Source organism: Thioclava sp. JM3 (genome assembly GCF_002213185.1).
In the GTDB taxonomy this organism is placed as follows: domain Bacteria; phylum Pseudomonadota; class Alphaproteobacteria; order Rhodobacterales; family Rhodobacteraceae; genus Thioclava; species Thioclava nitratireducens.
The window spans coordinates 1-41103 of record NZ_NBOB01000016.1 but is presented as its reverse complement, the minus strand read 5'-3'; the positions used below and the strand labels follow the sequence as shown (position 1 = coordinate 41103).

The following is a 41103-nucleotide window of genomic DNA, read 5'->3' as shown; positions in this document are numbered from 1 at the left end:
ACATCGTGCCCGCCCAGCTGCGCGTGCTCGTCACGGTTCGCCCCAAATACGCCTGCCGCGCCTGCACCGATGGCGTGGCCCAGGCGAGCGCCCCGGCGCATCTCATCGAAGGCGGCCTGCCGACCGAGGGCGCCATCGCGTATGTCCTGGTCAGCAAATACGCGGACCACTTCCCTTGTATCGGCAGAGCCGGATCCTTGCTCGGTCGGGGAGCGAGATCCACAGCAGCACTCTAGCCGACTGGGTCGGCACCGCCGCCTTCCATCTCGGTCCCGTCGTCGACCGGCTGGCTGAACATCTGAAGACGTCGACCAAGCTCTTCATGGATGAAACCACCGCCCCGGTGCTGGATCCGGGGCGCGGCAGGACCAAGACGGGATATCTCTGGGCGCTCGCCCGTGACGACCGGTCATGGGGCGGAGATGATCCACCGGGCGTGGTCTTCTTCTACGCGCCCGGCCGCGCCGGGGAGAACGCGAAGAAGATTTTGCATGGCTTCGACGGCATCCTGCAGCTCGATGGCTACCAGGGTTACAACCGTTTGACGCGTCCCGCCCGCAGGGGTGGCGACCCGGTCCGCGTGGCGCATTGCTGGGCCCACGCGCGGCGCAAGCTGAAGGAGGTGTTCGACCGCGACGGCTCCGAGATCGCCACCGAGGGGCTGCGCCGCATCGCCGAGTTCTACAAGATCGAGGCCGACATCCGCGGCACGGCGCCGGGACAGCGGCTCTCGGCCCGCACCGCGCCCCTCGTGGACGAGTTCGGTGAACGGCTACTACAGCAACGTCTGCGTATCTCCGCCAAGTCGCGTCTGGGCGAGAAGCTCGCTTACATCCACCGGCACTGGGACGGGCTCCAGACCTTCCTGCACGATGGGCGGGTGGAGATCGACTCCAACGGCGTGGAGAACTTGATCCGGCCCATCGCTCTGAACAGGAAGAACACATTTTTCGCCGGACATGACGAAGGCGGGCGCGCTTGGGGACGCATCGCGTCGCTCATCGAGACTGCAAAGATCAACGGCGTCGAGCCCTTCGCCTATCTCAAGGCCACCCTCGAGGCCATCGCCGCCGGCTATCCGCTAGGCCGCATCGACGAACTTCTCCCGTGGAACTTCAAGCCGTCAAGCTGAACCTGGGGTGGGATGCAGCCGCCGCTTAGGACGTTAGCGGCAGTGCCAATTCCGAACTTCATCTATTCGGAGTTGGCACTGCCGTGGGACACAGGCCTGATGCTCCGAACGGAGAGCGACAGGGGCAGGCAGGTGTTAGAATTGAGGGAGATCGTCTTGATCCAGAATTTGAAGAACCAGGGTCTCAGTAGCACCGCGATCGCGCGGAAGGTTGGCTGCGACCGGAAGACGGTGCGGAAGTATCTTGAGCTGGGGCTGGAGGCTCCGGTCTACGGGCCGCGTCAACCACGGCCACGGGTGATCGAGCTCCATGAACGACGCGTTCAGGCCTTGCCCGATCTCATCGTCGCGCGGCTTCTACGCGAAATCCGAGAGCTGGATTATGAAGGCGCTTACGCCGCGGTGACGGACTTCCTTCGCGAGATGCGCCCGGCGCGGCACGCCCCGTTCGAGCGGCGGCTCGAAACTCCACCCGGCAAGCAGGCTCAGGTCGACTTCGCGGAGTTCACCGACGAGCCGGGCGTGGTTCGCAAGGCCTGGCTATTCTCGCTTGTGCTCGGCCATAGTCGCTGGCTTTGGGCCGGTTCGTTGCCAGTCAGAACCTGCAATCGGTGGTGCGCTGCCACATCGCGGCCTTCGCTGCTCTCGGCGGCGTGGAGGAGATCCTCTATGACCGGATGAAGACGGCGGTGATTGGCGAAGACGAGGTCGGAGTGGTCACCTACAATGCCGCATTGGTTGGGTTGCTGAACCACTACGGAGCGGTGCTGCGGGCCTGCCAGCCGTATCGAGCAAAGACCAAGGGCAAGGTAGAGCGACTCTTCCGCTACATCCGACAGGACTTCTTCCTGGCCCGCACATTCCGCAACATCGACATCTCGACGCCCAGTTCGAGGCTTGGCGAACCGAGGTCGCCAAGCCCCGGGTTCATGCCACGACCCGACGGGGGGGGAGGGACGCTGCCTTCATCGAATAACAGCCCAGTCTGAAGCCGCTCCCGGTGATCCCCTACAGCGCCGTCTGCACTGTAGAACGGCGGGTGAGCAAGGAGGGGATGATCTCGGTCGGTGGCAACTTCTATTCCGTGCGCGACACGACCCGTCGCCAGACACTCGAGGTCCAGCTTCACGCCGAGGAGCTTCGGATCTTCGAAGACGGGCAACTGGCTAGTGGGAGGGCAGCCGACCGGACCGCTGGGACATTGCAGGCATTCTTCTTTGCTTTTTAGGCAGTGCTCTCATCCTGTTGCCTTCGCGCTCATGATCTGCGGAACCAGAGAAAACCAGGCAAATCCGTCGGTAGAAATCTCTAGGTCATCGCGCCCGTCCTGACGGGTGCGATGACCTAGAGATTAGTCAGTAATGGTATTTTCATACCCAGCTTCACGAAGCAGAGCCGTCAGCTGTTCTGTTGACAGAGCACCGTCAACAGAAACCGTGCGGGCCGGAATGTCGCAAGTTACGCTCGCATTTGCGTCAGCTGCCTTGATCGCCTTTTCGATCGTACTGGTGCAATGACCACAACTCATGTCGGGAACGTTGAATTTCATGTCGATGTCTCCTCTGTGACAGCTTATTTAGTGCAAATGGGGCTTCCAGTGGGGGGAAGGTCAAGGGGCTCCGCAAATTTTTGAAGCGATGCCAGGAAAGTTCAAATTGGGCATTGACCTTCCAGTCACTGGAGCTCCTATTTGGGGTGTCAAATGGGATTCCAGGAGACTGAAATGACAGATCAATCCAAAGTGACACTCTCGATTGGAGGAATGTCTTGCGCCTCATGCGTAGGGCGCGTGGATCGGGGCCTAGCCGCGTTGAGCGGAATATCCGATGTCTCGGTGAACCTTGCGAACGAGACGGCGCGTTTCAGCGTGGATGGTTCGCCCCACCTGCAAGATGCGGTGCAAGCCCTGAAAGATCTCGGGTATCCAGCGCGAACGGCATCCGTGACGCTGAACATCGCGTCCATGTCATGTGCTTCTTGTGTCGGGCGCGTCGATAAGGCACTTGCCTCGGTTCCCGGCGTGTTGGAGGTCAACGTTAATCTTGCGGCGGAAAATGCGCGCATCACATATCTTGAGGGCATGACCGACCCTGTGGCCCTCATCCGTGCATCCGAGCAAGCCGGATATCCAGCCAGCTTGGCCGAGGCCACGGCAACACACGATCGCACTTCGCGAAAAGAAGAGGAAGCGCGCGGGTTGGCACGCCGGGTGGCACTGGCCGCAGCACTCGCTTTGCCGGTTTTCCTGATGGAAATGGGCGGGCACCTGATCCCGGCCGTGCATATGGCGATCAACAATACCATAGGACAGCAGGCCAGCTGGTTGATCCAGTTCATCCTCACAACGGCTGTGCTCATTGGGCCCGGCCGACAGTTCTATCTGAAAGGGTTTCCGGCCTTGCTGAAAGGTGCTCCAGACATGAACAGTCTGGTCGCCGTCGGCACAGGCGCAGCTTATCTTTATTCAGTTGTCGCAACGTTCTTCCCGTCGCTGATGCCCGAGGCCGTCCGCGCTGTCTACTTCGAGGCCGCCGCGGTCATCGTGGTCCTGATCCTGATCGGGCGCTGGCTCGAAGCGCGAGCGAAAGGGCGAACAGGGGCTGCAATCGAGAAGCTGCTCGGCCTACAGGCTCGTACGGCGCGTATTTTGCGTGACGGCGATGCGGTCGAGGTCGAGATCGATGCCTTGCGCACCGGAGATCTGATTGTTGTGCGCCCCGGAGAACGACTCGCCGTGGACGGTGAGGTTGTGGACGGCGAAAGCCATGTCGATGAAAGCATGATCACCGGGGAACCCGTGCCGGTCGGCAAGTCGGCTGGTGATCCTGTCACGGGCGGTACGGTCAATGGCGCGGGCAGTCTGACCTATAAAGCAACGCGTGTTGGTGCGGATACCACCTTGTCCCAAATCATCCGCATGGTCGAAGATGCGCAGGGCGCCAAGCTCCCCATTCAAGGGTTGGTGGATCGGATCACGCTTTGGTTCGTCCCCGCTGTGATGACCCTCGCCGCCTTGACGATCCTTGTCTGGCTAATATTCGGCCCTGATCCCGCCCTCACCTATGCGCTGGTCGCGGGTGTCTCAGTTCTCATCATTGCTTGTCCCTGCGCGATGGGACTGGCGACGCCGACGTCGATCATGGTCGGGACCGGTCGCGCTGCTGAAATGGGCGTGTTGTTCCGCAAGGGGGATGCTCTGCAGGCATTGGGGGACGTCAAGGTTGTCGCTCTGGACAAGACCGGCACCGTCACCGCCGGACGTCCCGCGCTGACCGACCTTGTGCTGGCCGAAGGAGCCGAGCGCTGTACCGTTCTTGCGGCAGTCGCATCGGTCGAAGCCAGATCAGAACACCCGATCGCCGAAGCTATCGTGCGCGGCGCGCAGGCGGAAAACATCAGACTGTCGGAACCGAGCGCGTTTACTTCGATTACAGGGTATGGCGTGCGCGCCATCGTTGACGGGGCCGAGGTTGTTGTCGGAGCTGACCGGATGATGCAGCGCGAAGGGATCGATCTTGGTGAACTCGCAGAGGCTGAAACTATGCTCGCACGGCAAGGTCGCACCGCACTCTTCGCCGCAATCAATGGCAAGGCGGTGGCTGCGATTGGCGTCGCCGATCCGGTCAAACCCTCGAGCCGAGCCGCGATTGCCGCACTGCACAGTCTGGGTTTGAAGGTGGCAATGATTACCGGCGACAAACGCGAAACGGCAGAAGCAATTGCCGAAGAGACTGGTATCGACCACGTGATCGCGGGGGTCTTGCCCGACGGCAAGGTGGCGGCACTGGAAAATCTGCGCCAGCAGGGCACATTGGCCTTTGTTGGCGATGGCATCAACGATGCACCCGCGCTCGCCCACGCGGATGTTGGCATCGCCATCGGAACTGGCACGGATGTGGCGATCGAAAGCGCAGATGTCGTATTGATGTCCGGTGATCTTCGCGGCGTTGTGAACGCTTTCGAGATCTCGCGACACACCATGCGAAACATCAAACAGAACCTTGGTTGGGCCTTTGGTTACAATGTGGCTTTGATACCCTTGGCCGCCGGAGCGCTTTATCCGAGTTTCGCCGTGCTGCTGTCACCGGTCGTCGCTGCCGGTGCGATGGCACTTAGCTCGGTCTTTGTCTTGACGAACGCGTTGCGGCTGCGGCGCGTAAGACCGGCGATGGACGAGCGCCAAGAGTCTGGGCGGGTGGCGGACTTCGCCCCCGTCCCGGCCGAGTGAGAGGAGGCAGAAATGAACATTGGTGATGTTGCCGAGCGGTCAGGAGTGCCGGCCAAGACCATTCGCTACTATGAGGATATCGGTCTAGTAACACCTTTGCGCGCTGCAAACGGGTATCGAAGCTTCAGAGAGATCGATTTTCATAAGCTGGCATTCATCGGACGAGCGCGAGCCTTGGGATTTACAATCGAAGACTGCCGTACGCTTTTGGCGCTCTATAACGATGACAATCGAGAAAGTGCGCAGGTAAAGGCCGTCGCAGAGGAGCACCTGCGCCAGATTGATGAAAAGATCTCTAAACTCATGTCGATGAAAGAAACTCTTTCGTCTCTCGTGCACGAGTGTGCTGGCGATCACCGACCGGATTGTCCAATTCTTGCGGATCTTTCTGTCGTAGACGACGCAACTTGCTCATGATCTCCGACGACGAATGAAATCGCGCGCCCTGCGAGACAGGGCGCGCGACCTGTAGTTACTGCACCAGCTCTGTAATAGTCAGCTTGCCATTCACACGGTCGGCAACGAAGTTGATCTGTGCGCCTTCACTCAGCCCTTCCAGCATCGCGGGATCGGCGAGAACGAAGATCATTTTCATTGCTGGCATGTCGAGGTTTTTCAGCGGGCCATGGTCGACAGTAATCTTGTTCCACTTGGCATCGATCTTGGTCACCGTGCCCGAGGACATGGCACTATCGCTAGCAGCAATTGCAGTTCCAGCGGTCATCAGAAGGGCAGCGGCGAGCGTCAAAAATTTGGTCATGATTGGTTTCCTTTGATTTGAGATCAGTTGACAGTAAGGGCGCCGTGCATGCCGCCTTCATAGTGGCCGGGCAGCAGGCAGGCGAATTCGAAGTTGCCGGCCTTGTTGAAAGTCCAAAGGATCTCCGCCTCTTCACCTGGTTCAAGGCGCACAGCGTTAGGGTCGTCATGTTCCATCTCAGGGAACTTGGCCATCAGCTCTTTGTGTTCAGCGTTTTGTGCCATCGAATCCATCACGAACTCGTGGGTTTCCTCACCCATGTTCGTGATGCGCAGGCGCACGGTTTCACCCTCAGAAAAAGTCATTTCCGAGGAGGGTTCGAAGACGAACGGTGCGTCCTTGTCGTAGTCCTCACGCATTATCACATCGATGGTTCGCGTAGGTTCATGGCCATGCATGGCAGGCATGCCGATGGCCATTTGACCGTTGCCGTGCCCGGCGTCCGCAATTGCGAGGGCGGGAATCAGGGCCAGCCCCAATGTCAAAAGTGCAGTTTTCATGAGCGTGTTTCTCCTGTGCTCTGGCATCAGCCCTGCCGCACGCCGCCGCGCGGCGTGATCACGGTTTTCGGACTGGTGTTGTATGCATGTTCGGGCAACTCGCCCGTCCATTCGTAGGCCTGTGTTCCGGGCGGGTTGTCGTACCAGCCAGGATCGCTGTAATCGTCGCGGTCGATGCCCTCGCGAACCTTCACCACGCTAAACATGCCACCCATTTCCAATGGGCCATGCGGCCCCCATCCGGTCATCATCGGCACGGTGTTCTCGGGGATCTCCATCGACATCTCGCCCATATCCGCCATACCCGCCGTGCCCATCGGCATGTAGCCAGGCTGCTGGCGGCGGATCATTTGGGTCAGGCGGGACTTGTCGGCGCCAATAAATGTAGGGATGTCGTGGCCCATAGCATTCATGGTGTGGTGCGACTTGTGGCAGTGGATCGCCCAGTCACCTTCGTGAATCGCGTCGAACTCGTAGGCGCGCATGGCGCCTACAGGAATGTCGATCGAGACCTCGGGCCAACGGGCACTTTCCGGCACCCAGCCTCCGTCAGTACAGGTGACCTGAAAGTCATAGCCATGCATGTGAATTGGGTGGTTGGTCATCGTCAGGTTGCCACAACGCACACGGACACGGTCCCCCTTGTTGACCACCAGAGGATCGATGTCCGGGAAGATCCGGCTGTTCCAGGTCCACATGTTGAAATTGGTCATCTCGGCCACGCGCGGGATGTAGGTCCCCGGGTCGATGTCATAGGCCGCAAGGAGGAACGCGAAATCCCGGTCCACCGGCATGAACGCCGGGTCGCGCGGATGCACGATGAAGAGCCCCATCATGCCCATGGCCATCTGTACCATCTCGTCCGCATGCGGGTGGTACATGAAGGTGCCGGACTTGATGAGGTCGAACTCGTAGACGAAGGTCTTACCCGGCGGGATGCCGGGATGCGACAAACCACCAACTCCATCCATTCCCGATGGCAGGATCAGTCCGTGCCAATGCACGCTGGTATGTTCCGGAAGACGGTTGGTTACGTAAATACGCACCCGCTCGCCTTCGACCGCTTCGATTGTGGGTCCGGTGGATTGGCCATTGTAGCCCCAGAGCCGCGCAATCATCCCGTCCGCCATAATCCTTTCAACAGGCTCTGCAACGAGGTGGAACTCCTTTACATCTCCGTTCATGCGATACGGCAAAGACCATCCGTTCAGTGTTACAACGGGGTTGTAGTCGAACCGATCCGAAGGCCTTGGGGGAACTTGTGTATAGGGGCTGTCGGTAAAGGCGGCCTCGGGCAGATCGCGAAAGCGTGTTTGCGCGGCCCCGGCGTTCGCCAGCACAGCTCCAGCGCTCGCGGTCAATCCCGCGCCCAGTAATTGACGACGGTTCATCATTCTTCGCTACCTCCGGTCAGAGTAATTGCCCCGCCCCAAATCGCCGCGGTCGCGTCTGTTTCGGCAAGCCAGTAGTCACGTTTCGCTTCTGCGGCAGAGAGGCGCGAAGCGAGCCCCTCCTGGGCATCAGCGATCAATTCAAAGGTCGAGGTCAGCATGCCGTTGTAGGACAGCAGCGCTTCGTCATCGATCTGGCGTCGCAGAGGCAAAACAGAGTCGCGCCAATGCCGCGCGATGCTATGGCGACCGGTGATGGCCCTATAGGCCATGCGTGCGTCCGAACGCGCATCGACGGCCTGCTGGGCCAGCCTGTTCGCTGCCTGCAGATAGGCCATGCGGCCACGCTTCGACACCAGCGGACCGGTGTCGTAGAGCGGGATCTCGAAATCTAGAGCAAGCGCTGGATTGGCCTCGGTTTCTCCGGCTGCACGTTCCAGGTCGAAACCAGCCACCAACTGGACGTCCGAGACCATACGGGTTTGCCCGGTCAGACGGTAGTTCAGCGCGAGCGCCTCGAGTTCCAGCTTTCCAGATGCCAGGTCTACGCGGTTTGCCAGTGCCAGCTGTTCGATATTTCCTGCAACGCGCGGGCCACCAGGCAAGGCGGGCAGCGAGTCCGGCACGAATACAGTGGTGTCGCTACCCCAAAGCCCCATCAGCCGAAGCAGTTTTTCTTTGGCCAATTGCGCCTCCAATTGGGCGGCTGCACGTTCGGCGGCAAGCTCAGCAGTAAAGGCATGCTCCCTTGCTTGATCGGCCTTGCTCATCGCGCCGGTACGGCCCAGTTGCACAGCAAGTTCGGACGCTGCCTCGGCAGTGCCCTGAGTTTGAGCGATCAGTGCAGCGGCTTCGAAAGCGCCAACCGCCTCAATCCAGGCCCGGCGGGTTTCAACGGCCAAGTCTATCGTGTCGGCGAGCGCAGCAAGTTCGGATTGTCTGAAGCGAATCTCCGCAAGTTGGGTCCGCGGTGCGGATGTTGCCACGTCGAGCAGGGAGTTGATTAATGTTGCCTCAAGTGTGCGAGTGACATCGCCAGCCAACCCGGAGATTGACACTCCGATCGAGGGCACCGGCCCCATAGCCACTTCCCATAAGTCAGTTGAGGACAGACCTAGCTCAGCGAAGCTGGCTTGAAGTGCGGGACTGTTTATCAGGGCAACCTGCACTGCGGTGTCGGCGCTGACGGTTTTACCATGCACCATGGCGTGAACCCTCTTGCGCGTTTCCTCAAGGTCCGCGGCAGACAGGTTCCAGATCGGTGTGGCCCCTAGAGCCTGGCGTGCACCCGTCTCGACACTGCCAAAGCCCGCGCGATCTGGTTTTGCACGCTCAAGAACGGCAGGACTGGCGCAGGCGGACACCAGCAACATGGACCCCATGAGAAGAGGCAGTTTCATTCGCCACCCTCCCGTTGTTCATCATTCAGCGTCCGCCATTCGGCCGGTTCTCCGACCGAGTAGCCCGCGTAAGCAACAACAGGCCCGGGTTGCGCAGACGCGACCACAGGCGATGTAGCCGCCGCCGTAAGCGCTGGCACGGTTTCAAGTTCAGGAAGCGCCGAGCAGGCGGCCCCGAACAGCGGCAAGGATGCCGCAAGCAGAATTTTCACTTAGATTTCCTCGAAATGTCAGATGCAGATGGTCGCAGTCAAACTGCGGCTAACACGCGTCAGAATTGAGGAGGACGCAGCAAACCATCAGGCGTGGCCGAGCGGACAAGGGGCGCGATATCCCAGGATCGGAGAGACGCCATAGCTGACCGCTTCGTGCAAATCGATGGGCCTACGAAGTCCGCAACCACGCAGATATGCGACGTGCAGTGATCTGCCTCATGATCAACGTCCGCAGCTGTAATCTCCGCCACATGATGATGGCGTTCGTTTGAGGGCGCTCGAGATACTTGCTCCACTGAGCAGGAAATCATAGCCGATGCATTGGATGGCGTCACAGTCACCGCAACCAAGATGGAGGCGATCTGCAGCATCCCGAAAAAGGTGCGAACCCAGTGCATCATTCCTGAATCGATATTGTCGAAATGTAATGTAGGCAAGTCCCAAAAAAGTAGGGGCGAATTTTTCATGCTTTCTTCGTAGAAGTCTGAAAAAAACTGCTAACATTCTCATCGATCAATGAATGTGCGAGCGGGCGGTCTGAATAGCCCCGCGTTTCTTAGACGCCTTCGTGCCTCAGTGTCTGCCGCCGCTCGAACTCGACGGGCGACAGCATTCCCTTCCTGGCGTGCTTAGGCTTTGTATTGTAGAATATCTCGATTTAGTCGAACACCTCCTGCCTGGCTTCTTCGCGTGTTCGGTAGGTCCGTCGTCTGATCCGCTCACGCTTCAGCAGGTTAAAGAAGCTCTCAGCGACCGCGTTGTCATGGCAGTTTCCGCGGCGGCTCATCGAGTGCTCCAGATTGTGGGCCCGAAGGAACGCTGCCCAGTCCATGCTGGTGAATTGGCTGCCTTGGTCCGAATGGATCAGAACCTTTTCCCTGGGCTTTCTCCGCCATGTCGCCATGAGCAGCGCTTGTAGGACAACTTCGGTCGTCTGGCGGCTTTGCATCGCCCAGTCGACGACACGACGCGAGATGGAGGAGGATCAGAAAACGATCCGGGGGATCGTTTTCCTGACGACCATTGATGATAGCGGCAAGATAGGCGAAGCCTTCCCGATGAGTGTTGTGGGCAAGATACTCGGTGTTTCCCGCTTAAATCTTCAGGATCGCCTGAAGTAAAGCGCGTAGCCGCGGCGGCGCTACCATAAAGTGCAAGACGCAGCGGTGGTGCCGTTGATCAACGCGCTCGTGGCCGCGCGGCCGATCTACGGATACAAGTGGATCACCGCGCCCCTGAAACAGCAGCCTCGGACCAAAGGCGCCGCGCCGGTGAACCACAAGCACGTGTATCGCATAATGAAGACATGACGCTCCTGCTGGCTCGCAAATCCACCGAACGGCCGGAACTGACCCACGGGGGCAAAGTGGTCACGATGAGCTCCAAAATCCGTTGGTGCTCAGACGGGTTCGAAGTTACTTGCAGGAGCGGCGATCTTTTTCGCGTCACCTTCATCCTCGACGCCCACGATCGCAAGATCATCTCCTGGCGGGTCGTCCTGAACGCCGCCATCAGCGAGCGGACATCCGCGACATGATGTTGGAGGTGGTCTAGCGACGGTTTGCGGCCTACAAGACGCCGCATCTAATCGAACTCCTGAGCGACGATGGATCGTGCTCCATCGCCAGGGAGACGCGCATCTTCGCGCGACAGCTCGGCCTGAGACCCTGCTACACGCCCGTGAAGAGCCCGCAATGCAATGGTATCTCGGAAGCAATCGTGAAAACGCTGAAAAGTGACTACGTCCATCTTATGCCGATGCTGGACGCTGCAACAGTCCTCGAATTGATCGCCGGGTAGATCGAGGGCTACAACAACAACCACCCGCTCTCGAGGCTGAAGATGCGCTCACCGCGCGAGTCGATCACAACTCAAAATGCAACCGCCTGAGTGTCCGCTGAAACGGGGGCAAGACCAACTCACTGCTCCGAGGTGGAGCGAGGGTTGGGCGCATCAGTTTCGCAGTCAGGAACCGCGAGGAGCGCAGATCGGGTTTCCATTGACGGTTTGAAGTGGCAGTAGTGTCGTTTCCACCGGCCCCCGATGTTCGTACCAATAGCAGCCATCATCGGGTAAAAGCCGCGCAGACGTGAGGTCTTGGCCGGGAGCGGCGAGCGCGGCGACGGCTTCTGATACGTTGCCGACGCTATCTCGACTGGTCGTCGTCTGCGACCCGCACCCGGCGGTTATCATTAGGACTATAGTGGTAGCTGTGTTCCGTGCGCGCATTTTTTGGTCTTTCCTCTCTGTTTTGTTGCCGGCACCGTGCCATCCAGAATACTCTGCATCAACTAGGAAGCGTGATCACCTGTAATGCAGAGTGCCCAGCACGGTCAAAGATCCACAAAACCTCCTAAAGCACTGGCGGTGCCCCTTCCTCATCCGTGATGCCGACCAGTTCGAAGCGCATATGAGCCCCGGCGCCATCAACATCGGGTGGCGGAAGTCCTCGACCAGATCGCTGAGATCCCGAAGGATCGCACGACGATCCTCTTGTGCAATATCGGCAACCGCTCGGCGCAATCCGCTTTTGCGCTACGTGTCGCGGGGTGCTCGAAAGTTGTCGTCTTACAGACAGGATTGACCGGCGCTCAGAAGGACGCGGCGTTCAAGCTGCGACGCCGAGATCGAAGGCGCTGACTTGCCCCGGAAGCTGGTGCTGCTTCTAGGAAGCCAGTATGTACTCGGCACACGATTGTGACGTGAACCAATTGCCACTCTGAGCGTTACACAGACGGCGACGGTTGAAGAAACGGGAACCAGTTATGGTTTGAGAAGTATTCCTAAGGCAATATTTGCACGACCGTGGAGTCCACCGTGCCAATGTCGACGCGGATGCGAGAAAAGGGAACATGCTCACAAGACGTAATTTCATTTTCACAACCACGACGCTGTTTTCAGCGGCGATATCTGGCCCTCTGCTTGCCGGGAGCGGCGTCACTACAGCGCAGAAGGCGGCTTGGGACGCCGAGGTGGTTCCACCCGGATACGATCCCGCCGTATCCAATCCGTGGGGGCTTGCCCCCCGGTTCCTACCTCAGCGAGTGATCGCGAACGATGGGCTCACCCCGGGCGACATCCATGTCGATGCCGTCGCGCGGTACCTCTACCATATTGAGGAAGGCGGAACGGCGATGCGCTATGGTGTAGCCATCGGACGGGGTGACCTTTACGAACCCGGCGTCTATACGATCAAGCGCAAGGCCGAGTGGCCCCACTGGAGACCGACGCAAAGCATGATCGAGCGCGAGCCACAAATCTATGCGAAGTATGAGGACGGCATGGAGCCTGGGCCACGCAACGCACTCGGTTCTCGTGCGCTCTACCTCTACGTGGGAGGCCGCGACACCTACCTGAGAATCCACGGAACGCCCTTTCCGCGTTCGATCGGAAGCCGTGCCAGTTCGGGATGCGTTCGGATGGTTATGGCGCACATAATTGACCTCTATCCAAAGGTTGCGCTCGGTTCGACAGTGTTTCTCTACTCCGCCGAGGACAGTGTGTCCGCACAGGGTTGAACCCACTGCTTCGAGGTGGAGCGGGGGTTGGGCGCATAAGTTTCGAAGTCAGGAACTGCGAGGAGCGCAGATCGGATTTCCATTGACGGTTTGAAATGACGCTGTTGTGCAGATCGGCTGACGGGCTGGGCGTGCCCTACCCTCGGGCAGACCTATCCCGCGACTTCTGTTACAAGTATGCTGAGGGCGGTGTAGCCGCTCAGGACGACGATGCGGGCCTGAAGTTCGGCAACTTGGCGGTCGAAGTCCCGCGCCAATAAGCAGCTGGCCCAGCAGCTTCAAGCAATGCATCTTCGCCTTGACCTGCTCCCTCCGCGAAATCCCTCAACGTAGTGTAGAGGGGCTCACCTACGAGGAACTGGGCGACACGATTATGCCTTATCTCACCACTGTCGAGGGACTGAAGCTGCGCTGCGCAGACCTTCGAGAAGGACGTGGCTGCGCTCAGTTGCTGTGCGGGGTAGGGGCCTCGATGACCACAGGAGAAGGAAGACCCCATGCCGACACTTGCCGCCTATATCGGGGCCGCACTTGCCGAGATTGCCGGTTGTTTCGCTTTCTGGGCTTGGCTCCGGCTGGACAAGTCGATCTGGTGGCTAGCGCCAGGCATCGCCTCGCTGGCACTGTTCGCCTACCTCCTGACGCTGGCTGACAGTGCCGCCGCCGGACGGGCCTACGCGACCTATGGCGGCATCTATATCGCCGTCTCCCTGGTCTGGCTGTGGACCGTTGAAGGGGTGCGACCGGATCGGTGGGACTTGATCGGCGTCAGCTTCTGTCTTCTCGGAGCTGGGATCATCATCGCAGGCCCACGGGCGCCGATCTGAACCAATGAAGCCAACATGAGAGAGTGAGGAGTAGAGATGATCGATACCCTCGACCTGATCGTCATCGGCGCGGGCATGGCAGGCATTAACGCGGCGAAGAAATGCAGCAAAGCCGGCTGGTCCGTCGCCATCGTCGACGAGCTCCCCTACGGCGGCACCTGCGCGCTGAGGGGCTGCGACCCGAAGAAGATGCTGCGTGCAGGAGCCGAAGCTGTCGAGGCCGCGCAGCGGCTCGATGGGAAGGGTGTTGCAGGAGAGGTCCGGATCGACTGGCCAGCGTTGATGAAGCACAAGGAGAGCTTCACCGACCCGGTGCCCGAGAGTATGGAGGGTGGGCTCAGCGATGCAGGGGTGCTGTGCCTGCGCGGGCGCGTCCGCTTCATCGCCGAAAACCGGATAGCGATCGACGGTAATGGCGAGTTTGCCTTCCGGCACGCGCTGATCGCCACGGGAGCGAAACCGCGGCCACTGGACTTCCCCGGTGCCGAGCAGTTGATCGACAGCACCGATTTCCTGAATCTCGCCGAATTGCCGCGCCGGATCGTCTTCGTCGGGGGCGGTTACGTTTCTTTCGAGTTCGCGCATATCGCGGCGCGCGCCGGTGCTCAGGTGACGATCCTTGATCGCGGCTCGCAGCAGCTGAAGATCTTCGACCCCGATCTTGTCGACATGCTGCTCGACCGCAGTCGCCTCGCCGGGATCGAAATCGTGACTGAGGCTGCGATTGATCGCATCGAGGGCGCGAATGGGAAGCACCGCGTGGCCTACCAGAAGGCGGGTGAGACCCATATCGCCGAAGCCGATCTCGTCGTGCATGGCGCTGGCCGCGTGCCCGCCATCGACCAACTCGACTTCACCGCCGCCGGAATTGAGATCGAAAATGGCGGCGTGAAGGTCACGCCCTGGCTGCAATCGCCGTCGAATTCGCGCGTTTTTGCGGCCGGTGACGCCGCCGCCTCGGCCGGCAAGCCGCTAACCCCAGTGGCCGTCTTCGAGGGCAAGATTGCAGCTTCGAATATGCTCAAGGACAAGCGCACGGCGCCCGACTACATCGGCGTGCCGAGTGTGGTCTTCACGATTCCCGAACTGGCGCGCGTCGGATTGCTCGAGGAAGAAGCGCGCGAGCGCGGCGAAGTCGACGTGAGCTTCACCGACACCTCGAGTTGGTTCTCGCAGAAACGGCTGGGTGAAAGTCACGCGGGCGCAAAAATCATCGCCGGCGAAGGCGGGCAGATCCTCGGCGCGCACATGTTCGGTCCTGACGCTGCCGAGTTCATCAATATCTTCTCTCTGGCGATCAAACTGGGGCTGACCGTAAAGCAGGTGAAATCCATGCCAGCGGCTTATCCCACGGGGGCGTCGGACATCGGGTCAATGTTCTAAGCGCTGCGCATCGCGGCCATCCCGCGTCGAACAGCATTCGTCCGACCGGGCTGGAAGTCGGCCCCCCACCCAGTGTGCCCACATATTCAGATCGACACGTTGCGGCATCGGCCTTTGTAGATCAGGATGTTGCCTGAATGGCTCGACCGTCTTCGCGCCACTCAGGCAGACCGCCGTCAAGACGACGAGCGTTGAAGCCATTCTTGCGCAAGAACGCCACGGCTTGGTGGGCGTAGACACAGTATGGACCACGACAATAGGCCACAATCTCGGTGTTCCGGTCGAGATCCGTCAGGAACTTGTCCAGCTCCGTCACGGCCATGTTGAGTGCGCCCGGGATATGTGCATCGGCGAACTCGTCGGCGGGGCGCAGGTCGAGGACGGTCACCGATCCGTCGCTCAGTCGAGCGGCAAGCTCGTCGCGGTTGATCGGTTCCGGCGCGTCTTCGCCGTTCGATAGCCCGTGCAGGATCTCTCCAACCTTCCTTTCGGCCACATCGCCCAAAATTCCCAACAACGTCAGCGTCCTCGCGTCGGTCAGCCTGTAGATTATCGCCTTGCCGTCGCGCCGATTGGTGACAAGGCCAGCGCGCCGCAATTGCTGCAAATGCTGCGAACAGTTCGCGACAGTGAGCCCGGTTTTTTCCGCAAGCGCCTCTACCCTGCGCTCGCTCTGGGCGAGCTGCTCAAGAAGCATAAGGCGTGCGGGGGTCGACAAGGCCCGCGCGACAAGGGCGTATTCTTCGAGAAGGGCCATCTTCGGGCTAATTGACATGGGCTGCCTCGGGATATTACATCACTCAATCGAATAATTGAATGATAGCGATTCCAGCCTGCGCCACAAGAAAAAAGCCGAACGCATGACCGAAATGATCCTCTCTGCCGAGCCGACCATCCGATTTGCAGCTTTCCTGGGCGGGTTGGCGGCGATGGCGTTGTGGGAGGTCGCGGCCCCCCGGCGGCGCAGAGAGATACCGCGCCTGATCCGTTGGACGAACAATATCGCCCTGGTCTTTTTGGACACGGTGATCCTGCGCCTGGCATTCCCGATCCTCGCAGTCGGATTGGCCGTCATGGCCGAGGACCGTGGCTGGGGGCTGTTCAACAATCTGGAGTGGCCGACTTGGGCGGCCATCCTTGTTTCGATGCTGGTGCTCGATTTGGCGATCTACCTTCAGCATGTCATGTTCCACGCGGTTCCCGGACTTTGGCGTCTGCATAGGATGCACCATGCCGATCTCGACTTCGACGCAACGACGGGCCTGCGGTTCCATCCGCTGGAAATCCTGATCTCGATGGGGATCAAACTGGCGGTGGTCGCGGCGCTCGGGCCGCCTGCGGTCGCGGTGCTGCTGTTCGAGGTGATCCTGAATGCGACCGCGCTTTTCAACCACGCTAATATCGATCTGCCGCGTCCGGTTGATAGAGTGCTGCGCCTGATCGTGGTCACGCCCGACATGCATCGCGTCCACCATTCCGTCGATCCGCGTGAGACCAATTCGAACTACGGCTTCAACCTGCCCTGGTGGGATCGGCTATTGGGCACCTATGTAGCGCAGCCGGCAAAGGGGCATCAGGACATGGAGATCGGGATCGAACAGTTCCGCACGCGTCGTGATCTTTGGATCGACAGGATGCTGATCCAGCCGCTGCGCGGCCCAGCTTCGGGTCATGCTCTCGACCCACGCATCGCGGTGGAGGAAGAGGAATGAATTACACCCTCGGCATTCGCGAGAACCTGCGCCCCTTTCTTGAACAGCTCTTGCAGGTGTTCTTTGTCGGCATGAACATCGGGCTACAACGCACGGTGATCCCCGCTTTGGCGGAGACGGAATTCGGTGTCGTTCATGGATCGATGACCGCGGTCTTCGCTTTTATCGTTTCTTTCGGCATCGTGAAAGGGGCGATGAACTTCGTTTCAGGCCACCTTTCCGAGCGCGTCGGACGCAGGCGGGTTTTGATATGGGGCTGGCTGGCGGCATTTCCGATCCCGTTCATGATCCTCTGGGCCCCGAACTGGGGATGGATTGTGGTGGCCAACGTTTTGTTGGGGGTCAACCAAGGGTTTTGTTGGTCGATGACCGTTACCGCGAAGATGGACATCGTGAAAAGCTCGCAGCGCGGAATGGCGTCCGGTTTCAATGAATTCGCCGGTTATGGCGGCGTGGCCCTGGCCGGACTCTTGACCGGCTACTTAGCCAGCTATTGCGATCCGCGGACCAGTCTCTTCGCTTTTGGCCTTGCGGTGATCCTCGTGGCGCTTACGGCGGCGGTGCTGACATTCACCGAGACGCTTCCTTTTTCCAGGGCCGAAGCGGCACGTCACAAGGCGGGCATCACCAGTGGCCCGCAGCCGCGTTATGCCACGGGACCCGACGACCCGTCCGTCGGCCAGATCTTTGCCCTCGTTTCATGGCGTAACCGAACATTCATGTCGCTGGCGCAGGCGGGAAGCGTCGAGAAATTTGTCGACGCACTGATGTGGGGGCTGGTGCCGGTCTTCCTCGTGTCACAGGGAGCGAGCCTGATCGAGATTGGCTGGATCACGGGCATCTACGGGTTCGTCTGGGGCGGTAGCCAATTGTGGACCGGACCGTTATCGGATGTTGTCGGGCGCAAATGGCCGACGGTCACTGGCGTTTTCCTCTGCTCTGGCGGTGTTCTTGCCTTTCCGTTTCTCGCCACGCCCACGGACTGGGCCGTTGCCGCAGCAATAACCGGGCTCGGCATGGCGCTGCTTTACCCGACACTTATTGCGGCGATGGGCGACATCGCGCACCCCTCTTGGCGCGGCTCAGCGCTTGGAGTTTACCGATTCTGGCGCGACCTCGGCTATGCCATTGGGGCGCTGGCCATGGGGGTGATCGCCGACGTTACCGGCATGCTTCAGGCCGGATTCTGGCTGACAGGCTTGGCCATGGCGCTTTCAGGGCTCTGGTTGATCCTTGGAATGGAAGAAACGCACCCGCGCTTAAATCCCGCCCCCGATCAGGAAGAGACAGATGCTTGAATTCATAACGCGACGCCTTGGCTATGTGGCGATCTTTCTGGGCCTTGTGTCCCTTGCGCTTCTTGCTTTGTCCGTCTGGGGCTATCGTGCGGGCGGCTGGCCTTGGCCCCAAGCTTATGACATCGCCGGGTGGGGTGTCTGGACGGCGTTAGTGGGGGTCGTCGCAGCGCTCGTGTCGTTGGCGGGGGCTATCCGCAAGAGGCGCGGTGCCAGCAGCGCGCTGATTGGCCTTATCCTGTCATTACCCGTTGCAGGCCTCGGAGTGGCTTTCGAAATCGCCGCTCGAACGACACCGCCGATAAACGACATCTCGACCGATACCGAAGACCCGCCGGTCTACTGGTTCACCGCGACCCCAACGGACTACCCGGCGCAGAATGCCGCGCCACAACGCTCCGCCTATCCTGACGTGCGCCCGCTGGACATTCCGATCCCGGTCGAGGATGCATTCGCAGAGGCGTTGACCCTTGTCGAAACTCGTGGCTGGGAGGTGCTCTCGGCCGACCCTGCGGAAAACCAGATCGAAGCCATCGCCCGAAGCCGCGTCTTCGGCTTCGAGGACGAAGTGGCAGTTCGGGTCACCGACATTGAGACAGGCAGCCGCATCGACATGCGGTCACGCTCGCGCCTTGGGCAGATCGACCGCGGCGCCAATGCCCGACGTATCGAGGCGTTCCTTACGGAGCTGCAAGCACAAGTCATCGAATAAGAGCGCTCGGCAACGGAGTTTGCTGGACGGACTGCTTCGGGGCCGGACACACAAGGAAATCGCGAAGATGCTCGGGATTTCCCAGTTCACTGTGAGGACATATCAGGAGCGTTTGATGGAGAAATTCGGCGTCGCCAGCCGGGCAGAATTGATCGTCTGCGTGTCTGGCGGGCACCTCCCCAAAGATTAAACATCAAGGCAGAAAACTGGCGCAAGCGCATACGAGCGTTTCCACGGCTATTTCCGGAACCCTCCCGCGCTGCAAGGACGTTAGGAACCAGGTGCCATATTCGCCGGAGGAGACCAATGCCTACTGACGCTCCGCGCAAGACAGCGCAGCTTTACCGAATGGCCATGCCCGGTCATCTCTGCCCTTTCGGGCTCAAGTCAAAGGACCTGCTGAAGAGACAGGGGTTCGATGTCGAGGATCACCTCCTTGAGACGCACGACGAAACCGAGCAATTCAAGCAGCGCCACAGCGTGGAGACCACGCCGCAGACATGGATCGACAACGAGCGCATCGGTGGCTACGACTCCCTGCGCAAATATTTTGGCAAGCCGCTGCGCGAGGACGGGGAGACCACCTACACACCGGTGATCGCGATTTTTGGCGTTGCCTTCCTGATGGCGCTGGCTGTCGGCTGGGCGGCTCTCGGAACCATGCTTAGCGTCCGCGTCCTCGAGTGGTTCATCGCGATCTCGATGACTTTGCTTGGCATCCAGAAACTTCAGGACGTTGAAGGGTTTTCCACGATGTTCCTGAACTATGATTTGCTTGCCCGCCGCTGGGTCAGATACGGGTATCTCTACCCCTTCGCCGAAACTCTCGCTGGGCTGTTGATGATCGCCGGGGCGCTAACGTGGCTTTCTGCGCCGCTGGCTCTGTTCATCGGCACCGTCGGGGCGGTCTCGGTATTCAAGGCAGTTTACATCGACAAACGAGAACTGAAGTGCGCCTGCGTCGGCGGAGGTAGCAACGTGCCCTTGGGGTTTGTATCGCTCACCGAAAACCTCATGATGATCGTCATGGGGCTCTGGATGGGTTTGCGGTTCCTTCTTTCTGTCTGACCAGCTTTCTCGCTCCTAATGTCTGTCCGCGACAAGAAAGCAAGACGGACACGTCCTCGTCAGCACCGGTCGATCACGACATGTGATTCACTAACGACGCCTCGGAGGCATATGCGCGCTCGCACAAGATGCGGAGCCAAGGATGTCGCGGGTGGTTGCGAGCGGCGAAGCCAGCATCGCCGTTACGAACCGCCTCCGGAGAAGACAGCATTGTGGGCTGAAACACAGGGCGACTTGGACCCAGCATCCAGCCCGATGCACCTGCGCCTGAGAATCGAATTTTTTCAGGCGCATGCTCGTGATCCGGCCAGCAAATGGCGCCTGTCTAAAGGCCTCTTCGCTTAGGCTTTACGTGTCCAAGAGTAGAGCTCTTACTCTTCCAGTGCTTTGCGCCGGGCTTGGTATTCCTCGGGGTCGATCTCGCCCTTTGCGAGGCGTTCCTTGAGAACGTCGAGCGCGGTGCTCTGGCTCCGGCTCGGGCCACGTTCCATCAGCCAGCGCACGGCGAGGATCGCAAGGACGATCAGGACGCCCCAGAAAATCACCATCATGCCGATGCCGAAGAAGCCGTAGCCGTCGCCCCACATCATCGGGTGTCCGTAGTAGCCGTCACCATAAGTGCCGGGCGCGTCAGCTAAAGCGGCATTGGCGGCCAGTGTCGAAAGAAGAGTGGTGTATACAGAAAGTTTGGTCATGTCGGCCTCCGCAGTTTCGTTTCGGGCTCGATACGCCGTTCACATGTCCAGCACTTTGAGCGAGGTCAAAAATGCGCGGTAAAACCGAGCGTTCACCAAACTGTGTTTTCCTTTGACGCACACTCGCCGAGTCACAGCGAAATCCAAAAAATCTATTTCCGGCCCTTGAGCCTCCAGTAACTGGAGGCCCTACATCGTCGATAGATCCGAGTCGAAAAATCAATTTCGGCTGTGCTGCGATAGGAGAAATCGTCATGGATACCGCTGTTGATCACTTGCAGGAGTCCCATGCGCTTCCGGCTCTTTCTGTCGATGTCGAGGGTATGACCTGCGCCTCCTGCAGCGCGCGTGTCGAGCGCGGCTTGAGTAAGCTTCCCGGCGTTTCCGACGCGGGCGTGAACCTTGCCACCGAGCGGGCAGAACTGCATTTCGACCCGAAGCAGATTTCGGCCGAGCAGATCGTCGAGGCGATCCGCGACACCGGTTATACCCCGGTGAGCACGGAGGCTGAGCTGTCTATCGAGGGTATGACGTGTGCGTCCTGCGTGGGCCGTGTCGAGCGCGCGTTGAACAAGGCCCCGGGGGTTCTGGAGGCCAGCGTGAACCTTGCCACCGAGCGGGCCAAGGTGTGCTTCCTGCCCGCGATGACTGACGCGGACACGCTCGCTGCAACGGTGGCTGATGCAGGCTATGAGGCCCATCCGGTCGGCGACGCCGCTGAGGCTGCTGAGAGCGACGGGGAGAAGCGCCGTGCGTCATTGCACGCGATGGGGCGCGACGTGGCGCTGGCGGCAATCCTGGGCGCGGTGATCGTTGTGGTGGGCATGGGGGGGGGGCATTCGTGCCCGCCTTCGACCGCGCGCTCGGCGCCGCCAGCCCGTTCGCGGGCTTCTGGGACTGGGTCCAATTCGCTCTCGCCAGTGTTGTGCTGTTTGTGCCGGGGCGGCGCTTTTTCAGGCCCGGTTTGATCGCGTATCGCCACCTGGCGCCCGATATGAACTCGCTGGTCGCTACCGGCACGGGTGCAGCCTGGGCCTACAGCACATTGGTTCTGCTCGCACCTGCCTTGTTCCCGCCCGAAGCGCGACACGTCTATTTCGACAGTGCCGCAGTGGTGATCGCCGCAGTTCTGGGCGGCAAGTATCTGGAAGAGATTGCCAAGGGTCGAACCTCCGCCGCGATCCGCAAGCTCGTGGGGCTCCAGGCCAAAACCGCGCACCGGCTCGATAGTGAGGGCGTCGAGCAGGACGTGCCAGTCGCGCAACTACGCGTCGGCGACCGCCTCGTCGTGCGCCCCGGAGAGCGCATGCCGGTCGATGGCCGGGTGGTTGAGGGCCGTGCTCATGTTGACGAGGCGATGCTGACAGGCGAGCCGCTTCCGGTCGCGAAGACCGAGGGCGACGAGGTCGTCGGCGGCACGGTCGATCAGGACGGACGGCTGGTGATCGAAGCGACTTCGGTCGGCGGTGACACAGTGCTGGCGCAGATCATCAAACTGGTGGAAAGCGCCCAGACGGGCAAGCTGCCGATCCAAGGCCTCGCCGACCGGGTGGTGCGGGTCTTCACGCCCATCGTGCTGTTGATCGCGACGCTCAGTTTCATCGCTTGGATTCTGATCGGCGGCAACATCAGCGTCGCGCTGGTTGCGGCGGTGGCGGTGCTGGTTGTGGCCTGCCCCTGCGCGATGGGGTTGGCAACGCCAGCGGCGATCATGGTCGGCACCGGGCGGGCGGCGGAACTGGGTGTCCTCTTCCGCAAAGGTGAGGCGCTTGAAGCCCTTTCGCATGTCGACACTGTGCTGTTCGACAAAACCGGCACACTGACCGAGGGGCGACCGGTTCTGGTCGACATGGTTGCAGCCGAGCAGGACCAAGCGTTGCGTCTCGCTGCTGCGCTGGAGACCGCGTCCGAGCATCCGCTGGGTCGTGCCATCGTCACCGCCGCGAAGGAAAAGGGACTCGATTTACCCGAGGTGACGGACTTCCGCGCGGTCGCGGGGCACGGCATCGAAAGCCGCATCGACGGCCGGCTGGTGCGGGTCGGCGCGCACCGCTTCATGGCAGGTGAGGGGATCGAGCTTGGTGACCTCGGTTCGCGCGCGGCCGAGATGGAGGGCTCGGGACGAACGGTCGTCTATGTCGCGGTCGACGACGCAGCGCTCGGCCTACTGGCCATCGCCGATCGCGCTAAGCCCGAAGCGAAAGCGGTGGTCGACGCGTTGCGTTCGCAGGGCGTTTCCGTGGCGATGGTTACCGGCGACGCTACGGCGACAGCGCGGGCGGTGGCCGACCAGCTCGGCATCGACGACGTCCATTTGGAAGTGGTGCCGCAGGATAAGGCCAAAGTGGTCACGTCGCTGCAGAGTGAAGGTCACAGCGTTGCCTTCGTCGGCGATGGCATCAACGATGCACCAGCGTTGGCGCAGGCAGATGTCGGCATCGCTCTGGCGACCGGCACCGACATCGCCATCGAAGCCGCCGATGTCACCCTGACCCGAGGCCAGTTGGGCGAGGTGGTTACCGCGCTGAGCGCGGCACGGCACACGCTCGGTAACATCCGCGGCAACCTTTTTTGGGCGTTCTTCTACAACGTCATCCTGATCCTGATCGCGGCCGGGCTGGCTGCGCCTTGGGGTATCCACCTCAACCCAATGGTTGCCGGTGTCGCGATGGGGCTGTCGTCGGTCTTCGTGCTTGGCAACAGCCTGCGCCTGCGCCGCCTGAAAGCGTTCAAGACCGGGGCCGAAGCCTGATCAACCCACTTGAAGAGAGAGGAAAAGACCATGAGCCAATTCACATTCGCTGTCACCAGCCCCGAGGGTTTCGACGCGACGGTCGCACGCGTGACCGAGGCGCTGAAGGACGAGGGCTTCGGCGTGCTGACCACCATCGATGTGGCCGCTACGCTCAAGGCCAAGCTGGGGCTTGAGCGTAGCCCCTATATCATTCTCGGTGCCTGCAATCCGCAGTTCGCCCATCAGGCGCTCGAAGCCGAGCCGGATATTGGTGCCCTGCTGCCCTGCAACGTCGTCGTTCGCGAAGAGGCAGAAGGCAAGGTCGGCGTGCTGTTCATGGACCCGGCGGCAGTGCTTGGCCTGGTCGCAAACGCTGACGTCGATCGCCTTGGCAAAGAGGTCGCCATCAAGCTGCGTCGTGTGGCCGAAACGCTTTCCGCCTGACCTATCAAAAACCAGAAAGGAGACAAAATATGAGCGACATCAATCTCAAGATTACCGGGATGACCTGCGGCCACTGCGTCAAGGCTGCGACCAAGGCGCTGGAAGGTGTAGCGGGCGTCGAAAGCGCCGAGGTTACGCTGGAACCCGGCGGAGCCGTCGTGAAAGGCGCGGCCGAGCCAACGGCGCTCATCGCCGCGGTGAATGAAGAAGGTTACGAAGCCGAGGTCCAGTAGGATGACCGAGGTGCTCGTCTATACCAGCCCTGGCTGCCCTGACTGCGCGGCGGTGAAGCGCTACCTGACCGAGCGTGGCATCGCATTCGACGAACGCGACGTCTCGCGCCCCGGCGTAGCCGAGGAGGCGAAAGCACGCTACGGCGTGCGCGTCGCTCCTATCACCGTCATTGACGGCGTAGCAACCTACGGAACCTTCGCCGACCAGAAGCCGCGTCTTGAAGCGACGTTCAATCGGTCGACTTGAAGTAACGGGCAATCCGTCAAGCGGCGGCGGGCGCAAATCTGCTCCGCCGCCGCATTTTTATTGAACTCAAATCGCCTCGATCGCCTTTGCCAGCATGTCGCGCACTTCGCCCGCGACCGACTTGAGTTGCGGATTGTCGATCGCCGTCATCGAGGCCTCCGGGTCGATCGCGCAGACGAGGATGTCCGATCCGTCCTGCCGCAGAATGACGTTGCAGGGTAGCATCGCGCCGACATTCGGCTCCAGCTGAATCGCCTGATGCGCCATCTTCGGATTGCAGGCGCCGAGGATCATGTAGCCGGGCATGTCCTCGTCGAGCTTCTTCTTCATCGTGCCCTGCACGTCGATCTCGGTGAGCACGCCGAAGCCCTGCTCCTTGAGGGCCTCGCGGGTCCGGGTGTCGGCCTCTTCCATCGTGGTGTTGGTGAGGCGTTTATCGATGGTGTAGCTCATGGTGTTGGCTCCTTGAGTTGAAAGCGGTTCAGGTTTCGACCGGGTAGTCCTGCGCGGACCATGCGCCGAAGCTGCCCGGCACGGCGGAGACGTTCTTGAACCCGGCGCGGTGCAGCAGGCTGGCAGCGACGCTGGCGCGGTAGCCGCCCTGACAATACACCGCATAGTCGGTGGAACGGTCGAGTTCGTCCATCTCGTCTTCGATCGTACCGAGGAAATGGTGGATCGCACCGGGGATACGGCCGCCGTCCCATTCCTCGTCCTTGCGCACGTCGAGCGGGGTCAGAGCGCTGCCCTTCAGTTCCTGCACGGTGACCTGCGGGATATGCGCAAGCGGTCGCCCGGAGGTGCGCCATGCGGCGATGCCCCCGTTCAGGTAGCCCGCGAATTTCGTGAAACCCACGCGCCAGAGACGCAGCACGGCCTCGTCGATCTCGGCACTCGTTTCGCTCACAAGCGCAATCGGTTTGTCGGGATCGAGCATCCATCCGGCCCAGACCGACAGGATCGGCTGCAGCCCGATATTGAGCGAGCCTTCGATAAAGCCGCCGCCGAAGGCGAGCATGTCGCGGAGATCGACGAGCTGCACGTCATCCTTGGCGATCAGCGCCTCGAACTCCTCCGGCGTCTTGCCGATGCAGCGCGGCAATCCGTGCATCACCTCGGGGCCCGCCGCGTTCACCTTCTTGAGACGCGGGTAATGCGTGGGCACCGGCGGGGCGTCCTTCGTCATCTCGTCCTTGAAGGCCTGCAGATCGGTGATCTGGACGTATTTGTTATGGGCTTTCTCATAGGCGATGCTGGTCGACATCCGGTCGCCGATATTCGGCCCGCAGGCCGAGCCCGCGCCGTGACAGGGATAGACCAGAACGCCCTCGGGCAGTTGCATGTAGAATTCCTGCGTGGTGCGGAAGAGCGCCTCGGTCAGCTCCTCGGTCTTGTCGTCGCCCAGGAGATCGGGCCGACCAACCGAGTCCACGAAGAACGCATCACCGCTGAGCACGCCCCAAGGGTCGTCATTGTCCTTCTCGTAGAGCAGGAAGGAGACGTGTTCGGGGGTGTGCCCCGGCGTATGCCGCGTCTCGAACGTGAGATCGCCGAAGGTGAAGCGATCACCGTCGCGGATGCCCTTATGCTCGAAGTCATATTCGGCGCCGCCTTCGACGCTGACGCAAAGCTTGGGTTCTCCATCCAGCCGCGCCACCAATTCGCGCGCGCCCGACAGGAAATCGGCGTGGATATGGGTCTCGAACACATGGGTGATCGTCAGACCGAGCGCCTTGGCGCGCTCGATATAGATGTCGCAATCCGGGCGGGGATCGACGACGGCGGCGGTGCCGCTGCCGGTGTCGCCCAACAGGTAGGAGCACTGGGCGATCCCTTCCGCAAGGATCTGTTCAAAACGCATGGTCATGTCATCTGCCTCCGAATTTCCGTCCGTTCGGGATTGCGGAAGGAATGCGTGGGGAGCGGTTCATGTTCCGAATTCTGAATGTGTTCCATTTGTAGGATGGGCATGGCGGCACTTAGACGCCGACAGTGTCGGCAGGAAGCGGCCAACCAACTTCGAATGCTGCGGCGGCCTGGAGCTCAGAGCGGGTGAATTGACGAAGCCAGCGAAGCGGGCGCAGTGACAGCCAGCCGGAACCTCACGTGAACTCGACCGTTTCGATGCGAAGTCACCCTAAGCATTTCAGGAGTTCGTCCATGATACCCGACTGGCTGCACATCCTATCGTTAATCTCTCTCACTGTTGGCGCGATTTCCGCAATTGTCATCGCGTGGGACGAGTCGAAAGACCCCCAGCACATGTGGATCATGAATGTGGTCTGGCCTGTCGTGGCGCTCTTTGCCTCGGTGATCGTTCTCTGGGCCTACTTCACCTACGGCAAGCTCGGGGCGCACAGCAAAATGCATGCAGCGATGGAGAAGGACGAGACCCCGCCAAACAAGAAATACACGCCATTTCCCATGATGGTGGCCAAGGGCGCATCTCACTGTGGCAGTGGTTGCACGCTTGGAGACATCATCTCGGAGTGGTTGCTGTTTTTCGTGCCGGTCATCGCGACTTGGTTCGGCTGGAAAGAACTCTTTGCCGAGAAGATCTTCGCCGCTTGGATTGTAGACTATATCTTCGCGCTCGTGATCGGGGTGGCCTTCCAGTATTTCACGATCAAACCGATGCGGAATCTCTCCGTGAAAGAGGGTATCATTCAAGCGATAAAAGCCGACGTCCTCTCCCTGTCAGCTTGGCAGATCGGGATGTATGGTTTCATGGCCGTTGCGCATTTCTGGATCTTTGCAAGCATTCTTGGCGTGAAGCTTGAGGTGAACAGCGTTGAATTCTGGTTCATGATGCAGATCGCGATGATATTCGGCTTCATCACCTCTTATCCGGTGAACTGGTGGCTGATCCGGAAAGGGATCAAGGAAAAGATGTAACTCCACGCTGGTCTGGCCCTGAGAGATGCCGCCAATGTCAAGAAAAGTGCATTTAAGCGGAAGCAAGATCGATCGATGTCGATCCCGTGTTTCGACCCGTTGACGCGACTTTTCTTGACATGGCGACAACCATCACGCCTACCAGTCTGGGCGATAGATATCTTGGCGTTTCAGGCGCGGGCGAATTACTCGATGTGACGACCTGCGAATAGATTGCGCATTCAAGGGACTGCGGCGGCGGCTTGTTGCGTTGACTTGTGTCAAGGTGACAATCTGGAAGCCCGGTAAGATGCTCGAATGAAGCATCTCAAAGGAATTCGGCGTGGCCAGGGGCAGCCCATGCGGGGCGCACTGTGGAGAATCTTCTTGGTGATCGCGCTCATCGCAGTCACTTTGCAGGCGCCAGCTGCTATCGAGGAACTGGGCAACCATACCTCTCTCACCGTATCGGCGCACAATGCCTTGCGCCCCATTGAAAGCGGCGTTTCCTTAGTGGGCTGCCATCGTGCGCATCACCATGTGCATTCACTATGTGCCCCAGCGGTTATCCTAACGGAAGAGGCTGGTATCGAACCAAAAATCTACGATAGCCATACCCTCCCAATAAATGTGCTTTCGATGGAAGGGCATATCGATAGCCCGCGCGCTCCCCCTCCCAAATCTCTCGTCTGACAGAAGTAACGGCTTCAAAGCTTTTTGGCGCTGCTGCGGAACATCCTTCCGAGCGCCAACTAGCCACACACAGACGAAGGAAAAGAAAGATGAAACGTTTTTATTTTGTGTCGACGATAGCGGTTGTCGCCTCATCCTTGCTTGCCTTTTCGGCAAGCGCTGAGCAATCCGGTGTTATGCACGACGGTGCCATAATGGGCGGGCTTGTCGTTCCGGAAATGGATCCGGTTGAAGGGCGGCGCCTGTTCGCGTCGAAGGGCTGTGTCGTATGTCACTCAATCAATGGGGTAGGGGGGACAGACGCTCCGAACCTCGATGCGAGCACGATGGCAATGCCGATGGATCCCTTCAGCTTCGCTGCCAAAATGTGGCAAGGGGCTCCGGCAATGATTGCAATGCAGGAAACGGAACTGGGAGCCCAGATTCAATTTACCGGGCAGGAACTGGCGGACATCATTGCCTTCGTGCATGATCCGGCCGAACAGAAATCGTTCTCTGAAGCCGACATTCCAGAAAATATTAAAGAGCACATGGAAGTTGACTGAGCTAGGCTCAAGCTGGCGGCCCGTCTTTCGGGCCGCCAGATTTGCTATGGCTTGCCGGACTGAACGCCTTTGTTAGCTCGAGCTTTTTCAACGCGCCGGCCCGGCTGCCGTTCGACTGAAGGCTCTAATAGATCGGCTCAGTAGGCCCCAGCAGAGGCAATGAAAATCTGTCGGCTTTGTCGCCGTAAGGCTCGCTAAAGGAACGAGACGCGCCGTCATCAGCGGCGCTGTTTCCGCGCACTATTCGTTCATTCGCGCGCTTTATCAACGGCCTCTGCGAGCTTCTCGCTTTCGACAAAGCCCGGAACAAGATTATCACCAATCACGAATGCAGGAGTTCCGCTAAATCCAAGGGATTGCGAGAGGCGCATCGAGGTCTCGATGTGCTCTGCAATTTCTGGGCGGTCCATATCCGATTTGAGGCGTTTCACATCAAGTCCGATGTCTTCTGCGATCCGAAGGACGCTCGCTTCGTCCGCATGCCCGTTCATGCCCATCAAAGCCCAATGAAAAGCCTCGTATTTACCTTGAAGCCGCGATGCCAACGCCGCTTTGGTGGCGAACACGGAGCCTTCCCCGAGAATTGGCCATTCGCGATAGACGAGACGGACATTGGGATCGGCGTCTAGAAGAGCCTGAACTTCTGGCATGGCACGCCGGCAGTAGGGGCAATTGTAATCAAAGAATTCCACGACGGTTACATCTCCATCAGGATTGCCGAGGACCGGTGCGTTTGGGTCCTGCTCAAGCAACGATCGTTGATCACTCAAGACAGATGCCTGCGCTTGAGCTTGGGCTTCGGCATCCTGACGCTGAAGGATTGCAACGGCTTCCATGACGATTTGTGGGTTCTCGCGGATCGCTTCATATACGAGTTCCTTGACCCGAGCCTCATCCAGATCGGCTGCCTGTCCCGTCATCGGAAGCAGGGCCAGCGAGGTAACGAGCACCAAATTCCTGAACAACATTTTATTATCCTTCCTGTTCTGCTTCTGTGCGTGCGGCCTGAGCCTTTCGCTCGCGTTCTGGCCAAGTTGATTTGATGAAGCCAAGAACGTCATTGATTTCTTGATCGGTTAGCTTGTCACCGAACCCAGGCATTCCGCTGTCGAATTCGGAGCCTTGTTTTCGCATGAGCTCCTTTCCCCCAAGCTTTGTGTAGGAGAACAGGATTTGATCGCTGTGGTGCCAAGTATGTCCGCTACGGTCATGCGGAGGCGCTGGAAGACGCCCGTCCGGGCCGGTTTCCCGCCAGTTCGGTTGCCCTTCGAGATCGGCACCGTGACACGATGCACAGTTTTCCGCGTAGAGCACCCGTCCCCGTTCGGTGTCGATCGCGGTTTCGGAGGCTGATTTGTCTGGCGCTGGAATGGCGAGCCACCATACGGCACCTATCGCAATCACGCCAAGGCTCGAGAACGCCGCCAGATACGTCGGTTTCATAAAGCCTTCCCCCGTTCCGCCAGTCCGGATGAGAACTGGCGGTTTGCGTCGTGCTCGGTGGGTTTGCCTTTGCAGTTCAACGGCGGCTTGCGAACTACACTCCGCGATACCGTCGCATAAATGTGTGCTACTGGGGTGGCCCTCATTTTATTCTCTTCTTTTCGGAGACAAGATCGGTTTTCAGATATTCGTCGCAAGGTCACATATCTCGTTGCGATGCCTCGCCGGCCCCTTGTGCGACGCGATCAGGAGATGGTTCATCGCCATCAAGCAGGTAGACGGCCATTGCTTCGAGGTCTTCTTTCGAGAGGAAACGTGTGTTGCCCTGCACGATCTCGGCCATGCCGCCGCCGAAAGCATCACCTGAAGGTGTCACTCCCGTGCGCAAGGCATAAGCGAGATTAGAGACGGTCCAACCTTGCTCGGACAGGGACTGTGGCGTAATCGCAGGAGCTTTGTTTTCGCCTGGGAGTGTGTCGCTTCCAGCAAAGACAGCATCGAGCTTACGACCGCCGCCAATATTGCGTGGGGTGTGACATGCGCCACAATGAGCGGCTCCTCTTACCAATTCCCGGCCGCGGTTCCATCTCGCGCTTTTCTCAGAAACAGGCTCTGTAGGAGGATCGTGAAGAAAAGCCGCTCGCCAAAGCTTCAGCCCTGATCGCTGATTGAATGGAAACCCGACTTCATGCTCAGGCGCTGCTTTGGCAACCGGGGGGACAGTCTGGAACGCCGCCCATAGGTCCGCGATATCTTGATCCGTAAAGTCAGCATAGAACGGATAAGCGAAGGCTGGATAATAGGGGTGACCGTCGGGGCTGATCCCCTGGCGAACCGCCCTAGCAAATTGCTCGATCGTCCACCCGCCAATGCCGTGCGTTTTATCGGTCGTCAGGTTCGGAGGATAGAAAGTGCCGAATTCTGTCGCTAGACCAGCGCCACCTGCAAGCGCTGCGCCTCCTTCCTCTTTATTCGTGTGACACGAAATGCAGCCCGACGCCCGCGCCAAATACGCGCCGCGTTGGACATTGCCCGGTTGCGAGATCGGCGACGGCATTTTGCCGATCGGCCAGACTACTAAGGCCCCAACCGCAAGGGCGCCGAGCGCCCCTGCGGCAAGTGTAAGTTTTTTAAGCCAGCTCATCGTTACTTCGCCTCGAAGCGAAACTTCGCATGACATGAGGAGCAGGTTTGGGTGACCATGTTGAAAGCGCCATCCGCTGGCATCGAGGCATAATCCATCATTCCGCCGTCTGAGGCCGCCCCCATCATCGACGATGTGCCCATCATGCCGCCCCCAGAAGACTGCGTGCCCATCATCGAGCCTGCGCCAAGATTTGCCCCGGACGCCATCAGACCATTGCCCGCCGCTTCAGCGAGTCCCTCGCTCGCCGTCTTCAACTGGTCTGCTAATGCACTGAATTTGTCCCATTCCGACCAAATTTCCGGCTTCGCTTCAGACGGCTTGCCATCAGAACCTTCCGGAAACAGCTCCGTCAAGCCATCGCTGTGTTCGATGAACACGCGCGCTGCCGCACGCACCGCAGCAGCATCGTAGTCGGTCTCGCCACGCATCATCGGGGCCAATTTCTTTACCGATTGTCCCATCGCGCTCATGGCATCCATGCGCTCCTTGACAACACCCTCCGCACCGCCATGTGCGAATACTGCAGTGGCCATCGTTGCCCCTACCAAGAGGCCGATCGTCAGTTTGCTCTTCATTGTTCCGTATCCTGTGTTCGAGTAATTGATAGGTGAAAGGGGCGATGCTCGATCGTCCAATTTTCAGGATAGGTGTTTGGGAGGAGGCGGCTCGCTCGGGACATCTCGGTCGGAAAAGCTCAGATCTGAATGCTCGCGAATTACGTGAGATAAGGTTCCTGAAGCTCTCGGAACAGAAAGGCTGACCGTGACCATGTTTTTCGAGCAATCCGGACCAGGTTCACAATGGTCGGGCAAGGTTTCGTCCGCGCCATGTGAGTGGAGATCGTGCTCAATATCTGTATCCGGTGCTGTGCTCTCGGCAAGTCGCGTTTCGCGATCACCGGCTTGCGTTGGGCCAATTGGGAAAAGGCCAAATTGGGCGAGAGCGACCACAAGGAGGACCGAGACCGCTCTCTGAATTATGGTCAACCCGACCATCAAAGTCAGTTGATCCCGTTTGCGCGCTGAAGCTCACGCACGTATGCGACAATCAACTTAACGTCGCCTTTGGTAAGTCCTTCGATCGGGGGCATGTTGCCAAAATTCCAGTGATGCGAGCGGACGCCGTTTTGGGCGGCGTTCAGAAAGGCAGCGTCTGAATGGTGGTTCGGTTCGTAGATTTTGTTCACGAGCGGGGGAGCGACACCGTTTTGACCTGCGGCGTTCTCACCATGGCATGCCGCACATTTTGCCTCGAATGCGCGTTGTCCCATCTGAGCTCGCGAAGACAGCTCCGCAGGCAGGCTTACCTTCGCAATAGGCGCCCCATGCGGGATATCACTCGTGTCCGGAGGCACCATCGAATGTCCCTGAGCGGTCTGCGCGGGCGCCGGCTGAAAAGCTTGCCAACCTGCCGCTCCTAGCCCGAGAACAAGGAACCCGCCAACGAACCATCCCCAAAAATTCATGATGTTTTCTTCTCCTATATGTAATCAGCTCAGATCAGCTTGACCTGCGTCCCAACCGGCGTTCTGGCGAAGACCTCTTCGATGTGCTCGTTATAAAGACCGATACAGCCGTTCGATGATCTGCGACCGATCTTGCGGGTGTCCTGTGTCCCGTGGATCCGGTAATACTGCCAGGACAGGTAGAGAGCGCGAGTTCCGAGCGGATTCGAAGGATCGCCTCCCGGCACGTAGGCAGGCCACTCGGGATTGCGTTTGCGCATCGAGGGAGTCGGTGCCCAGCTTGGATTCTCACGTTTCTCAATGACTTCGGTGTAGCCGCGTTTCGTCAACTCGTCGGTCAATGGCACGGACGTCGGATAAATCCGCATTTCCCCATGTTCGGTCCAGTGTTGAAGCACTTTTGTGACCGTATCCGAAATGATGATGCCTTTGCCGAGCCGTTCAAAATGGTCGCGCCAATCATGAAGCGCGAAAGACGAGATGTTCCGGCGAACATCGCCTGCTTCCTCCGCGCGGAGCGTTCGCGGGAGGGTGAAGAGGGCACCGGACAACATTACAAAGCTCCGCCGGTTCAGACTTTGATTTCTTGCCATTTGTTCATCGTGGGGTTCTGGACGGGACGTCTCATCGAATACTCGGGATGGCCCGAACCTCAACCATGGCCGGCGGTAATTTTTGTATCGAACTGTATCCTTGACCCAGAGGCAGAATGGCGAGCTAAACAAGTCTTGCCCACTCGACTGGAGGCCGGTTTCGCCAGGTTTGGCGAACGGTTCTCGTTCGCAGGCTCGGGATCCAAACGGGTCGGTGAGCCGGTCCGCCAAAGTAGGTGAACGGAATTCGTGGCTAATCAAATGCCAGGGGAGACGATTTGATGAAGTTTAGATTCACGCTGCATGGTTTCCTCTGGCTCGGCGCGATTGCAGTGGCCCAATTCGGCCTATTGATGCCGACAACAGCAACAGCCGCGAGTTCCTCTGCATATGAAGTTACAGCCGTCGAGGCGCGGCTGATTTCGGCTCAAGACGCCGTGTCGGCAGAGGCTGAAACTCTTTCCGCCGGTCTGGAGCTCAACCTTGGCGATGGATGGAAAACCTACTGGCGCTCTCCCGGAGAGGTGGGCGTTCCTCCGCAAATTGACTGGAGTGGATCTGAGAACGTTGCGAGCGTCGATTTCCTCTGGCCTGCACCGGAACGGTTTACTGCCTTCAGCATCGAGAATTTCGGCTATCATGAAGAGGTCGTCTTTCCGCTACAGGTCACTCTAGAGAACCCAGGGCAGCCTGTAGACCTCAAGGCCAACGTCAAGTTGCTGACCTGCTCGGAGGTGTGCGTCCCGCAGGACTTTGATTTGGCGCTCAGGTTGCCAAATGGAAGCGGAATTGATCAGGACTCGGCAGATCGTATCGGCACGTTTCTGGCGCGCGTTCCCGCCGAAGGGGGTGCCGCAGGCATCGTCACCGCGAGGTCTCATATAAACGAAGATTTCACTCGCCTGACGATTGAGATTACGTCCAGCAGTGAGTTCCACGCGCCGGATGTCTTTCCCGAAATCGGAAACGGAGGTGCGCTGGGAAAACCCGATATAAGAGTCGGAGGATCACGGACGCTTTGGGCGGAATTTCCCATTCTTGCTTATATGGCGGAGAAAGCTACACCTCTGTCAGTGACTGTGACCGATGGGCCAGAACGCGCCTTTACCGTTACGCCTGAACCTGTGACCGCCGCGCCAGTTCCTCCATTCGACGTTGCCCGAGTGATCCCAGGCGTCGATCAGTTGGTCTGGATTGCCCTTGTCGCATTTCTCGGCGGGCTGATCCTGAATGCTATGCCCTGCGTTCTTCCTGTCCTGTCTATAAAGCTTTCCTCAGCCATGAAATCCGAGGGTCGCAGTCGTGGTCAAGTGAGAGCAGGCTTCCTCGCCGCCGCAGCCGGAGTCATGGTCTTCATGTGGCTGCTTGCGACACTACTCTTCGCTTTGCAAAGGATCGGCGTTGCCGTCGGATGGGGGCTTCAATTCCAGAACCCAGTATTTCTGGTGCTGATGTTGCTTGTCCTCGGCCTGTTTACCGCGAACCTCTTCGGCTTCTTTGAAATTTCTCTGCCAGCGGCTCTGACAACTCGGTTAACGAGAGTTGGCGGCGGGGCCGGATACTGGGCTGATTTTGCCACCGGACTTTTCGGGGCTGTCATGGCAACTCCCTGCTCCGCACCGTTTCTGGGGACGGCTATCGCATTCGCTCTTGCGGGCCGTGCAATGGACATCGCTATGGTCTTCACCATGCTTGGGCTCGGCCTCGCCTCTCCATATATGCTCGTAGCTATTGCACCAGGTCTCGTTCGGTTCCTGCCGAAACCCGGTCGCTGGATGCTCGCCCTGAAGGCAGGCCTCGGTCTTCTCTTGATCGGCACCGCGGCATGGTTGTTCTATGTTCTCATCGGTGTAGCCGGTTGGCGCGCTACGCTGGTCGTCGGTTCGCTCGGAGCGGCGCTGGCTGTGGCGTCAGTATCTCCATGGCTTTCGAAAAACCTGCGTTGGCCACTGGGGCTTACCCTGGCGGCACTCGCCATCGTGGCCGCGCCCTCCTTGGCCACGCGCCCTGAGACTGCCGGTCAAAGAGGGAAAATCTCTTGGATCGCATTTGACCGTGGCGACATTGCCCGGCGGGTGTCGCGCGGAGAAGTCGTTTTCGTCGATGTGACCGCAGATTGGTGCCTGACCTGCAAAGCTAACAAGGCCCTCGTGTTGGAACGCGATCCAGTTCTCGCTGCCTTGAATGGGCCAGAGGTTTCCCCGATGCTCGCGGATTGGACGCGGCCGAACGAGGCGATCGCTCGATTTTTGGAAGCCAACAACAGATACGGCATTCCATTTAATGCGGTATATGGCCCTTCCGCTCCCGAAGGGATTGTTCTCTCGGAGATATTGTCCAGCGGTGCCGTCCTTGCGGCGTTGCGAGATGCTGGTTCTTCCACAAATTCGGATGGCGATGGAAAGTATACTGAGCTGACGAGAGGGGCGGGGGCACCGGACTGATTAGCGGCAACGCTCATCGCCATTTCCACTTGTTTTGAGTTGGGGAGCCACTGTGCGATCCCTTCCGCGAGGATCTTTTCAAAACGCATGGTCATGTCATCCGCCTCCGAATTTCTTTCAGCTCGGGATGCGGATGGACTCTTTCATATGGCCCCGTGAGCGCCGCGGGCGCGTAGGAACGGCTTCAGACTTGTCTGCATCGTATCTAATCGAGCTGTGGCTTTGCATTCGGCAGCCGAACTGTCGCGACGAGCCCCCCGCCGGGATGGTTCGCCAAACTAATTTCACCTCCCTGTCCATGCAGAATTGACCGCGCGATCGACAGCCCCAACCCATGTCCGCCAGTTTCAAGAGACCGGCTTTCTTCAAGTCTGACAAACGGGTCAAAGACGCGCTCCAGATCGCTGGCTGGAATGCCCGGTCCTTTATCAGAGATCGTGATTTCTATGTCTTCACCGAGGACCTGCCACCCCACAGTCGCAGATCCGCCATACCTGACGGCATTTTCGATCACATTTCGCAATGCGCGACGTGTCGCGTTCGGGCGCAAGCGCACCCGGACAGTGGGACCGACTGTTAAACCAAAAGACGCCACCATATCGGTTTGGAGAGTTTCGAGGAATGTCTGCAACTCAACTTCCTGCATCTCCTCGCTTCCCGAAAGCCCTTTCGCGAAGGTAAGAGTTGCCTCGACCATTGATCGCATTTCCTCGACGGTCGACACGAGGTTTTCACGTAACTCTTCTTCTTCAACCATTTCCGAATGGACGCGCATGGCGGTCAACGGAGAGCGCAGATCATGCCCGAGCGCTGCAAGAACGCGCGTGCGGTCCGTCACGAACCGCGTCAGCCTTTCCTGCATTCGATTGAAGCCAGCGGTCAATTCTCGCACTTCCATGGGGCCTCTCTCTGGAAGCGCGTTCGCGTTCTCGCCACGTCCTAGATGGTCCGACGCTCTCACCAATCGCCTCAAGGGACCCAATAGGCCCGCCATTACAAACCAAGTAACCCCGACCAGAAGGGCCATCGCCGTAAGGCCGAACGTCAGAATTGAGTAGCGAGGCCATTGAATCGGTGGGCGTTCGAAGCGCGTGCTGACATTTAGCCATTGGCCACCGGCAATCGAGATCGAGAGGTTCATTTCGATTGCGGAGAGCTCGCCGCGCATCATGGCCAAGTGCATTTCCGTCATCTCGCGCGACAAATTCGGCAGTGGTAGGATAGCGCCTTGGATTTGGTGTAGCTCGACACGAATATCGCGACTGTAGCTTTCATTGAGAAGCCCGCGCACGCGTGCCTCAACCACCCCACCGTCGGAATGATCCGTATGCTGAACGAGCGGCTTTGCAGTTAAGTCGAAGCGAACAAGTGGGGAGTTCGCCGCGCGGATAATCGACGGGCGCAAGTCTGCAGGCGCCTCTTCGATCAGGCGGGCGACGTTGGCAGCGCGTCCAGCAGCCTCAAATCCTAACGCCGCTCGAATGGCGAGGCTACGTTCATCTGCAAAAAGCCATAAGCTGATAAGCTGCGCTACGCCGAGCGCGGCGATGATCAGGAGCACGAGCTGGACTCTCAAAGACCGCATGAAGCGCCCGATCATCCGGAAACCTCTACGTCCACGGATAGGCAGTAGCCACCACCCCTAATCGTTTTTATGATACTGGGCCGTAGGATGTCGGGTTCTAGTTTGCGTCGAAGGCGAGAAATCTGGTTGTCAATTTTTCGATCCAACGGGCCAGCAGAAATACCTTGGGACAAATCAAGCAACTGGTCACGGCTCAACACCATCCGAGGTCGTTCTAGCAGGACCATCAGGAGCTTGAAGTCAGCGACCGTGAGGGCGGTCTCGTGTCCAGTCTTGTTAACGAGAACTTGCCGATCAACCTCCAAAGTAAGGTGTGCAAAGTGAACTTTCCGACCGCTCAAGTTTCCGGTGAAAACTTCCTGATTTTCGCTTCGTCGCAGAACCGCTTTGATCCTCGAAAGCAGCTCGCGGGGATTGAAGGGCTTCGGCAGATAATCGTCGGCGCCGGTATCGAGGCCGGTAATTCGGTCCTCGTCATCTCCTAAGGCGGTCAACATGATGATCGGTAAGCGCCCTTTGTCCGATAAACGTTGGCAGACTGAGAGACCATCTTCGCCAGGCATCATGACATCCAGCACCAACAGGTCGTAGTTACCGAGAGCCAACTTCGTGTCCATCTCCTCCGCGTCTTTTGCAGCGGTCGCCCGCATACCGTTTTTCGTCAAATAACGAGTGACGCTTCTGCGGATTTGCTCGTGGTCATCTACGATAAGGATATGTGGAGCGTTCTGCATGGGTCTCATCAACTGTGCTAGCTCGACGTCTGGCATCTTTCTTGTAGCTAATGCTGTTAGCCTTAGTCCAATGCGACAAACGGATACAATTCCGCGACTGCACCTCGGAACGTTCAGATGTTTATACTCAGTCTGTCCCGCCATAGCCATTCTCGGAAGGAGCGCCGCTCTTGCTGACGGCCACCGTCATCGACCCACGGATCGCAAACTTTCTTCCACGGGTGGATTTGCATGGCCCGAGATTGGGCGCTGCGGCCCCAATTTCGCAGCCGGTTCTGGCGCAATGCTCTTAGATCATTTCTTCTGGCCGTTAGGAACAGAGCGAAGGCGCAAGCGCTATGCGTAGAGGGCGTAAATGCACGAAATAAACTTTGGAGAAACAACATGCTAACCCGACGTGATACCTTGAGCATTTTCGCTTCGAGTGTCGTATTCGCATATGCGCCCGCTTGGGCAGAAACTCACGACGTGTGGTCGCTCGAGATTCTCCACGATGCATTGAACCGCGATTTGGCACGGCTTGTGGATATTCGCAGGCCAGACGAATGGACGGAAACCGGCGTCGCAAAAGGGGCTTGGCCAATTGATATGAACCATCCCCGCTTCGGGGAACGCCTCTTCGCGGCCCGCGATCTCGCGAAGGGACGCCCTGTCGCTTTGATTTGTCGGACCGGCCATCGTTCGGGTTTCGTCATGGGAAAGTTGCGTGAAGCGAATGCAACAGGTTTCGTTGACGCCGCAGGTGGGATGCTCGGCGCACCGGGCCTTCCTGGTTGGATCGAACAAGGTTTGCCCACCGTGTCGAAAGAAACCGCACTTTCTAACCTTCCCAAAGAACTCGCCTGAGAGACAATATAAACAATGATCGATCGTAGAGCATTCATCTCGGGCTTGGCGGGACTATCCTTCTCGGCTGCCCCGCTCGCTGCCGGCGCGCAGACAAAAACCAGGAGATTGGCAATGCCGCCCTTAGTGGACGCAACGGGAGATCGGCGCTTCAGTCTGACTGCGCAGAAGGGCATGACAGATTTCACCGGACTTGGGGCCGGTGAGACTTGGGGCTTCAACCAATCTTATTTGGGGCCAACACTTCGACTTTCTTCGCGGGCTTCGACGCAAGCGCGGATCGAAAACACACTACCCGAAGAAATCTCGGTTCACTGGCATGGCATGCTGATCCCCGGTCACGCTGACGGCGGTCCGCATCAGACGATTGACTCTGGTGCGACGTGGGCTCCCGAACTGAATGTGATGCAACCTCCAGCCACGCTCTGGTATCATTCGCACGTTCACAGGGAGACCGGAAAGCAGGTTCAAAAAGGATTGGCTGGAGTTCTGCACGTAACGGACGGACAGGACGATGCGAAAGGCCTTCCATCGGAATATGGTATCGATGACCTTACATTGGTCCTGCAGGACAGGCGCTTCGACCGGCGCGGCCGCATCGACTACGGTCTGTCGATGCCAGACCAGATGATGGGCTTTATGGGCAATGTCATGCTGGTCAACGGTCAGATGGGCACCCATGGTGTCGTTCCGCGTGGCATTGTTCGCTTGCGTCTTCTCAACGGGTCCAATGCAAGGATCTATCCTTTGACCTTTGCGGATCGTCGCGTGATGCATCTCATTGCGACGGACAGTGGATATCTCGATCGTCCGGTCGCGATCGAGTCACTCGTGATCGCTCCCGGCGAGCGCTACGAGGTCCTTGTCGACTTTTCACGCGGAGAAGCGGGCACTTTGATGTCTGCCGCAAGTCCAAATCAAATGATGGGAGGGGCAGGGGCGGACTTCGCAGTGCTTCCATTTGCCGTGGATGGGACTCTTCCCGCACGCATCGCGAAAATTCCCAGCGAGCTAGGTGGGGACCTGCCCGCTGGTAAGAGCTCTTCCGTCGATCGCCGTAAGATTACGCTCGATATGCCGATGGGGATGGGCATGATGATGCGCGGGCTCAATGACCGGTTTGGCATCAACGGCCGCGCCTTTGATATGAGGCGGATTGACCTATCGATTACCAAAGGTTCGACGGAAATCTGGGAAGTCTCCTCAAGCATGATGATGCACCCGTTCCACGTTCATGGTGTGAGGTTTCAGGTTCTCACGGAAAACGGCCGAAAGCCGAGCATTCAAAACACAGGTTGGAAGGATACAGTGCTTGTAAATGGTCGAGCCGAGATATTGATTAACTTCGACCTAGCCGCAGATCGCGGCTCCCCTTTTATGTATCACTGCCATATCCTCGAGCACGAAGATGGTGGAATGATGGGGCAGTTCACTGTCACATGACTGATAGGGTCAGGATGCATTGATTTCTGTTGCGTCGCGTGATTCACGGCTCCGAAAACGGAGCGGTGACGTGAGCGATCTTTTCTGGCTGACCGACGAGCAGATGGCCAAGCTTTCCCCTTTCTTCCCGAAGTCGCACGGCAAGCCGTGGGTCGATGACAGACGGGTGCTGAGCGGGATTATCTTCGTCAATCGCAATGGCTTGCGTTGGCGTGATGCTCCTGCCGCCTATGGTCCGCACAAGACGCTCTACAGCCGGAGGAAGCGTTGGAGCGAGAAAGGCATCTTCGCCCAGATGATGGTCGGCCTGGCTGTCGAACACGGAGAGGAAAAGACCGTGACTAACCGCACCGCGACCAGCCTGGCCGCGAAAAAGGGGGGCGCGGTCGCCTGATCGGGCGAACCAAGGGCGGCATAAATACCAAACTGCATGCCATTTGCGACAGCCAAGGGCGACCGCTCAGTCTGTTTGTCACCGCTGGGCACGCCGACTGGTTCCGAGACGCGTTGCAGGACAAAGGGATACGCGTCTGCATCCCGGGCCGAAGGCAACGCAAGGCGCCTATCAAATATGACAAACGCCGCTACAAGCGCCGTAACCGGATCGAGATAATGTTCGGCAGACTCAAAGACTGGGTAAGCGCCCGATTGATGCCGCTTGCCTGATGGAGGCGGACCGAGATAAGACACGTGCATAACGACGTCTTTAGCGACGTTCTCTGATTGCGGCTTCGTCAAGTGCGGATCGCGACGTCCGTCCGGGTCATGGTTCTCTCCGAGGTCGCAGCCTTTGCGCC

At 59.0% G+C, this 41103-nt stretch carries 41 protein-coding genes and 5 pseudogenes; 25 read left to right on the top strand and 21 right to left on the bottom strand.

Going from position 1 to position 41103, the window contains the following annotated elements:
- From B6V73_RS19245 to B6V73_RS20990, 3 genes and pseudogenes are all read left to right on the top strand, one after another.
- Window positions 1–1132 (top strand): annotated as a pseudogene (locus B6V73_RS19245) (IS66 family transposase); the annotation flags it as partial.
- A gap of 156 nt (window positions 1133–1288) precedes the next feature.
- The gene (locus B6V73_RS20995) at window positions 1289–1813 is read left to right on the top strand and encodes a transposase (RefSeq protein ID WP_206185614.1); all 525 of its coding nucleotides are present in this window, start codon (window positions 1289–1291) and stop codon (window positions 1811–1813) included.
- Window positions 1810–2121, top strand: a complete 312-nt coding sequence (locus tag B6V73_RS20990; protein ID WP_240504190.1) for a hypothetical protein — start codon at window positions 1810–1812, stop codon at window positions 2119–2121. Before B6V73_RS20995 ends, B6V73_RS20990 begins: the two co-directional genes overlap by 4 nt.
- Before the next feature lie 362 nt (window positions 2122–2483).
- Here B6V73_RS20990 and B6V73_RS19230 read toward each other — a convergent pair whose 3' ends face one another.
- The gene (locus B6V73_RS19230; protein ID WP_088726171.1) at window positions 2484–2681 is read right to left on the bottom strand and encodes a heavy-metal-associated domain-containing protein; all 198 of its coding nucleotides are present in this window, start codon (window positions 2679–2681) and stop codon (window positions 2484–2486) included.
- Between the two features lie 174 nt (window positions 2682–2855).
- On the opposite strand from B6V73_RS19230, the gene B6V73_RS19225 reads away from it, so the two are divergent.
- Window positions 2856–5360, top strand: coding sequence for a heavy metal translocating P-type ATPase (locus tag B6V73_RS19225; RefSeq protein ID WP_088726170.1), 2505 nt, complete (start codon window positions 2856–2858; stop codon window positions 5358–5360).
- A 12-nt stretch (window positions 5361–5372) separates the two neighbouring features.
- Window positions 5373–5777, top strand: a complete 405-nt coding sequence (gene cueR / locus B6V73_RS19220) for a Cu(I)-responsive transcriptional regulator (protein ID WP_088726169.1) — start codon at window positions 5373–5375, stop codon at window positions 5775–5777.
- Between the two features lie 55 nt (window positions 5778–5832).
- Here the strand turns inward: cueR and B6V73_RS19215 are convergent, their stop codons facing one another.
- The 6 genes and pseudogenes from B6V73_RS19215 to B6V73_RS19195 form a co-directional block, all read right to left on the bottom strand.
- A complete protein-coding gene (locus B6V73_RS19215) occupies window positions 5833–6120 on the bottom strand; it encodes a copper-binding protein (RefSeq protein WP_088726168.1) in 288 nt (95 codons plus the stop codon).
- 23 nt (window positions 6121–6143) lie between these two features.
- Entirely contained in the window at window positions 6144–6620 is a 477-nt protein-coding gene (locus B6V73_RS19210) for a cupredoxin family protein (protein ID WP_009574143.1), read from the bottom strand.
- A 26-nt stretch (window positions 6621–6646) separates the two neighbouring features.
- Window positions 6647–8014: a copper oxidase gene (locus tag B6V73_RS19205; RefSeq protein WP_038147513.1), complete on the bottom strand. Its 1368-nt coding sequence runs from the start codon at window positions 8012–8014 to the stop codon at window positions 6647–6649.
- Window positions 8011–9411 (bottom strand): TolC family protein, encoded by a 1401-nt coding sequence (locus B6V73_RS19200; RefSeq protein ID WP_088726167.1) that lies wholly within the window; start codon window positions 9409–9411, stop codon window positions 8011–8013. Before B6V73_RS19200 ends, B6V73_RS19205 begins: the two co-directional genes overlap by 4 nt.
- Window positions 9408–9623, bottom strand: coding sequence for a hypothetical protein (locus tag B6V73_RS20595; RefSeq protein WP_143597948.1), 216 nt, complete (start codon window positions 9621–9623; stop codon window positions 9408–9410). The genes B6V73_RS19200 and B6V73_RS20595 overlap by 4 nt, the downstream gene beginning before the upstream one ends.
- Before the next feature lie 559 nt (window positions 9624–10182).
- Window positions 10183–10599 (bottom strand): annotated as a pseudogene (locus B6V73_RS19195) (IS3 family transposase); the annotation flags it as partial.
- Between B6V73_RS19195 and B6V73_RS21205 the strand changes: the two are divergent.
- Window positions 10592–11516: pseudogene (locus B6V73_RS21205) on the top strand (DDE-type integrase/transposase/recombinase); the annotation flags it as partial. The pseudogenes B6V73_RS19195 and B6V73_RS21205 sit on opposite strands and share 8 nt — an antisense overlap.
- A 75-nt stretch (window positions 11517–11591) precedes the next feature.
- Here B6V73_RS21205 and B6V73_RS21200 read toward each other — a convergent pair.
- Window positions 11592–11819 carry a hypothetical protein gene (locus B6V73_RS21200; RefSeq protein WP_240504191.1) on the bottom strand — a complete coding sequence of 76 codons (228 nt, stop codon included), beginning with the start codon at window positions 11817–11819 and terminating at the stop codon, window positions 11592–11594.
- 659 nt (window positions 11820–12478) lie between these two features.
- Between B6V73_RS21200 and B6V73_RS19165 the strand changes: the two genes are divergently transcribed.
- Entirely contained in the window at window positions 12479–13144 is a 666-nt protein-coding gene (locus B6V73_RS19165) for a L,D-transpeptidase (RefSeq protein WP_088726161.1), read from the top strand.
- A 152-nt stretch (window positions 13145–13296) separates the two neighbouring features.
- Here the strand turns inward: B6V73_RS19165 and B6V73_RS19160 are convergent.
- A pseudogene (locus tag B6V73_RS19160) lies at window positions 13297–13459 on the bottom strand (IS5/IS1182 family transposase); the annotation flags it as partial.
- A 182-nt stretch (window positions 13460–13641) separates the two neighbouring features.
- On the opposite strand from B6V73_RS19160, the gene B6V73_RS19155 reads away from it, so the two are divergent.
- Together B6V73_RS19155 and B6V73_RS19150 are read left to right on the top strand one after the other, a co-directional pair.
- Window positions 13642–13971: a YnfA family protein gene (locus tag B6V73_RS19155; RefSeq protein WP_088726160.1), complete on the top strand. Its 330-nt coding sequence runs from the start codon at window positions 13642–13644 to the stop codon at window positions 13969–13971.
- Between the two features lie 36 nt (window positions 13972–14007).
- Window positions 14008–15354 carry an NAD(P)/FAD-dependent oxidoreductase gene (locus B6V73_RS19150; protein WP_088726159.1) on the top strand — a complete coding sequence of 449 codons (1347 nt, stop codon included), beginning with the start codon at window positions 14008–14010 and terminating at the stop codon, window positions 15352–15354.
- A gap of 121 nt (window positions 15355–15475) precedes the next feature.
- Here the strand turns inward: B6V73_RS19150 and B6V73_RS19145 are convergent, their stop codons facing one another.
- Window positions 15476–16111, bottom strand: coding sequence for a metalloregulator ArsR/SmtB family transcription factor (locus B6V73_RS19145; RefSeq protein ID WP_240504189.1), 636 nt, complete (start codon window positions 16109–16111; stop codon window positions 15476–15478).
- 103 nt (window positions 16112–16214) lie between these two features.
- Between B6V73_RS19145 and B6V73_RS19140 the strand changes: the two genes are divergently transcribed.
- The 4 genes from B6V73_RS19140 (at window position 16215) to B6V73_RS19120 (ending at window position 20141) form a co-directional block, all read left to right on the top strand.
- Window positions 16215–17066 (top strand): sterol desaturase family protein, encoded by an 852-nt coding sequence (locus tag B6V73_RS19140; RefSeq protein ID WP_088726157.1) that lies wholly within the window; start codon window positions 16215–16217, stop codon window positions 17064–17066.
- The gene (locus B6V73_RS19135; protein WP_088726156.1) at window positions 17063–18364 is read left to right on the top strand and encodes an MFS transporter; all 1302 of its coding nucleotides are present in this window, start codon (window positions 17063–17065) and stop codon (window positions 18362–18364) included. Before B6V73_RS19140 ends, B6V73_RS19135 begins: the two co-directional genes overlap by 4 nt.
- Window positions 18357–19073 (top strand): DUF1499 domain-containing protein, encoded by a 717-nt coding sequence (locus B6V73_RS19130; protein WP_088726155.1) that lies wholly within the window; start codon window positions 18357–18359, stop codon window positions 19071–19073. Before B6V73_RS19135 ends, B6V73_RS19130 begins: the two co-directional genes overlap by 8 nt.
- 306 nt (window positions 19074–19379) lie before the next feature.
- Window positions 19380–20141 carry a glutaredoxin gene (locus B6V73_RS19120; RefSeq protein WP_088726153.1) on the top strand — a complete coding sequence of 254 codons (762 nt, stop codon included), beginning with the start codon at window positions 19380–19382 and terminating at the stop codon, window positions 20139–20141.
- 371 nt (window positions 20142–20512) lie between these two features.
- On the opposite strand, the gene B6V73_RS19115 is transcribed toward B6V73_RS19120, so the two are convergent.
- Entirely contained in the window at window positions 20513–20836 is a 324-nt protein-coding gene (locus B6V73_RS19115) for an SHOCT domain-containing protein (RefSeq protein ID WP_078520079.1), read from the bottom strand.
- 254 nt (window positions 20837–21090) lie between these two features.
- Between B6V73_RS19115 and B6V73_RS21385 the strand changes: the two genes are divergently transcribed.
- From B6V73_RS21385 to B6V73_RS19095, 5 genes are read left to right on the top strand one after another with little or no spacing between them, the layout of a single operon-like run.
- Window positions 21091–21804 carry a heavy metal-associated domain-containing protein gene (locus tag B6V73_RS21385; protein WP_346426035.1) on the top strand — a complete coding sequence of 238 codons (714 nt, stop codon included), beginning with the start codon at window positions 21091–21093 and terminating at the stop codon, window positions 21802–21804.
- 26 nt (window positions 21805–21830) lie between these two features.
- Window positions 21831–23588: a copper-translocating P-type ATPase gene (locus B6V73_RS19110; protein WP_346426036.1), complete on the top strand. Its 1758-nt coding sequence runs from the start codon at window positions 21831–21833 to the stop codon at window positions 23586–23588.
- 30 nt (window positions 23589–23618) lie between these two features.
- Window positions 23619–24014 carry a DUF302 domain-containing protein gene (locus tag B6V73_RS19105; RefSeq protein WP_078520077.1) on the top strand — a complete coding sequence of 132 codons (396 nt, stop codon included), beginning with the start codon at window positions 23619–23621 and terminating at the stop codon, window positions 24012–24014.
- 29 nt (window positions 24015–24043) lie between these two features.
- The gene (locus B6V73_RS19100) at window positions 24044–24247 is read left to right on the top strand and encodes a cation transporter (RefSeq protein WP_078520076.1); all 204 of its coding nucleotides are present in this window, start codon (window positions 24044–24046) and stop codon (window positions 24245–24247) included.
- 1 nt (window position 24248) lies between these two features.
- Complete coding sequence (locus B6V73_RS19095; RefSeq protein ID WP_078571829.1) at window positions 24249–24494, top strand: glutaredoxin family protein; 246 nt, start codon at window positions 24249–24251, stop codon at window positions 24492–24494.
- 66 nt (window positions 24495–24560) lie between these two features.
- On the opposite strand, the gene B6V73_RS19090 is transcribed toward B6V73_RS19095, so the two are convergent.
- Together B6V73_RS19090 and B6V73_RS19085 are read right to left on the bottom strand one after the other, a co-directional pair.
- Window positions 24561–24947, bottom strand: a complete 387-nt coding sequence (locus tag B6V73_RS19090) for a DUF302 domain-containing protein (protein ID WP_088726152.1) — start codon at window positions 24945–24947, stop codon at window positions 24561–24563.
- Window positions 24948–24975: 28 nt separating this feature from the next.
- A complete protein-coding gene (locus B6V73_RS19085) occupies window positions 24976–26361 on the bottom strand; it encodes an MBL fold metallo-hydrolase (protein WP_088726151.1) in 1386 nt (461 codons plus the stop codon).
- Between the two features lie 293 nt (window positions 26362–26654).
- Here B6V73_RS19085 and B6V73_RS19080 point away from each other — a divergent pair, with 293 nt between their 5' ends.
- From B6V73_RS19080 to B6V73_RS19075, 3 genes are all read left to right on the top strand, one after another.
- Window positions 26655–27389, top strand: a complete 735-nt coding sequence (locus B6V73_RS19080) for a DUF4396 domain-containing protein (protein WP_078571825.1) — start codon at window positions 26655–26657, stop codon at window positions 27387–27389.
- A 297-nt stretch (window positions 27390–27686) separates the two neighbouring features.
- The gene (locus B6V73_RS20590; RefSeq protein WP_143597947.1) at window positions 27687–28061 is read left to right on the top strand and encodes a hypothetical protein; all 375 of its coding nucleotides are present in this window, start codon (window positions 27687–27689) and stop codon (window positions 28059–28061) included.
- Window positions 28062–28150: 89 nt separating this feature from the next.
- A complete protein-coding gene (locus tag B6V73_RS19075) occupies window positions 28151–28606 on the top strand; it encodes a c-type cytochrome (RefSeq protein ID WP_088726150.1) in 456 nt (151 codons plus the stop codon).
- A gap of 248 nt (window positions 28607–28854) precedes the next feature.
- Here B6V73_RS19075 and B6V73_RS19070 read toward each other — a convergent pair whose 3' ends face one another.
- From B6V73_RS19070 to B6V73_RS19045, 6 genes are all read right to left on the bottom strand, one after another.
- The gene (locus tag B6V73_RS19070; RefSeq protein ID WP_078520070.1) at window positions 28855–29574 is read right to left on the bottom strand and encodes a DsbA family protein; all 720 of its coding nucleotides are present in this window, start codon (window positions 29572–29574) and stop codon (window positions 28855–28857) included.
- Window positions 29575–29578: 4 nt separating this feature from the next.
- Window positions 29579–30049 (bottom strand): cytochrome c, encoded by a 471-nt coding sequence (locus B6V73_RS19065; protein WP_088726149.1) that lies wholly within the window; start codon window positions 30047–30049, stop codon window positions 29579–29581.
- 199 nt (window positions 30050–30248) lie between these two features.
- A complete protein-coding gene (locus tag B6V73_RS19060) occupies window positions 30249–31193 on the bottom strand; it encodes a cytochrome c (protein ID WP_088726148.1) in 945 nt (314 codons plus the stop codon).
- A 2-nt stretch (window positions 31194–31195) separates the two neighbouring features.
- Window positions 31196–31771, bottom strand: a complete 576-nt coding sequence (locus B6V73_RS19055; RefSeq protein WP_088726147.1) for a cytochrome c — start codon at window positions 31769–31771, stop codon at window positions 31196–31198.
- Window positions 31772–32196: 425 nt separating this feature from the next.
- On the bottom strand, window positions 32197–32661 hold the full coding sequence (locus tag B6V73_RS19050; protein WP_088726146.1) for a cytochrome c: 465 nt from the start codon (window positions 32659–32661) through the stop codon (window positions 32197–32199).
- 29 nt (window positions 32662–32690) lie between these two features.
- Window positions 32691–33215 (bottom strand): L,D-transpeptidase, encoded by a 525-nt coding sequence (locus B6V73_RS19045; protein WP_240504188.1) that lies wholly within the window; start codon window positions 33213–33215, stop codon window positions 32691–32693.
- 320 nt (window positions 33216–33535) lie between these two features.
- Here B6V73_RS19045 and B6V73_RS19040 point away from each other — a divergent pair, with 320 nt between their 5' ends.
- Complete coding sequence (locus B6V73_RS19040) at window positions 33536–35698, top strand: protein-disulfide reductase DsbD domain-containing protein (protein ID WP_088726144.1); 2163 nt, start codon at window positions 33536–33538, stop codon at window positions 35696–35698.
- Window positions 35699–35903: 205 nt separating this feature from the next.
- Here the strand turns inward: B6V73_RS19040 and B6V73_RS19035 are convergent, their stop codons facing one another.
- Together B6V73_RS19035 and B6V73_RS19030 are read right to left on the bottom strand one after the other, a co-directional pair.
- Window positions 35904–37298 carry an ATP-binding protein gene (locus tag B6V73_RS19035; protein ID WP_206185611.1) on the bottom strand — a complete coding sequence of 465 codons (1395 nt, stop codon included), beginning with the start codon at window positions 37296–37298 and terminating at the stop codon, window positions 35904–35906.
- Window positions 37295–38017 (bottom strand): response regulator, encoded by a 723-nt coding sequence (locus B6V73_RS19030; protein WP_088726172.1) that lies wholly within the window; start codon window positions 38015–38017, stop codon window positions 37295–37297. The genes B6V73_RS19035 and B6V73_RS19030 overlap by 4 nt, the downstream gene beginning before the upstream one ends.
- Before the next feature lie 384 nt (window positions 38018–38401).
- On the opposite strand from B6V73_RS19030, the gene B6V73_RS19025 reads away from it, so the two are divergent.
- From B6V73_RS19025 to B6V73_RS19015, 3 genes and pseudogenes are all read left to right on the top strand, one after another.
- Window positions 38402–38863, top strand: coding sequence for a rhodanese-like domain-containing protein (locus B6V73_RS19025; RefSeq protein ID WP_088726143.1), 462 nt, complete (start codon window positions 38402–38404; stop codon window positions 38861–38863).
- Between the two features lie 174 nt (window positions 38864–39037).
- On the top strand, window positions 39038–40306 hold the full coding sequence (locus B6V73_RS19020; protein WP_240504187.1) for a multicopper oxidase domain-containing protein: 1269 nt from the start codon (window positions 39038–39040) through the stop codon (window positions 40304–40306).
- A gap of 70 nt (window positions 40307–40376) precedes the next feature.
- Window positions 40377–40939: pseudogene (locus B6V73_RS19015) on the top strand (IS5 family transposase); the annotation flags it as partial.
- Window positions 40940–41103: the final 164 nt, after the last annotated feature.

Excerpts from the sequence above, each read along its gene's own strand:
- B6V73_RS20990 (WP_240504190.1), top strand. The coding sequence starts at position 1,810 with ATGAAGACGGCGGTGATTGGCGAAGACGAGGTCGGAGTGGTCACCTAC.
- B6V73_RS19230 (WP_088726171.1), bottom strand. The coding sequence starts at position 2,681 with ATGAAATTCAACGTTCCCGACATGAGTTGTGGTCATTGCACCAGTACG.
- B6V73_RS19225 (WP_088726170.1), top strand. The coding sequence starts at position 2,856 with ATGACAGATCAATCCAAAGTGACACTCTCGATTGGAGGAATGTCTTGC.
- cueR (WP_088726169.1), top strand. The coding sequence starts at position 5,373 with ATGAACATTGGTGATGTTGCCGAGCGGTCAGGAGTGCCGGCCAAGACC.
- B6V73_RS19215 (WP_088726168.1), bottom strand. The coding sequence starts at position 6,120 with ATGACCAAATTTTTGACGCTCGCCGCTGCCCTTCTGATGACCGCTGGA.
- B6V73_RS19210 (WP_009574143.1), bottom strand. The coding sequence starts at position 6,620 with ATGAAAACTGCACTTTTGACATTGGGGCTGGCCCTGATTCCCGCCCTC.
- B6V73_RS19205 (WP_038147513.1), bottom strand. The coding sequence starts at position 8,014 with ATGATGAACCGTCGTCAATTACTGGGCGCGGGATTGACCGCGAGCGCT.
- B6V73_RS19200 (WP_088726167.1), bottom strand. The coding sequence starts at position 9,411 with ATGAAACTGCCTCTTCTCATGGGGTCCATGTTGCTGGTGTCCGCCTGC.
- B6V73_RS21200 (WP_240504191.1), bottom strand. The coding sequence starts at position 11,819 with ATGATAACCGCCGGGTGCGGGTCGCAGACGACGACCAGTCGAGATAGC.
- B6V73_RS19165 (WP_088726161.1), top strand. The coding sequence starts at position 12,479 with ATGCTCACAAGACGTAATTTCATTTTCACAACCACGACGCTGTTTTCA.
- B6V73_RS19155 (WP_088726160.1), top strand. The coding sequence starts at position 13,642 with ATGCCGACACTTGCCGCCTATATCGGGGCCGCACTTGCCGAGATTGCC.
- B6V73_RS19150 (WP_088726159.1), top strand. The coding sequence starts at position 14,008 with ATGATCGATACCCTCGACCTGATCGTCATCGGCGCGGGCATGGCAGGC.
- B6V73_RS19145 (WP_240504189.1), bottom strand. The coding sequence starts at position 16,111 with ATGGCCCTTCTCGAAGAATACGCCCTTGTCGCGCGGGCCTTGTCGACC.
- B6V73_RS19140 (WP_088726157.1), top strand. The coding sequence starts at position 16,215 with ATGACCGAAATGATCCTCTCTGCCGAGCCGACCATCCGATTTGCAGCT.
- B6V73_RS19135 (WP_088726156.1), top strand. The coding sequence starts at position 17,063 with ATGAATTACACCCTCGGCATTCGCGAGAACCTGCGCCCCTTTCTTGAA.
- B6V73_RS19130 (WP_088726155.1), top strand. The coding sequence starts at position 18,357 with ATGCTTGAATTCATAACGCGACGCCTTGGCTATGTGGCGATCTTTCTG.
- B6V73_RS19120 (WP_088726153.1), top strand. The coding sequence starts at position 19,380 with ATGCCTACTGACGCTCCGCGCAAGACAGCGCAGCTTTACCGAATGGCC.
- B6V73_RS19115 (WP_078520079.1), bottom strand. The coding sequence starts at position 20,836 with ATGACCAAACTTTCTGTATACACCACTCTTCTTTCGACACTGGCCGCC.
- B6V73_RS21385 (WP_346426035.1), top strand. The coding sequence starts at position 21,091 with ATGGATACCGCTGTTGATCACTTGCAGGAGTCCCATGCGCTTCCGGCT.
- B6V73_RS19110 (WP_346426036.1), top strand. The coding sequence starts at position 21,831 with ATGAACTCGCTGGTCGCTACCGGCACGGGTGCAGCCTGGGCCTACAGC.
- B6V73_RS19105 (WP_078520077.1), top strand. The coding sequence starts at position 23,619 with ATGAGCCAATTCACATTCGCTGTCACCAGCCCCGAGGGTTTCGACGCG.
- B6V73_RS19100 (WP_078520076.1), top strand. The coding sequence starts at position 24,044 with ATGAGCGACATCAATCTCAAGATTACCGGGATGACCTGCGGCCACTGC.
- B6V73_RS19095 (WP_078571829.1), top strand. The coding sequence starts at position 24,249 with ATGACCGAGGTGCTCGTCTATACCAGCCCTGGCTGCCCTGACTGCGCG.
- B6V73_RS19090 (WP_088726152.1), bottom strand. The coding sequence starts at position 24,947 with ATGAGCTACACCATCGATAAACGCCTCACCAACACCACGATGGAAGAG.
- B6V73_RS19085 (WP_088726151.1), bottom strand. The coding sequence starts at position 26,361 with ATGACCATGCGTTTTGAACAGATCCTTGCGGAAGGGATCGCCCAGTGC.
- B6V73_RS19080 (WP_078571825.1), top strand. The coding sequence starts at position 26,655 with ATGATACCCGACTGGCTGCACATCCTATCGTTAATCTCTCTCACTGTT.
- B6V73_RS20590 (WP_143597947.1), top strand. The coding sequence starts at position 27,687 with ATGAAGCATCTCAAAGGAATTCGGCGTGGCCAGGGGCAGCCCATGCGG.
- B6V73_RS19075 (WP_088726150.1), top strand. The coding sequence starts at position 28,151 with ATGAAACGTTTTTATTTTGTGTCGACGATAGCGGTTGTCGCCTCATCC.
- B6V73_RS19070 (WP_078520070.1), bottom strand. The coding sequence starts at position 29,574 with ATGTTGTTCAGGAATTTGGTGCTCGTTACCTCGCTGGCCCTGCTTCCG.
- B6V73_RS19065 (WP_088726149.1), bottom strand. The coding sequence starts at position 30,049 with ATGAAACCGACGTATCTGGCGGCGTTCTCGAGCCTTGGCGTGATTGCG.
- B6V73_RS19060 (WP_088726148.1), bottom strand. The coding sequence starts at position 31,193 with ATGAGCTGGCTTAAAAAACTTACACTTGCCGCAGGGGCGCTCGGCGCC.
- B6V73_RS19055 (WP_088726147.1), bottom strand. The coding sequence starts at position 31,771 with ATGAAGAGCAAACTGACGATCGGCCTCTTGGTAGGGGCAACGATGGCC.
- B6V73_RS19050 (WP_088726146.1), bottom strand. The coding sequence starts at position 32,661 with ATGAATTTTTGGGGATGGTTCGTTGGCGGGTTCCTTGTTCTCGGGCTA.
- B6V73_RS19045 (WP_240504188.1), bottom strand. The coding sequence starts at position 33,215 with ATGTTGTCCGGTGCCCTCTTCACCCTCCCGCGAACGCTCCGCGCGGAG.
- B6V73_RS19040 (WP_088726144.1), top strand. The coding sequence starts at position 33,536 with ATGAAGTTTAGATTCACGCTGCATGGTTTCCTCTGGCTCGGCGCGATT.
- B6V73_RS19035 (WP_206185611.1), bottom strand. The coding sequence starts at position 37,298 with ATGATCGGGCGCTTCATGCGGTCTTTGAGAGTCCAGCTCGTGCTCCTG.
- B6V73_RS19030 (WP_088726172.1), bottom strand. The coding sequence starts at position 38,017 with ATGCAGAACGCTCCACATATCCTTATCGTAGATGACCACGAGCAAATC.
- B6V73_RS19025 (WP_088726143.1), top strand. The coding sequence starts at position 38,402 with ATGCTAACCCGACGTGATACCTTGAGCATTTTCGCTTCGAGTGTCGTA.
- B6V73_RS19020 (WP_240504187.1), top strand. The coding sequence starts at position 39,038 with ATGACAGATTTCACCGGACTTGGGGCCGGTGAGACTTGGGGCTTCAAC.